The sequence below is a fragment of the Mesorhizobium sp. CNPSo 4670 genome, assembly GCF_057784235.1.
Map to the genome: position 1 here is coordinate 1 of NZ_JBWJFQ010000034.1, position 57,671 is coordinate 57,671.

Sequence of the window (57,671 nt, forward strand, 5' to 3'; positions counted from 1 at the left end):
CGAGACTTCGGCGCAGGCGCCTGCGGTATCGCCAGACAGCATTTGCACCGACACCCCGACATCGTTCAAACGCTCGACTGCCGCCCTGGCGTCGGCACGCAGCGCATCCTCGAAATCGAAGGTGGCGACGATGATGCCGTCTTTCGTCAGGACCGTTCCGCCATAGCCATGCTTTCCTTCGCCGCCGGTCCGGGCCTTCCATCCGGCCCATCCGCGTCGGCCCAGCCGCCAGATAGCTCCCGCGTCGGCAGCTTCGATCCCAAACCCGGGATGCTCGGTGACGGCATCGAATTTTTGTTGCCTGCCAGGAGAGGCAAATCCGGCGATGGCCTTCGAAAACGGATGACGCGAATGCACGGCCATGTCTCCGGCGATTGCCAGCATGGCCGGGTCGATCGACGACGCATTGACGAGTCGGGGCTGTCCAAGCGTGAGCGTTCCGGTCTTGTCGAACACCGCTGTATCGATCGTCGCCAGGCGCTCCATGGCCGAACCGTCCTTGACCATGATGCCGTTCTCGAACAGGCGCCGCGCGGCGACCACCTGAACGATCGGCACGGCAAGGCCGAGCGCGCACGGGCATGTGATGATGAGAACAGCAATGGCGATGGTGATCGCCCTATGCCAGTCACCGGTTGCCGCCATCCAGCCAAGGAACGTCACGAAGGCGGTCAGGTGAACCACAGGGGCATAGAGCGCCGAAACGCGGTCGGCGATCCGGCGATAATGCGCCCGACCGCCCTCGGCGGCCTCCATCAGGCGAACCATTTCCGCCAGGAATGAATCCTTCGCGGCGGCTGTCGCCTCGATCGTCAGCGAGCCGGTGAGATTGAGCGTACCGGCCTGAACCCGTTCCCCCGACGCCACGGTTTTCGGCGTGCTCTCGCCGGAAACCAGCGAGCAGTCAAGATCCGACGCCCCCTGAACGATCTTGCCGTCGACGGGTATCCTTTCGCCGGCTGCGATCAGCAGCAGCATGCCTGGTTCGATCTCGCCAACCGGCAGGTAATCGCGTGCACCATCGCTGCGCAGGACCATGGCGCCACGCGCCGCCAGCTGCGACAGGCCTTTCACGGCGGTCCGGGCACGTTCCCGCATGACATGATCCAGCGTGCGGCCGATCAACAGGAAGAACAGCAGCGACACCGCCGCATCGAAATAGGCGTGATCGCCATGGTTGATCGTCTCATAGAGGCTCATGGCGTAGGCCAGCGACACCCCGACCGCGATAGGCACGTCCATGTTCATGCGGCCGTGGCGCAACGCATTCCAGGCCGAGCGGAAGAAGATGCCGCCGGCGAAGGCGAGGGCAGGGATGGCGATAAGCGCCGAGACCCAGTGGAACAGGTCGCGGGTCGCGCCTTCAGCACCTGACCAGACAGAGACCGAAAGCAGCATGATGTTGCCCGCCGCGAACCCGGCAACCGCGACGGCGCGGATCAACTCCGAAAGCGTCCTGTCCTTGGCGTCGGCCTCGGGAGCGAAGAGATGCGCCTGGTAGCCGAGCCGTCCAATCGCGGCGACGAACGGTGGAACCTCGTCCCCACGCCACCGGACCGAGACCCGTTTCGTCGACAGGTTGACACGAGCGCCCTCGACGCGCTCGAGTTTTCCCAACGCCGTCTCGATCATCTGGATGCAGGCTGCGCAATGAACCGTCGGCACGGAAAGATCGGTCTGGCGAAGGTCATCGCCAAGCGATCGGCTCGCCAGCCGGATCTCCTCGCTAGATGGTAGAACCGATGTGGTGCTCGAGACATCCAGCGCCATTTCAGCGCCCGGCGCACAACAGCTCATTGCAGCGCTCCATGGGAAATCATGATCCTGCGGACGTCGCGATAGGGTTTCGCCAGACCGGCATCGGCGTCGATCTCGACGATCCAGACGCCGTCCTTCGGCATGTGCTGCGCGGCAAACTCCTGGCCGGAGGCGAGCGCGAGCGTGACGGCCTTGTCCTCTTTTTCGTAGGCGGGATGGCGAAACAGCACCTTGACGCCACGCAAGGGAACAGGCTTGCCGGCGGAGTCGGTGAGCCCGTAGCGAACTTCGCCCCATGCGATGGTCAGCTTGCCGGTCCAGCCGAGCGCTGCCTGCGCGCGACCCTCCTCGGCCTGCTTGTTGAATTGCTGGCTCGCCACATAGGTGTTTTCGACGACAAGGCCGGTCCAGCTCGTGTTGGCGAGCGTCGCCATGGTCAGATTGACCGCGATCACCACCCCGAAAAAGGCAAGGATGATGGCCAACATGTGCCTGCCGGTGAATTCGCGGGATTTCTGCGTATTCGCGCTCATCTGGCGGTCTCCGGCGCGTTGAATGTGGCGGTGTATTCGTCCGCCTCGAAACTCGCCTTGTCCTCGACACGGAACTTGAAGGTCTGCGCTATGCCGCGGATCTGATCGACCGGCTGGCGCACGAAGACCTTCAGCATCTTCAGGCGGTCGGGTTCGACCGGAATGGCGAAGGAACGGCCTGCCGGGATGTCGTCGCCGACCACGCTCATTTCAGCCCCTTGCAAGCCTTGCATGGTGACGACGATCGTCCGTGGCTCGGGGATCATGTTGAGCAGCTTGACCGTGTAGCCGTTGCGGATCGAACCGTCGGACAGCGTGACGAATTGCGGATTGCGGTCATGCAGCACGTTGACTTCGAGCCTGTCGCGCGTCAGCAGCGAATAGAGCAGGCCCAGGCCGATCAGCGACCACAAACCCATGTAGACATACGTGCGTGGGCGAAAGATCTTGCGAATATGGAAATGGGCCACCTTTTCGGAGAACAGGCCATCAGCGGTCCTGACCAGCGACGGATTAACTGAACCGGAGCCGCCCGCGGTCGCCAGCATCATGTTGGCGTTGTAGTCGGAGAGCGTTGCGTATGAGATCAGCCCCCGCTCCTTGCCGAGCTTGTCCATGACGCCGTCGCAGGCGTCGATGCAAAGCGCGCAGGTGATGCATTCGAGCTGCTGGCCGTCGCGAATGTCGATCCCCATCGGGCAGACCGCGACGCACGCATTGCAGTCGACGCAGTCGCCAACGGGCTGCCCTGCTGCTTGCACCTTCTTGGCGTGACGCGAGCGCGGTTCGCCGCGCCAGTCATTGTAGGTGACGGTGAGCGAACTTTCGTCCAGCATGGCTGCCTGGATGCGCGGCCATGGGCACATATAGGTGCAGACCTGCTCGCGCATCAGCCCGCCGAACGTATAGGTCGTCGCCGTCAGCACGGCGACGGTGATGTAGGCGACGGGTGCCGCAGTGCCGGTGAAAAGCTCGCCGACCAGCGTCGGCGCATCGGCGAAATAGAAGATCCAGGCGCCGCCGGTCGCCGCACCGATGACCAGCCAGATGGCGTGCTTCGATACCCGCAGCACGAGCTTGCGGGCAGTCCACGGTCCGGCATCGAGCTTCATGCGCGCGTTGCGGTCGCCCTCGATGGCCCGCTCGACGACCAGAAACAGATCGACCCATACGGTCTGCGGGCATGTATATCCGCACCAGGCACGGCCAACCGTGGATGTAACCAGGAAAAGACCGACGCCGGCCATGACCAGCAGGCCGGCCACATAGTAGAATTCCTGCGGCCAGATCTCGATGAAGAAGAGGTAGAAGCGGCGGTTGGCGAGATCGAGCAGCACGGCCTGGTCCGGAGCAAACGGACCACGATCCCATCGCAACCACGGTGTCAAATAGTAGATGCCGAGCGTGATCGCCATCACCAGCCATTTGAACTGGCGAAAGCTGCCCGAGGCCCGCTTGGGGAAGATCTTCTTGCGCGCGGCATACATCGGCTGGCGCACTTTGGCGGAGTTGACCGCCTCGGCTTCGAGCCGTTCTACCTGCGTATTGTCCAGCACCGGTATCTCCAGTCGCGCGGGCGGCAATCTGCCCATGCCTGGGCCGCCTGCGTAGGGAAGTCTTGCCGCAGGGCAGCGCCACGCGCGTTGATGCAAGTCAAACCGGGTTGCCGAAACAAACCGAGGCCCGGACATGCCGGGCCTCGTCGCTCGGGCGGTGAAGGGATGAGAATAGGCCCCCGCTTCCTATTCTCCGCCGCCAAGCGAGTGAACGTAGACCGCCAGTTCCTTGACCTTGGTTTCGCCCAGGCGTGCGCCCCAGGCTGGCATTACCCCCTGCTTTGGCGCGCGAACCTGAGCGGCGATGGCTGTTTCGCCGGAGCCATAGAGCCATATTGCGTCGGTCAGATCTGGAGCCCCGAGTTCCTTATTGCCTTTTGCGTTGTCGCCGTGACAGGACACGCAATTTTCGGCAAAGACCTTGGCGCCGGGCGCGATCAGGCTTGCATCCTGGACCTTGCCGGAAAGGCTGGCCACGTAGGCGCTCACCTGAGCGATCTGGTCGGGCGTGACGATGTCGCCAAAGGCAGGCATTTCCGACAGGCGCGTGTCCGGATCGGACGCGAAGCGGATGCCGCGCGTGATCGTCTGCTGGATCTGCTCGGCCTTGCCGCCCCAGAGCCAATCGTCGTCGTTGAGATTGGGAAAGCCTCTGGAGCCCTGGGCGCCGGAGCCATGACACTGCACGCAATTGACCTTGAACGCGGCGCCACCGGCAGCAACCGCGAACTCGCGCAAGGTGTCGTCCGCGGCAATCTCAGAAACGCTCTTGGACTCCACCGCCGCAACATACTTGCCCTTGGCGGCTTCAGCAGCGGTCAGTTCGTTCTTGACCTCGTTGCGGCTGGAATAGCCAAGCACGCCCTTGGTTGCCGAGTGCAGCAGAGGCCATGCCGGATAGGCGATGGTGTAGCCGATCGCCCAGACGATGGTGACGTAAAACGTGACGACCCACCAGCGCGGAAGCGGGTTGTTCAGCTCCCGGATGCCATCCCATTCGTGGCCGGTGGTCGAGACGCCAGAGATTTCGTCGATGTGCTCGTCGCTCATGATCACTCGTCCTCAAGGGGAATCCGGGCGGCTTCGTCGGCCAGCTTGCGGCTGCCGGGGCGGAGCGCGAAGGCGATTGCGCCGACAAAGAACAGCGCCATGGCGACCAGACCCCAGCTGTCGGCAAACTCTCGCATCAAATTGTAATCCATGGATAAGACTCCTCAGCGGTAGCCGGCGGCTTCGTCGTAGTTCTTGAAATCGACCAGCGTGCCGAGCATCTGCAGATAGGCAACGAGAGCATCCATTTCGGTCACCTGTTGCGGGTTGCCGTCGAAGTCGCCGATCTTGGCTTTGGGATAGCGGGCTTCGAGTCCGGATGTGTCGGCGTTGGGATCGGCCTGCGCCATCAGATCGGCATTGGCGTGAGCGATCATGTCATCGCTGTAGGGGACGCCGACCCGCCTGTTGGCGACCAGATGCGTCGAGAAGTCCTTCACGTCGATCGGCGCGTCTTTGAGGAACGCGTAGCTCGGCATGATCGATTCCGGGACGACCGAACGTGGATCGGCAAGGTGCTCGACGTGCCATAAATTCGAGTAACGGTCGCCAACCCGGGCGAGGTCCGGTCCGGTGCGCTTCGATCCCCATTGGAAAGGATGATCGTACATCGACTCTGCCGCCAGGCTGTAGTGGCCGTAGCGCTCGACCTCGTCACGGAAAGGTCTGATCATCTGGCTATGGCAGAGGTAGCAGCCCTCGCGCACATAGATGTTGCGTCCCGCAAGTTCGAGCGGCGAGTAAGGCCTCATGCCCTCCACCTTCTCGATCGTGTTGTCGAGATAGAAGAGCGGCGCGATCTCGACGATGCCGCCTACGGTCACCACAAGAAGGGAGCCAACGAGAAGAAGCGTGGCGTTCTTCTCGATGAGTGCATGTCTGTCCATCAGGCTCATTCTCTGGCTTCCTTATTCGGCAGGCTGCAGGGAGGGTGCGGAGCCCGGCATCGGCTCTTCCGCGCGCCGGTATCCGAGGATGGTCATGGTGATGTTCCAGGCCATGATCAGGGCACCGGAGAGGTACATGGCCCCGCCGATGGCGCGCATGACATAATAGGGGTGCATGGCGGCGACGGTTTCGGCGAAGGAGTAGACCAGGAAGCCTTGCTCGTCGTATTCGCGCCACATCAGGCCCTGCATGATGCCGGACACCCACATCACCGCCGCGTAGACGACGATGCCGAGCGTCGCCAGCCAGAAGTGCCAGGTGACCAGCCGCAGCGAATAGAGGCGTTCACGGTTCCAGAGCTTCGGCACCATGTAGTAGATCGCGCCGAACGAGATCATGCCGACCCAGCCGAGCGCACCGGAATGGACGTGGCCGATGGTCCAGTCGGTATAGTGCGACAGCGAGTTGACCGTCTTGATCGACATCATCGGCCCCTCGAAGGTCGACATGCCGTAGAAGGCGATGGCCATCACCATCATGCGGATGATCGGATCGGTGCGGAGCTTGTCCCAGGCGCCCGACAGCGTCATCAGCCCGTTGATCATGCCGCCCCATGACGGCATCCACAGCATGATCGAGAACACCATGCCGAGCGTCTGCGCCCAGTCGGGCAGGGCGGTATAGTGCAGATGATGCGGACCGGCCCAGATGTAGAGGAAGATGATCGCCCAGAAATGGATGATCGACAGCCGGTAGGAGTAGACCGGCCGGTTCGCCTGCTTGGGCACGAAGTAATACATCATGCCGAGAAACCCGGCGGTGAGGAAGAAGCCAACGGCGTTGTGGCCGTACCACCACTGCGTCAGCGCGTCCTGCACCCCGGAAAAGGCGGAATAGCTCTTGGAGCCCAGGAAGGAGGCCGGCATCGACAGGTTGTTGACCACATGCAGCATCGCGATGGTCACGATGAAGGACAGGTAAAACCAGTTGGCGACGTAGATATGCGGTTCCTTGCGCTTTAGGATCGTGCCGAGGAACAGGACGAGATAGGCGACCCAGACGATGGTCAGCCAGATGTCCACATACCATTCGGGTTCGGCGTATTCGCGGCTCTCGGTGATGCCGAGCAGATAGCCGGTCGCCGCCATGACGATGAAGAGCTGGTAGCCCCAGAACACGAACCAGGCGAGATCGCCGCCGAACAGCCGCGCGCGACAGGTGCGCTGCACGACATACAGAGACGTGCAAAGCAGCGCGTTGCCGCCAAAAGCAAAGACCACGCCCGACGTATGCAGCGGCCGCAAACGGCCGAAATTGAACCAGGGCTGGATGTTGAGATCGGGGTAGGCGAGCTGCAGCGCGATGACCACGCCGACCAGCATGCCGACGACGCCCCAGAACATGGTGGCGATGGCGCCGTAACGGACTGGCCCATCCATGTAAGCGGATGCGTCGATGGGAGCGGCAGCTACAAAGCTCGTGTTGCGGATAAGGACGGCGACAAAACCGAGCAGCACAAAAAACAGCACCCACATGTGCTGCCGGAAGGGCTCGTCCACACCGAAGCCAGCGGCCACCAGAGCCGCAAATGTAAAAAGGGCCAAAGCGAAGATTTGTGTGCCGAATTTCATGACATGTCCCCGACCTCGGATTCCGATGCGCGGACGCCAATCCGCCTGGACACCAATTCCTCAGCCGCGTTGTCACCGCCTTGATCCATGTCAAAGCTCAGCGCTTTCGGATTGGGCAGCGTGGTCTTGCAAACCAACCGGGGGCCGCCGTTGAGCCAGACGATAGGACCGGGAACGTCGCTGTTCGGAGCAGGCGATGAAAATCCCGCACCAGCCGATCGATCCTGCAGAGAAGCGGTCCCGGCCGCGGTGATGAAGCGCGCGCACAGGGAAAAGCTGCAGCTCTGCGATGCCCTGGAGAGAATTGCAGACGCCTTGCCCAGCGTCGATCGTCTGAAATGTCTCGGCACGGCCAACGCGATCGTTCCGTTGCTGCGCAACATTCATCGATACGAAGAGACGGTCATCTTTCCCGCCTACGATGCCGCTTTGACCGGCAGCGGTGCGAACCTTGCCTCAACCCGGCGATTGCGGGCCGAACATGTGGAAGACGAATGCTTTGCCAGTGAGGTGACCGAAATATTATTGGCCATCGGTCATGGTGAGACAGTCGAGAATCCCGAAACCATCGGCTTCATGTTGCGCGGCCTGTTCGAGAACTTGCGCCGGCACATCGCGTTTGAACGTGAGCACGTCCTGCCGATGATCGGGATCGTCGACCGGGACTAGAGCGTGATGCCGAAAAGTGTGAGGCGGTTTTCGGTCGAAACCATGCTCTATCGCTTTGATTTAGGGGCGGATTCAGATTTCAGGTCGATTCGACCTGAAATCATCCGGCTCTAGGCGCCAGAGCGGCTCGCCAACCGGGTGAGGCTGTCCACCGTCACATGCCGGTTGTTGTCGATCCGGATCACGCCGTCTGTCCGCAGCCGGGTCAATTGGCGGCTCACCGTTTCGATCGTCAGGCCGAGGAAGTCGGCGATGTCGGCGCGCGTGAGCGGCAGGTCGAAGCTCGTCGCGTTGGTGGCTGTATCGAGCGTGGGATCGATGTTTCTGGCAATCATCAGCAGAAAGCTCGCCACTTTTTCCGCAGCGGTCTTGCGTCCTAGCGTCACCATCCAGTCGCGCGCCTCGTCGAGTTCGTTCAGCGTTTGCTTGAGCAGGCGATGCTCGAGCTCCGGCGATTGCTTCATCATCCGTTCGATCGCCGTCTTCGGAAACGAGCAAAGGGAGACAGCGGTCGCCGCTTCCGCGTTGATCTCGCTTTCCACCTTGAAAGGTCGTCCCAGAAAGTCCGGCGCGAACTGGAGGCCGACGATCTGCTGGCGTCCGTCAGAAAGGCTCTTCGTCAGCTTCACCACCCCGGAAAGCACGTTCGAATAGCTGTCGACGGTTTCGGCGTCGCCGATCAGTTCGCTGCCCGGCTCGACACTGTGCCTTGACGAGGTCTTGGCGAGCCCAACCAATTGGTCGGGGTCGAGGGCACCGCAAACGCCGCGATGCCTTGCCTCGCATGATTGGCAAAGCACAGGAATGCCGGCGCTATGAATATCCTCACGCACTGTCATCACGATCGTCCGAGGATCCAGAGTATCGGCAAAATAGCATCGGCCCATTGAAAAGGCCTTGTGGCAGTTTGTCCGGTGCAAGGGCTTTGACCGAAATCAAGGCATTGGCGGCCCGTCGCGGCCATTTTCCTGGCCATGCAAACACAAGGGATGGCGACATGCGACCGGAACTAGCTGCCAGGCTTGGCGAGAACGTGCCGCGCTACACGAGCTATCCGACCGCGCCGCATTTCCATCCGGGGGTCGATGCCACTGTCTGTCGAGGCTGGCTGGAGGCGCTCGGGAATGGCGATGAGATTTCGCTCTATCTGCATATTCCCTACTGCGACAGGCTCTGCTGGTTCTGCGCCTGCCACACCAAGCAGACACGTCACTATGACCCCGTAGCGGCCTATCTCCGCTCTTTGCATGCCGAGATCGCCACTATCGCCCTCATTGTCGGTGGCAAGGCCGGCGTGCGCGCCGTCCACTTCGGTGGCGGCTCTCCGACGATGCTGAAGCCCGAGGACATGGTGGATCTGGGGAAAGCATTGCGGTCCGGCTTCGATTTTCTTCCGGACGCCAAGATCAGCGTCGAAATCGATCCCAATGATATGGATGACGCCCGCCTCGATGCGCTTGCCGAGATCGGCATGACTCGGGCGAGCCTCGGCGTCCAGGATTTTGACCCGAAGGTGCAAAAGGCAATTAACCGCGAGCAGAGCTTTTTGCAGACCAAAGCGGTCGTCGACGGCGTTCGCACACGCGGTGTCGAATCGGTCAATCTGGACCTGCTCTACGGCCTGCCGCACCAGACCAGTGAGAGCGTGTCCTCCACCGTCGCGCAGGCGTTGACCCTGGAACCGGACCGGATGGCATTGTTTGGCTACGCGCATGTGCCCTGGTTCAAGAAGCATCAGACGATGATCGACGAGGCATGGTTGCCGGGTCCGGCGGAGCGGTTTGCTCAATCACAACTGGCCGCTTGTCTTATGCTGAACGCGGGATATGAAGCCGTCGGCTTCGACCATTTCGCCAAGCCCAACGATGCGTTGGCCGTAGCGGCCCGAACCGGCTGCTTGCGCCGCAATTTCCAAGGCTACACGGAAGATCGCTGCGAAACACTGATCGGCCTCGGCCCATCATCCATCAGTCAATTTCGCCAAGGCTATGCGCAGAACATGCCGTCGACCGCCGAGTATGGGCGCTTGGTTTCAGACGGTGGGCTGGCGGCTGTCCGCGGTATCGCACTTTCCGACGACGACCGCGTTCGCGGCTGGATCATCGAGAGGCTGATGTGCGACTTCGCCTTCTCGGCGATCGAACTGGTGGAGCGCTTTGGCGATGCTGGCCAAAGGCTTCTGCTCAAGGCAAGTTCCACTGCTCTTGATGGTCCTGCGCGGTTGCTTGAACTCGATGGCGACAGCTTCGTCGTACCGGCGGAAAGTCGCCCCTTTGTGAGAAGCATTGCGGCGAAGTTCGACAAATATCTTGAAGCCGGCAAGGCCAGGCATTCGGTAGCGGTCTGAGCGTCCACCCGGTCAAAAGTGCTCGCCAGCCCTGAACGGGCCGATGCGCGTTCCGGCCGCGATCAGGTAGGCGGTCGACCAGCCGAGCAGAAGAAAGCCGTTCACGCCTTCCAGCGCCGCTAGCACGCGCCAGTCATGGGCCGGCACCACGTCGCCATAGCCGACGGTCGAAAAGGTGATGGTTGAAAAGTACAGCGCGGTCTCGAAGTCGGGCAGGACGCCGAGCAGGCGGTACACTCCTGCCCACAACCAGACCTCGGCTGTCATGACGGCAAAAAGGCCCATCACCACGCTGATCATTGCAACGACCCGGCTTCGTCGACCATGCATGCGAAATCGCGCCACCAGATGTCCCATCGCACGGGTGACGGCAATGAGGCCGAAGGTGTGAATGGCGACCGTCAGGCTTATGACGATCGTGCCGACGAAGAGGTTGAGAGCCATTCGAGGAAACTAGAAGCCGCGAGGGACGCTTTCCTTGCGTAAAATCAAACCTGGCGCTGGCCTTTCGAGCCTTGAAGCAATCGGTCGGGTTTCGCCAAGTTCGCCTATTGGCCTGCGCCTGGCGCGACGCGACCAAGGCGAAAGAACATCGCCAGTTTCAGGCTTGCCGCGATCCGCTCGGCTCTGTCGACAAACACTGCCGCCGTTTCCGGGTCGAAGAGTTCGGCCGCCGTCTGGCCGAAGAGGGCCTGCCAGATATCGAAATCGGCCTCGGTGACATCCTTAAGTTTGAGGTGCGCCGGCACCGGGCGTCCGTGATAGTCGCCGCTCTTGAGGATGACAGAACACCAGAAGTCCGTCATTTTCTCGAGATGGGGCTCCCAATCCCCGGTGATTTCGCGCGCGAAAATCGGGCCGAGACGCTCGTCCTGTCTGACCTTTGCATAGAATTCGCGGACCAGTTTCCCGATCGAAGTTCGATCAACGCCGCTATGGTTCAGAGCCTGTTCCGCGACAGGACGTGCCCGGTCAACCGGAGCGGATTTTGAAGTCATTCGTGCTCTCTTGTTTCTGCTGCAGTCAGGTCAATCCCAAGCTGCGAATGGTGGTTTGAAAGAAACCTGTCCGGTCGCGCACAAGCCGGAAACCCAGATTGTCGGGCGGCGTTCCTACGGCGCAGCCGCCGCTCTTACCGTCCCGAATGAAGTTCGACATATAGGTGCGGTGGAAGCCCTCCACAGCGTGCACTCCACAATTGTCGATCGAACTCGCAGTGCGCTTTCCGTCGCTGCCTATCGTGGCGTGCGAATAACATGTCGCGGTCCATTCCCAGACGTTGCCTGCAAGGTCTGACAATCCCTTTGAATTGGTGCCGAAGGCCCCTTGAACCCTCGGTTCGGGATCAGGTTTGCGTCCGAGCGCAACCTCCTGGCGATACTGTGTCAGCCACCGTCGCGCCGGGTTGTTCGGGTCGCTTTCGCCACCCTCGATGTCACCTTTGAATCGCTCGCCGGCGGCGTAAGCCCACTCCACATCCGTGGGCAGCCGCCATGCCTCACCTGTGCGGGCTGACAGCCAGGTCGCATAGGCTTCAGCATCGATGTAGCTGACGCCGGTGACCGGCACGTTGCCGATCTTGCGCGAGTCGGCGGGCTTGCAGGCACCGTCCGCCACGCAAAGTCTATAGTCCGACACGCTTACCTGGTATTTCATGATTTCCAGCGGCGCATCGATGGTTTCCTGCACTACAGGCGCTGCGACGGGATGGTTCTGCTTGAGGAATTCCCCGGGCTGTGGGTGATCGAACGAGCCGGGTCCCAGGACCGCAAGTTCGCTCACGGCGACCGGTGTCGGCAGATCCAAAGGAGCCCTGTCGAGCACATGGGTTATGCCCAAGCCGATCAGGGCGGCAGCCGCAGTTGTTCCGAATGCGAAGAGAGGATCGAAGGGCATGGCACCAAGTCCGGCCGCACGTGCAACCTTTTGGCTCAGCCGCAAGGTTGCACTGAAGATCGGATCTCCCGTTTACGAGGCGATCGGCTTGGGTGCTTCGACCTGCATCATCAGATCGTCGTCCCAGGTTCCGTCGACGACAAAGTGCGCGGTTGCACCAAGTTCCACGGCCTCGATCAAATTGTGGTTCACATACGCGTAGATGCCTGGCTGCCGGAACGTGTAGAGCGCCGACCCAGCCGACCCGCCGCGGATGAACCAGGTCTCCAGGTCCTTGGCCGGAGGGTTGGCGAACTTGCCCTGTTCCCAGACAAAGTCGCCATGGCCGCCGATCAGGTGCGGGCGTGTGTCACGATTGGCCTGCGAGTGAACGATCAATATCGTTTCGCCGACCTTCGCCTTCATCGCGTTGTCGCCAGTCAGCGATCCCGCCTTGCCGTTGAACACGACATGGGTGGGGATCAACCCGCGCATGACCTTGACCGTATCATCGTAATTGTCGCCGGCGGTTTCGTATTTCTTGAATTTCCCCTGCTCGTCGCGGGGGACGTAGAAATCGTTCTCGCCGATGTAGAAAATGCGGTCATAGCGAACGGGCTTGCCCTTGTCGTCCTTGAGGCCGTCGCGCGGCAGTATCATCACTGCTCCGCTCATCCCCGACACGACATGCCACGGGATCATCGCGCCGCCAGGCGCACAGTGGTAGACGAAGGTCCCCGTGCGCGTGGCCTTGAAGCGCAGCGTGACCTGCTCGCCGGGATTGACCAGGGTCAGGCCGCCGCCGCCAAGCGCGCCGGTGGCGGCGTGGAAATCGATATTATGGGCAAGCGTATTGGTCTCGGGATTGATCAGCGTCAGTTCGATATAGTCGTCTTGATGCACGACCATCAGAGGGCCCGGAATCGAGCCGTTGTAGGTCATTGCATTGAGCTGCGTGCCGTCGGCATCGATGATCATCGGCTTCTCCTCGATCGTCATGGTGAATTCGACGACCTTTGGACCGCCCTTGGCCACTTGGTCATGGGCGTGGACGAACGGCGGCGCGACGAGGGTGATCTTTTCGCGCGGTAAACTTGCAACTTCCGTTGCACTTGCCACAGCCGGCATTGCAACAACGGCCGCGGCTGCGGCCGCGGTAAGGACAGAACCTAACAAAGCTTCTCGTCTCGTAAGCATTTCCATCTCCTTTGTTCACCGATCTGATGCGCTAAGAATAGTCTGCTCGCGGGCCACGTCTTTGCGCTGGCGCAAATCCGATTTCATTTGTTGCGTTGCTCGATTGACCGGGCGAGTAGCCGAGCCCGGCCGGCCGAGGTTCACTGACTGCCAGCTCCAGATCAGCAACCTTGGATAAGGCAAGCGCCGGGGATGAGAAAGATCGTGTCGCGGACTGCCAATCGAGACCCATACGAAATAGGCCGGACCAGACCGCTCCCCTCGGTCTGTCCGGCCTCTGCCTCCGGAAGATCGCCAACCGGAGGGCATCCTGGAAAAGGCTCAGTTGGAAGCAGTTTTGGTCGCTTCGGCAAACAGTTCGGCAAACACGGTTTTGGCTTTGCCGACCTGCTTGACGGCCTGGGCCGCTTCCAGGTTGGCGGGCTTGCCGACGACGATCAGCGCAACCATGCCCATGCCGTAATGTGGAGCGCACTTGACGCCATAGACGCCCTCCTTGGTGAGGGTCACGATTACTTCTTCGCTGGGCTTCCCTTTGAAAGCTTCAGCACCGTCCGGGATCATTCCTTTGATGCTCTCAGCATTGTGGGATTTGTCGGTCGGCACAAATTTGATCGTGTCTCCGGGCACTGCCCGAACAAAGGCGGGCTGGAAGACCATCGAACCTTTCTCGCCCTTGTTCAGCATCTGCACGACGTGGTCTTCGGCATTCGCGGCACCGGCGACGGAGAGCAGGGCGATGGCCGCGGCGATCAGTGGCAGTTTCATTTGGAAATCCTTTTCTTGAGTTCGTCACGGCTTCAACCGTCGCCTTCTTCTAGGCCGCCAAGCGGCTTGGCGATTTGCGCTGGCGCAAACTCGTGAGCAAAAACATCCTTGGAGCTTCTCGTTTGGCGTGACGCGCGGACGAGAGCCAAAGCATGCGCCCCTTGCCCCGCATCAGTCGCCGTGAGAACACTCTTCGGCAGACCGGCTTGGATGCATTGGCCGCGGTCAAATTCGGGAGGGGACAGAGTTGGTTAGCCTCGATCGCTCGCTGATTGCAGGGCTTTCTGTCTTTGAGGGCGTCGCCGCCACGGATCTCGACCGCATCGTCGGCCAGGCCAGGTCGCTCCGGATAGCCAAGGACCAGCCGGTGTTCGAGCAGGAGCAGGAAGCACATTCCTTTTTCCTGCTGCTCGACGGACACGTGCGCGTCGTGAAATCAACCCCGGACGGTCACGAGGTGACTGTGCGGTACATAAGTCCAGGCGAGTTGATGGGCATCGCCCACGCGCTTGGCCGCACCACCTATCCGGCAAATGCCATCGCTGCCGTCGATTGCGTGGTTCTTGCCTGGGCAAGCCATCTATGGCCGACCTTCGCAGCAAATTTCCCGAGCTTCAGTGCCAACACCTACAAGGCCGTGGGCACCAGGCTGCAGGACGCTCATACGCGCGTCATCGAGATGGCCACAGAACAGGTGGAACAGCGCGTCGCCCATGCGATGCTCAAGCTGGTCAAGCAGGCTGGCAGGAAGACAGAGGAAGGAATCCTGATCGACTTCCCGATCTCTCGTCAGGACATTGCCGAGATGACGGGAACAACGCTCCATACGGTGAGCCGGTTGCTCTCGGCCTGGGAAGACCAGGGATTGGTCAAAAGTGGACGCCAGAGGGTGACCGTCGTCGAACCTCACCGGCTCCTTCTGATCGCGGAAGGCCGCGCCGAGAAAAGTTAGTCAGGGTTGGTGCTTTCGATCGCGGCCCGCAAATCGGAGCCGAGTTGTTCCTCGTTCAGATCGTGCTCGCGTGCCGCGTCGGAAACGGTATGGAACGAAGCAATCGGGCAGCCGACACAAAGCATGCCGTGCTGGAGCACCACCCGGATGGCCGCCGGCGACCGGTGCATGATTTCGTCCATCGTCGCATCGTCGCTGAATTTGAGTTTCATGCCGCTTGCCCACGCTTGGAAGCGGACATGCTGCATCTGATTTCCGGGATGCTCGTTGCGCTGGGACAAAGAGGAACCAGCCGATTGCACCCTCATCACCTATGAACGGCGCAGATCGTCGACCGCGTCAGGAACCGCTTCTCCCGTCCGTTGTCCAGCGAGAACATGCCGCCGCGACCAGGCACTACGTCGATAATGAGATCGGTATGCTTCCACGCCTCGAATTGCGAAGCCCCGATGTAGAAGGGCGCGTCTTCGATGTGGCCGAGCAGCACATCATGGTCGCCGACGATGAAACCGGCACGCGGATAACACATAGGCGAAGAACCGTCGCAGCAGCCGCCGGATTGGTGGAACAGCACCGGTCCATGCTCGGCAACGATCTCCGCGATCAGTTCAAGGGCTGCCGGCGTCGCCGTGACCTTCGCATGCATGGTCTTTTTCCGGATTCAGAATGGGGGCGCGGCCCCTCGCGGAGCCGCGCTGTGAGCCAAACAGAGGATCAGAAGAAGCCGAGCTTCTTTGGGCTATAGCTGACCAGCATGTTCTTGGTCTGCTGGTAGTGGTCGAGCATCATCTTATGGGTCTCGCGGCCGATGCCGGACTGCTTGTAGCCGCCGAAGGCGGCATGCGCGGGATAGGCGTGGTAACAGTTGGTCCAGACGCGGCCGGCCTGGATCGCACGGCCGAAGCGATAGGCGCGGTTGCCGTCACGCGTCCAGACGCCGGCGCCGAGGCCATAGAGCGTATCGTTGGCTATCGCCAGCGCTTCATCGTCGTCCTTGAAGGTCGTGACCGAAACCACCGGTCCGAAAATCTCCTCCTGGAAAATGCGCATCTTGTTATGGCCCTTGAACACCGTCGGTTTGACGTAATAGCCACCCGCCAGATCGCCGGGCAGGACGTTACGCGACCCGCCGGTCAGCACGTCGGCGCCTTCCTGGCGGCCTATGTCGATATAGGACAGGATTTTTTCCAGCTGCTCGGACGAGGCTTGGGCACCGATCATCGTCGCCGGATCAAGTGGATCGCCCTGCACGATCGCCTCGACGCGCTTGAGGGCGCGTTCCATGAAGGTGTCGTAGATCGATTCATGGATGAGTGCACGGCTTGGGCAGGTGCAGACCTCGCCCTGGTTCAGCGCGAACATGACGAAGCCTTCGATCGCCTTGTCGAAGAAGTCATCGTCCTCGGCGACAACATCCTTGAAGAAGATGTTGGGCGACTTGCCGCCCAGTTCCAGCGTGACGGGGATCAGGTTCTGGCTGGCATATTGCATGATCAGCCGGCCCGTCGTGGTCTCGCCGGTAAAGGCTATCTTGGCAATGCGCGGCGAGGATGCGAGCGGCTTGCCGGCCTCGAGGCCGAAACCGTTGACGATGTTGAGCACGCCTGGCGGCAGCAGATCGCCGACAAGATCGGCCCAGAGCAGGATGGCAGCCGGTGTCTGCTCGGCAGGCTTCAGCACGACGCAGTTTCCAGCTGCAAGCGCGGGAGCAAGTTTCCAGCACGCCATCAGCAGCGGGAAGTTCCACGGGATGATCTGGCCGACCACGCCGAGCGGCTCGTGGAAATGATAGGCGACGGTATCGTCGTCGATCTGGGAAAGGCTGCCTTCCTGGCCGCGCACGGCGCCCGCGAAATAGCGGAAATGGTCGATGGCGAGCGGCAGGTCGGCGGCGGTCGTTTCACGGATCGGCTTGCCGTTGTCCCAGGTTTCGGCGCATGCGAGGAGATCGAGGTTTTCCTCCATGCGATCAGCGATGCGGTTGAGGATAAGCGAGCGCTCGGCGACGCTGGTGCGCCCCCAGGCGTCCTTGGCGGCGTGCGCGGCGTCCAGCGCGGCCTCGATGTCCTGCGCATCCGAGCGCGCCACCTCGCACAGCAGCTGGCCGTTCACCGGCGAGTGGTTTTCGAAGTAGCGGCCGGAGCGCGGCTCGGCCCATTTGCCGCCGATGAAATTGCCGTAACGCTTGTCGAAGGGCGCCTTGACCGAGCGTGAGAATTCTACCTTGTTCATGTGTCTTCCTCCCAGAGCTGACGCCGCGGAATGCGACGCTTGGGAAGGGAGACTTGCGATTTCCGCCGCTATTGTCACCGTGCCGAGGACAGCGGGCGGGCGGCATGTGTCGCAGAATTGCGACAGTCATTTGAGGATTCGGAAGGTCAGTGAGGCCTGTGGACATCCAGGCGGTTGAGCTTGCGGTGCAGCGTCGCCCGGCTGATGCCCAGCGCCTGGGCCGCAGCCGTGATATTTCCGTCTGCTCGCGCCAGCGCCCGCTGCAGGACGCCGCGCTCAGCCTCGGCGAGGACTTCGGGCCCGCTCTCGCCCCAACCAAGCAGATCTGCGGCGGGCATCGGCCTGTCGAGACACTGTTGCGTAATTCCAAGCGCCAGGCGAGCCGAACGGGTCGCGCCGACCACAAGGTCGTCCGCATCAACCGCGATCAGCGCGCCCGAACCTCTGTCGGTCACCGGCGCCAGCAGAATTCGGGCCTTTGGGAATGCCATTCTGAAGTTCTCCGCCTCGATCCGACGCACCGCGTCGACCACGGCCACCGAGATAAGGTTGGCGAAGGCTTCGGTCAGATCGGCCCGGCAGGAAGACACGTCGAGCGCAGCCACAAGATCCCCCTGGTGATCGTAGATGGGAGCGGTGGTACAACTGAGCCCCGTGTTGCGCGTATGAAAATGCTGGTCGCGATGGATTGTCAGTGCGCGCTGTTCGACCAGGCAGGTGCCGATCCCATTGGTGCCCTGGCACTGTTCGTTCCAGACGGAGCCAGTCCACAAGCCCCAGGAATGAAACGTGTCGTCATCCACTGGGGCGCCGCGCCGTTCGACCGGCACGCCGTCGCGGTCGGCGAGAAGGACGCAACACCCGACGCCACCCACGGCAAGATAGAGCCGGTCCAGACTCGATTGGGCAGCACGGACAAGCGGCTCGCTGCGTTGCCGGGCCTCTTCGAATTCCGCCTCTGTAAGATAGCGTGGGGGACTGCAATCGGTCGGATCGAGCCGATGCAAATTGGAGGACCGTCGCCAGGAGGCAACCAGAGCGGACCTCGCTGCGGCGTCCGAAGCGATCGCGGCCTGAATGCGGTCGGCATGATGACTGGATAGATCCTCGCCCATGCTTATCCTCCCAAACCTCAACTCTCCCTTTCAGGCCCTGGATCAGGTCAACTGCAAGACAGGGTTAAGCTGTCATTGCGCCCGCTTTTCCGCTTTCAATCGTCACACTGTCAATTCGTCGGAAGAACTAGAAGGGCAAACCACTCCCCACTTCGCTTGGCCGAACCGATGGTCATTCTCGCCCCGAACGTTCGAACATTCTTGTCGAAGCGAACCGTTCAATTGACGTCCTGACAGCATAACCAAACCAGATTGGGCATTCATTGATCGAGAGCAAAGTCTCACACGGCACGCCGCCTGGCGACATCGGATGGATTTTCTCGATGCTCCGGATCACAAGCCGGACTTGCGAAGATTGGGACGTGGAATCGCGTGGAGGAGAAACGCCCTTCAGAAGGGCGTCAGAGCAGAAGCCCTGACGCAAGAAGGCCAAGGTGCCGTATCAGGAGCGATATGGGGTCGGCTCAACGCCGTTGAAGAAGGTCCAGAAACTCTCATAGACCAGATCAGGCCGGTGCTCGGCTGGATAGTGACCTGTCGGAATGGCCCAGCCCCTGAGGTCTGGCGCCCAGGGCGTCCAAGCTTCAATAGGCGTCAGGTGACGGCCAACATGGCTGTTGCTGCCCCAGATCACCATGACCGGGCACTGGATCGTCTTCTTGCCGAAATCGGCTGTGTCCATGGCAAGGTCGAGCGTCACGGTCGCGCGGTAGTCCTCGCACACGGCGTGGATCTGCTCAGGCGTGGTGCAGCGGGCATACTCCCTGAAGGCTTCCGGCGTGAATATCTCCAGGCCCACGCCTTTCTTGTTGAGCTTGTAGTTGATGTAGTAGTCGAGGTCGGCACAGATCAGCTTCTCGGGAAAGGGCGCCTTCTGCGCCATGAAGAACCAATGATAGCTCTCCAGCCCCCATCCAAGGGTGACGTTGGTCAGGAGATGGTAGGTCGGGATGATATCCAGCGCGCAGAAACGGGTGATCCTGGCGGGCTGATCAAGCACCATCCGAAACCCGACGCGGGCACCGCGGTCATGGCCAGCAAGCGCGAACTTTTCAAAGCCAAGCGCGCTCATCACATCAAAGGCGTCTTCGCCCATGGCGCGGAAGCTGTAGGCGGCATGGTCCGCACCGCCGTCGGGTTTCGAGCTGTCGCCATAGCCGCGCAGGTCGATGGCGACCACCGTGAAGGATTTTGCCAGGGAAGGTGCGATGCGATGCCAGCTGACATGCGTCAACGGGTTGCCGTGAACAAGCAGCAATGGTGGGCCTGATCCCGCGACGGCGACATTGATCTCGGCGCCCCTGGTCTTGATCCTCCTGTAGGAGAACCCCTCCATCAAGCTTCCATGCTTGCTTTCCAAGGGCGGCATAGAGGATGCGGCGGCGGCTTCCGAGGCGTGTTGGCTGTCCATGGTGCTCTCCAGATAAGGTCATCCTTAGCCTCGCCCTCAAATTGAATACTGTCAACAATTTTCAGTTGACTTTTCTTGGATGCGGCGCAACATGGCTTGAAAGCGGTCACGAAGCCAGCCTTGCGCGGCCGATATCGGGTGGCCTCACCACCGTCGAGCCGAAGGGGGCATGTCCATGGAAAATCCAGATAAATCCTCGCGCAAGACCGCTTCACCCCTGCCTCGCCTGGCCTTGCTGCTTGGCGATATGACGGGTATCGGCCCTGAGCTCGTTGCTCGCGTGCTGTCGGACGGCAGGCTCTCCGACGTGGCGCGCATTGTCGTTCTTGGCGACCGGCGTGTCCTGGAGATGGGCGCCCGCGACGCCGGCGTAGCGCTTTCGCTCAAGACCGTCCCGGATGTTGCATCCATCGACTGGAATGCAGCCGAAATACCTCTTATCGACCTCGGCAACATCGACCCCGCGGCCTTGCCGCGCGGCGTGGTCTCCCCGGAGTCGGGCAAGCTGACGGGGGACACCTTGGCCGAGGCGGTCCGGCTGGCGATGAAAGGCGATGTCGATGGCATCACCTTCGCGCCGCTGAACAAGGCAGCGCTCCATGCCGGCGGATGGAAATTTCCCGACGAGCACAAGATGTTTGCTCATCTGTTGGGACACAAAGGCTATTTCTCCGAGATGAACGTGCTCGACGGCCAATGGATGTCGCGCGTCACCTCGCATGTGTCGCTTCGCACGGCTCTCGATCAGATCACCCATGACAGCATCATCGAGGCTATCGAACTGGTTAACCGCACCATGCAGCGCGCCGGTATGGACAAACCGCGCATCGCCGTTGCGGCCCTTAACCCTCATGCCGGCGAAAACGGGCTGTTTGGCCGTGAGGAAATCGACCTGATCGGACCGGCGGTCAAGGCCGCGGCGGCAACCGGCATCGACTGCAAGGGGCCTTTCCCCGCCGACACCATATACATCAAGGCCTTCGCGGGCGAGTATGACAGCGTCGTCGCCATGTACCACGACCAGGGGCAGATCGCGACCAAGCTGCGCGGGTTCAACCGCGGCGTGACCGTCACGGCCGGGCTGGAGACCGTGTTCACCACGCCGGCGCACGGAACCGCCTTCGACATCGTTGGCAAGGGAAGTGCATCGACAGGTGCACTGGAAAACGCAGTCCGCCTCGCGGCTCAGCTTGCGCGCCGCAAGGACGCGCAGCGCGAAGAGGCCGCGGCCTGAGCAATTCCCGTCGATCAGCTGGAAAGCAAAATGATACAATCCAACAGTTTTCGCATCGCGGTCATCCCAGGCGACGGGATCGGCAAGGAGGTCGTACCCGAAGGCGTGCGCGTTCTGGAAAAGGTCGCGTCGCGCTTCGGCATCGGGCTGTCGTTCGACTGGTTCGATTTCGCCTCTTACGACTACTATGCCCGTCACGGCCGGATGCTGCCGGAAGACTGGAAGGACAAGATCGGATCGCATGACGCGATCTTCTTTGGCGCCGTCGGTTGGCCGGCCGGCGTGCCCGATCACGTGTCGCTGTGGGGGTCGCTTCTCCAGTTCAGGCGCGAGTTCGATCAGTACGTCAATCTGCGGCCGGTGCGCCTGATGCCCGGAGTGCCGAGCCCGCTCGTTGGCCGTGGTCCCGGCGATATCGATTTCTGGGTCGTGCGCGAGAATACCGAAGGCGAGTATTCATCGATCGGCGGCCGCATCTTCCCGGGCACCGAGCGCGAACTGGTTGTGCAGGAAACGGTCATGACGCGCATCGGCGTCGATCGCGTGCTGAAATTCGCATTCGAGCTTGCCGCCAAGGGCAAGCGCAAACACCTGACCTCGGCGACCAAGTCGAACGGCATCTCGATCAGCATGCCCTATTGGGACGAGCGCGTTGAGGAAATGGCGAAAGCCTTCCCCGACGTACGCTGGGACAAGTATCACATCGACATCCTGACGGCTCAGTTCGTGCTTCACCCCGATTGGTTCGATGTGGTCGTCGCATCGAACCTTTTCGGCGACATTCTTTCCGATCTCGGTCCGGCCTGCACGGGAACGATCGGCATCGCGCCGAGCGCCAACATCAATCCGGATCGCAATTTTCCATCTCTGTTCGAACCGGTCCATGGCTCGGCACCGGATATTGCCGGGCAGGGGGTCGCAAATCCGGTCGGGCAGATCTGGTCGGCGGCGATGATGCTTGACCACCTCGGACATGCTGAAGCAGCTGCCGGGATTGTATCGGCCATCGAGACCGTTTTGGCCGAGCCCTCGCTGCGCACGCGCGATCTTGGCGGCGCGGCCAATACCGTCGAATGCGGCAAGGCGATCGCCGCAGCGCTCTGACTTTCAAATCAATTTTCTCAAGGCCGAGGACGACAGGTCGCCTGCATTGGCTGGGCTGGCCGCTGAGTCCGCGAAACCCACCTGTTAGATAGCCGGGGTTGCGGCCTGCGCGATCGCCGCGGTGTCTTCGAGGCTCTCGATATCCCAGCACAGGTCGCGCAGACGCGTTGTTGCCTTTGCACCCAGAACCGGTTCGGCCAGTCCGCCGAACTTTGCGTTGAGGTCGTCGTCGGTCATCGGCCGCGCCAGGCTGCCGATCGCATGCTCGACATGCCTCTTGAGCACGCGACCGTCCTTGAGCTTGATCGTGACGTGACATTCGTCTTCAGCGACGCTTTGCGACGCCACTGCGCTGACGCGATCGCGCAGCGCAATGACCTGCTTATCGCGCACCTTTGCATCGCTATATTCTGCCTCGCCGGCGCGGCCTTCGATAATGGCGACCGCTGCCGAATGGTAGACACTGAATTTGCCTTCGAGGCCGACCTGCGGGGTCTTCTTGCCGGTCAATTCCAACACCAACGGGTCGACTTCCAGCGCAATGCTTTCGATCTCATCGGCCTTCAGGCCGAATTCATTGCGCAATTGCACGCAGCCGTCGATGATCGGATGGATGACGATGCCGCAAGCGAACGGCTTGTAGGTGTTGAGCGCGATCTCGAAACTCTCTCCCAGGCCTTTGGTGATCTCGTCGAAATTCCGTTCGGTGGACATAACGTGGGCGAAACCGCGCGGCGCCTCGAGCACGCGGTTTGACGAGGTGAAGTCGCGTTGCGCCAGCACGGCAGAGAGCAGTCCGTTTTGCGCGGCGCGGCCGGGATGGAAGCTTTTGCACATGGTTCCGAACATCTCACGAAAACCCGAAGACTGTGTGCCGGCGATGCCGAGCGCCCAGATCATCTGCTGTTCGCTGAGGCCGAGCAGGCGGCCTGCCGCGGCGGCGGCTCCGAAAACGCCGGCGGTTCCGGTGATGTGCCAGCCAATGTCGTAGTGCGCGGGATAGACGGCGTTGCCGATGCGGCATTCGACCTCGACGCCGAGGATGAAGGCATGCAGGAGATCGCGGCCGCTCACCGTCTGCATCTGAGCCAGGCTGAGGATCGCGGAGGCGACCGGCCCGGCCGGATGGATGATGGTCCTCAGATGTGTGTCGTCGAAATCGAAGACGTGGCTGGCGATGCCGTTGATGAGCGCGGCGTTCAGGGCGTCCAGCCGTTCGCTACGGCCGAGGATCGCAGCCTGATCCTTGCCGGCGAACGGTGACACCGCAGACAAGGCAATGTCGACGCTCGGATGTTGCGAGCCGCCTACCGCGCAGCCGGTCCAGTTGAGGAAGGAGCGCACCGCTTCGCGCCGGACGTTTGCCGGTACGCTGTCCGCGGATGCCGACACGACATAGCGCGCCAGAATGGCTGTAACGTCCATCATTTGATCTCCCTGGATCGCCGTCGGGCACCGCCCGGTGCATCGGCGTGCTTGCTGATTGGCGTGCATCACGCCATGAAGGCACCGCCATTGACGTGGACGGTCTGGCCGGTGATGTAGCGAGCCGCCGGTCCGCAGAGATAGCGCACGAGCAGTGCAACCTCCTCGGGTGTTCCACGCCGCCCGACAGGCGGCAGTTTCCCGGCATGATGAGAAGGCTCTTCGCCGGCACGCTGAGTGTCGATCATGCCAGGCGAAACGCAATTGACCGTGATGCCTTCACCGGCAAGGTCATGGGCGAGCGCCCGGGTGAATCCGGCTAGGCCCGCCTTGGCCGCGACGACATGCGCGCGACCGCTGGCGCCGGTATGAGCCGACAGACCCCCAATGTTGATCACCACGCCTTGTCCTGATTTCTTGAGATGCGGGAGCGCCGCATGGGCGGTGAGGAATGCACCATCGAGGATGATCGAAAGCACTTCGCGCCATTCGGTGAAACTCAGATCCGCGAACGCGGTTTCGCGTCGCACGGCGGCGCTGTTGACGAGAATGTCTATGCCGCCGAACAGCCGGACAGCCGCGCCGACCAGCGCGTCGACGGCATTCGGATCGACGACGTCTGCCAGGACGGCCGAAGCCCTGCCGCCGGCAGCCATGATCTCGTTGACGACAGCTTCGGCTTCGGCGCGAGATGTGCGTGCGTTCACGACCACCGCGGCCCCGGCTCGAGCCAGTTCCAGCGCCATCACGCGCCCGATGTTGCGTCCTGCACCGGTCACGATGGCGACGCGCCCCTCAAGTTCCCGCGCGCCGTTCATGCGATGTCCGTGGTTTTTGCGGCACCGCCGGTCGAATGTTCCGTGTCGGTTGCCGCTGGCAGGGTCATGCGGCTCTTGCCGCTGAGCACATGCGCAAACGCTGCATCCATGGCTGCCGTGGCGTCGCCCGCTCCCAGCGCTGCCACGATGCGGCGATGCTCGATATTGGATACGGTCAGGCCGCCGCCTTGCAGCAGCGCCCGCTCCCGAAACAGGTGCAGTTCCTTGACGAGCTCGGAATAGGCTTTGTGCAGCCGGCTGTTTCCGGCAAAGCGCAGGATGGAATCGTGGAATTCCAGATTGAGCGGATAGTAACTGTCGAGCGAATTCGCGAGAACCGCTTCTTCCATGCGATCGAGTAAACTCTGGAGTTCTGAAATCTGCTCCGGCGTCACCTTGGTCGCCAGCAGCCGCGCCGCCGATGCAAACAGGCCTGCTCGCACGTCGTAGAGTTCGGCCGCCTGTTCCTCGCCAATCCTGCGCATGAACACGCCTCGATTGGGCACGAGCTCGAGCAAGCCTTTTTCGGCGAGCGCGCGGCAGACTTCGCGGATCGGGCCGCGGCTCACCGAGAAGCGGATTGCCAGCGTATTCTCGTTCAATCGCTCACCAGGGGCAAATTCTCCCGACAGGATGAGGGTTTCCAACTCACGTCGAAGGACGCTCGTCAGGGAGTGGTTCTGGAGAAATTCAAGCTCGGCCCTCATGGGGTAGTGATCGACTATTTACTGCAAACTGTCAACAGAATACAGTGCCGCCGACGCAGCGATCGAGCACATCCCTGGTTTGAAAGCAGGAAAAATCGGAGGTTTCATGGATCAAATGGATGTCCCGCTGGCGCCCTACACGTCGCCCCCACCAAGCCTCCTTGAGCTCTTCCTGGCGTTCACCAAGCTCGGCATCACCAGCATTGGCGGTGGTGTGAACGGCATGATGCACACGGAATTCGTGGTGAATCGGCGCTGGTTCAGCGACAAACAGTTTCTGTCAGGGCTGGCGCTCAGCCAGTCCCTTCCTGGTGTCAATGTTGCAAACCTGGCGCTCTGGCTCGGGTTTCAATGTCGCGGTGTCGTCGGAGCCGTGGTGGCGCTGGCGGCGGTGGTGCTGCCCCCCGCGGTCGCAATAGTCCTGATAGGAAATATCGTGCTGAGGCTGAGCGCCGATCCCGCGATCGGCGCTATGCTCGTGGGTCTGGCGGTTGCGGCCGCCGGCTTGTCACTGTCAGTCGGCTACCTTGCCATGCGCTATGCGTGTGTCGACGCGGTTTCAATTGCCCTCTTCACGTGCACGCTGATCGGCGCGACGGTCTTTCATTTCTCGGCTCTCGTCGTTGTGGCGGTGCTTGCACCCATCGGCATCGGCGTCGGCTTTGTAAGAAGCCGCCATGAAAGACGATAATCTGCTTGTCAGCCTGTTTCTGGTGTTCGCGCCTCTGTCCTTGATGGCCATCGGCGGGGGAGCCTCCATTCTGGGCGAACTGCAGCACAGCGTTGTCGACAACCAGCATTGGTTGACCAACAAGACCTTCCTCGACATGTTTGCCATCTCACGCGTTGCGCCCGGACCGGGAACCCTGATTGTCACGCTGATGGGTTGGCATCTTGCCGGATGGGCGGGCGCGATCGTTGCGACGATTGCGATTTTTGCGCCGTCGTCGCTGCTGGTGATCGTGATCGCGCATTTCTGGCACAGCCGCCCCAATGCGGCATGGCAAGGGGCTTTGGTTTATGGCCTGGCTCCGCTCGCCGCAGGGCTGGTGCTGTCAAGCGTGTTCACTCTCTTGAGCAACGCGAAAGGCGGATGGATTGCCTGGTGCGTGGCAATCGTGGTCGCCGTTGCCGCGCGGACAATTCGTTTGGGTCCACTGACGCTGATGGCCGCTGGATCGTTGGTCTTTTGCGGGCTGTTGTGGGCCGCCGGATAGCGCGCCGCAAAGCCATTTCGATTCAACGCAGATGGCAGCGCTTTGCAATTCGCGCAGATAGTCGTCAGTTAATTGTTGACAATTGACAAAATTAGACCGACCTTTAGTAGGAGGCACAGGCGCATCGCGTTTGTGAGGAAATGTTTCGGGAGGACCGATGGCCTTTGTGGAACTCGATAAGCTGACCAAGCGCTACGGCAAGTTGACGGTGGTCAACGCGGTCGATCTCGCTATCGAGAAGGGAAAGCTGGTGTGCCTGCTCGGACCTTCGGGCTGCGGCAAGACCACGACCCTGCGCCTGGTTGCCGGCTTCGTTCAACCGTCGGACGGTCAGATCCGCGTCGGCGGTCGTGTTGTGTCGTCGCCCCACGCCAGCGAACCGCCGGAAGCGCGCAACATGTCGATGATCTTCCAGAGCTATGCGCTCTGGCCGCATATGACGGTGTTCGAGAACATCGCCTACGGCTTGCGGCTTCGTCGCATGGGCAAGGCCGATATTCAGACAAAGACAGGCCGCATCCTCCAGGCGACCAAGCTCGAAAATCTGGCCGAGCGCTATCCGGGCGAGTTGTCGGGCGGTCAGCAGCAGCGTGTTTCCCTGGCGAGGGCCCTTGTCATCGAGCCGGAGACGCTGCTGCTCGACGAGCCGCTTTCCAACCTCGACGCCAATCTTCGCGAGGAGATGCGGTTTGAAATCCGCCGCCTTCACGACGAGTTCCGGTACACGACCGTTTACGTCACGCACGATCAGACGGAGGCCATGACCGCTGCCGATGTCATCGTGGTGATGAACCAGGGCAATGTCGAGCAGGCCGGTTCTCCCGAAGACATTTACGAGCGTCCGCGTTCGGAGTTCGTTGCACAGTTCATCGGCGGCACCAACATCTTCAAGGGCAAGCGGGTCGGAACGGACACCGTCGATTGCGGCAACGGTCTGCTGCTGCGCTGTGGCAGCGGCGACTATGCCGCCAACGGCCAGACCGCCGTATCCGTACGGCATCACGATCTGCATCTCACCAACGAGAAACCGAAGGGCGATCCGAGCAACTGGGCCACCGGAAAGGTCGTGCGCCAAGTCTATCTCGGGTCGCATCGCGATTATCTTGTCAATCTATCAGGTGGCGAAACCGTGCGGGCGATCGCGCCTGTCGATGTCGCGGTCCCGGAAAACCAACAAATTTGGCTTCATTGCCCACCTGATCGTTGCCGGGCGCTCGCACACTAGGGAGAGAGAGAATGTCCAATAAGAAAGTCGCAGCAGGCGCGCTTTTTGCAGCCTTGGCATGGGGTCAATTGGCCTGGGCGGGTCCGCCCGAACCCTACAAGGTTACGGACGACTTGGTTGCCGCGGCAACCAAGGAAGCGTCGGTCGTCTACTACACCTCCACCGATGTCCAGGTCGCCGAGAAACTGGGCGCTGCATTCGAGGCGCACTATCCAGGCATCAAGGTCCAGGTGGAAAGGGCCGGCTCCGAGCGCGTCTTTCAGCGCATAGGTCAGGAATATTCGAGCGGCATTCACAACGCCGACATCATCGAAACCTCCGACGCATCCCATTTCCTGACGTTCAAGGAGCAGAACTGGCTGACGCCGGCCGTTCCGGAGGATGTCGCCAAGATGTGGCCGGAAAAGGATCGTGATCCCGATGGCTTTTATGCGGCGTTCCGCGCCACGCTGACGGTAATTGCCTACAGGACAGATCTGGTCAAGGAAGGAGACGCCCCGAAGACCTGGACCGATCTGCTCGATCCCAAATACAAAGGCAAGCTGGTGAAGTCGCACCCCGGCTACAGCGGCAACGTGATGACCGCCACCTACGCACTCAGCCAGCTTCTCGGATGGGACTATTTCGAGAAATTGGGCAAGCAGGGTGTGATGCAGGTTCAGTCCTCGACGGAGCCGCCGAAGGTCCTCGCCCAGGGCGAACGCCCGATCCAGGCGGACGGCAACGAATACAACGTCTTCATCCTCCAGGACAAAGGCGTGCCGATCAAGGCGGTCTATCCGGCGGAGGGAACCTCGATCGCTTACGGCAACGCCGCGATCCTGGCTTATGCTCCTCATCCGAACGCGGCCAAGCTGTTCTATTCCTTCATGTTCTCGCAGGAAGCGCAGCAGTTGAACGACGATTTCGGCGGTTTGCGTTCGGTTCGCCCGGACGTGAAGGAGAAATCCAACCGCACGCCGCTCTCCCAGATCAAACTTCTCGACTCCGATCCGTCGAACGTTCGGGATGCCGTCGAAGAGATCAAGCAGAAGTACGAAGAGTATTTCGGCACGTAAGCAAAGGCTCGGCACCGGCCACGGATCGGTGCCAGAATGAGGATCTTGCGATGTCGTCACCGGCGACATCGCCACATCCCTGGGCAGATCGGCGGTCGATCCGCCGACGTCGGATCAAACTCAGAGGTGACCAGGTGACCATCGCTGCATTGTCTCCCGATACCGCCAACAGGCGACACCTCGGCAGGTTCGATTTGTCGACGCCGCTCTTCGTGCTGCTTGCAGTGGTTCTGTGTGTGCTGGTCCTGCTGCCTTTGTTCTGGCTGGGATACTACGCCCTCACCAACAAGGCTGGTTCACCGACCCTGGCGAACCTGGCCCGTCTCTTTACCGATGCCACAATTCGCCGAGCTTTCCTTATTTCGCTGGGCATGGCTGGTTGCGTCGGCGTGTTCTCGTGCCTGGTCGCCACACCGCTCGCCTGGCTCGTCGCGCGCACCGACATGCCGGGGCAGCGCCTGGTCCGCAGCCTGGTGACGGCATCCTTCGTGACGCCGCCATTCCTGGGTGCCATTGCCTGGGCGATGCTGGCCGCGCCCAACAGCGGCATCCTCAACAACATCTACCGCTGGGCATTTGGCCTCGATCAATCGCAGGCGCTGTTCAACATCTACACTTTCACCGGACTGGTGTTCGCGGTCACCTGCTACTCTTTCCCCTTCGTCTTCACGCTCGTCGCCAACGCCTTCGACAAGGTGCCGTCCGATCTTGAGGAAGCGTCGGCGATCCTCGGCGGCAAGCCAGGCACCACGTTGCGGCGGGTGACGCTGCCGATGGTGCTGCCGGCGATGCTCGCCGGGTCTCTGGTCGCCATCGTCCAGGCCTTCACCATGTTCGGTTCGCCGGCGATCTTGGCGCTGCCGGCCGGGTTCCACGTTCTCACCACCAAGATCTGGAGCTTCTTCCAGTTTCCTCCACGGCTTGACCTTGCGGCAGCGAGCGCCGTGCCTTTGCTTGTGGTCACAATGCTCTTGCTGTGGGGGCAGAGATGGCTGCTTGGGCGCCGTGGCTATACCGTGCTCGGCGGCAAGAGCGGCACCCCGCGGCGTGTAAAGCTGGGCAACTGGAAATGGCTGGCTGGCGCATACGTCCTGTTCATCCTGTGCGTGACGATCCTGTTCCCCTACCTGGCCTTGCTCAAGGTGGCGCTGACCCACAACATTTCCGAACCGCTCAGCTGGAGTTCCTTGACGCTCCATAACTTCAATTTCGTGCTTTTCGAATTCTCCAGCACGCGGCTCGCCATCTGGAACACCCTGATCCTCGGCCTCGCGACGGCAACGATCGCGACCGGCATAGCTCTTGTCGTGTCCTATCTGGTTGCGCGCCGCGCGGTGCCGGGCGCCTCGCTGCTCGGCATGCTGGCGACCGCGCCAATTGCGATTCCAGGCATTGTGCTGGGCGTCGGCCTTTTCCTGGCCTATGCCAATCCGACTTTCGGTCTCTACGGCACGCTGTGGATCCTGCTGATCGCGTTCCTGACGATTGAGCTTCCGGCCGGTTACCAGCAACTGTCATCGGCCTTCCATGGCGTCCATCCGGAACTGGAGGAAGCCAGCCGGATACTGGGCGCCACGCGCCTGAAGACCCTTTGGCAGATCACCGCGCCATTGTTGCGCACCAGCCTGATCGCGGCCTGGTGTTTCGTCTTCATCGGCACCATCCGGGAACTGTCGGCGACGGTCCTGCTGACGACGGCGCAGACCAAGCTGGTCTCGGTCATCATCTACGACCTCAACGAAAGCGGCGACTACGGCGCGATTTCGGTGCTTGGTATTCTGCTGCTGGTGGTTTCGTTCACTGTCGTCTTCATAGCCAACAAGGTTCCGGTTCTCGGCGGCGCGGCTCCGAGGAGCGGCAGTTGATAGGTTACAGCTTGGTTCCACAGCAATTATCGGCGTTTCGCTTGACAAGAGGAAGTATCGTCTCAGTCATGGGCTCGATTGGACGCGTCGGCATCAATTCGATGAGGGAGACCAAACCATGGATGATGCGCAGGCAACGCGTTGGCGCCCATCAGGGCCGGACCAGGCAAGCGGCATATCCCGTGACGCATTGAATGGAATTCAGGCCCATGGCTAACGAAACCGAGAACATGCAGGGATTTTCGCCCATCGACTTCTTGCGCACGCGCTCGCTTGCCAATGTCGTGCAGCACGAAATAGAGCGAATGATTGTCGAGGGGGAATTCACACCCAACGAGAGGATCAACGAAAACGCCCTGGCCCAGCAACTCAAGGTCAGCCGCGGACCGATCCGCGAAGCGTGCAGCGCGCTCGCCGCTCTTGGGCTGATCCAGGTGATTCCCAATCGCGGGTTCTTCGTGCGCGAACTCAGCGAAGACGAAGCCCGTGATGTCTCGGAGGCCCGTGCCTACATCTTCGCCTGCATGACCATGAGTGTTGCCGAGAGGATCACCGACCCCGAGGTCGCCAGGCTGCGCGCGCTCGTCGACCGCATGGACGCGCTGGCCAAGACCGGTGAGGTGAGCCAGTACTACCCGGTCAATCTGGAGTTCCATTCCGAACTGGCCAGGATGTGTGGCAACGCACGTCTGGCGCAGATCTATCTTGGCCTCGCTCGCGAGCTTCATATCCAGCGCTATCGAGCATTGGCCAGTGGCGACGTGCTCGACATATCCAACCGCGAGCACAGGGCAATAGTTGAGGCTGTTGCCGCCCGCGACTCGCAACGGGCTTTCACGGCCGGGCGGGAGCATATCGTCAATGGCACCTCGCGAACGCGCAGGGCCAGCGTCGCTTTGCGCCACGGCTCCGACTGACCCCCACAGGGGCGACTCTCCACCCCATACCTGTAGTCGAGGTCGAGGACAGATACCGCGACAGCATTTTGTATGCCGGCGGCGGCGACTGTCCGACGAACTGAAAACTTGGTTGCCCTGTCGACAAAAAATTGTTGACAGTTTACCAAAACTGCCTTCCTACTCGTCTGCATCAGGCGGCCATGACATGGAGTCGAGCTTGAACTCGATGCCTGGCTGGGCCGCTACACGTTCGATGGAGAGGACTATCAATGCACGACACCGCACCTGCAGGTCTCACGAATTATGTGGCGGAATTCGTCGCGTCGGCCACTCCAGAAGATCTGCCGGACGACGTCGTGGCCCTTGGCAAGAAGTCGATACTGGACGGCATCGGGCTGGCTCTTTCAGGCTCGGTCGCGCAAAGCGGCGACCTCGTCCGCCGCCATCTCGATGAGCTTGGACTGATGCCGGGCGCCGCGACCGTAATCGGGGCGGGCCGCAAGGTTGCACCGCGCTTTGCGGCATTCGCGAATGGTGTCGGCATCCATGCCGATGATTATGACGACACCCAGCTGGCCGTCGCCACGGATCGCGTCTACGGCTTGCTGACTCATCCTACGGCGCCGGCATTGCCCGCCGCTCTGGCCATTGGCGAACAGGTCGGCGCCTCGGGCAAGCAGGTCATGCTGGCTTACCATCTCGGCGTCGAGGTCGAGTGCAAGATCGCCGAGGCCATCGCGCCCCGCCACTATCAGACGGGATTTCACGCGACGGCCACTTGCGGAACGTTTGCCGCGGCCGCGGCTGCTGCGTGGCTACTGCGTTTCGACGCGAAAACCACGGCTCGCGCGCTTTCGATCGCAGGCAGCCAGTCGGCTGGCTTGCGAGAGAATTTCGGCACGATGACCAAGCCGTTCCATGCCGGGCGCGCATCGGAAAGCGGTGTCGCCGCCGCACAGTTCGCCGCCCATGGATGGACTGCTACCGACAAGATATTGGAGGCCCCGCGCGGGTTCTTCCAGGCGGCCGGCGGCGGTTATGACGAGAACGCCATCCGCGGACGCCTCGGCGCTCCCTGGACGTTCGCCAACCCGGGCATCTCGATCAAGCCGCATCCCTCGGGTTCGTTGACCCATCCCGGCATGACTGAGATGGCGCGCCTCATCCGCGAGAATGGCATCAAGGCCGGGGATGTGAAGCACGTACGCATCGGCACGAATTCCAACATGCCGAACGCCCTGATCCATCACCAACCGCATGATGAGTTGCAGGCCAAGTTCTCCATGGAATTCTGCATGGCAATCCTGCTGCTCGACGGCAAGGCCGGGCTTGGCGAGTTTACGGATGCGGCAACGCAACGCGACGACGTCAAGGCCATGATCGACAAGGTGGATTTCGTCATCGACGAAAAGGCCGAGAAAGCAGGCTATCACAAGATGACGACGATCATCGACGTCACGCTCAATGATGGCCGCGTCATCCATGGCGAAGCCGATTTCGGCAAAGGCAGCCCCGCCAATCCGATGAGCTACGAAGAGGTTGCCGACAAGTTCCGGGACAACGCGGCTCATGCCCGCCTTGCCCGTTCGGCGGCTGACGAGGTCGTCGCGCTGGTGCGCGACCTCGAAGAACAGCCCTCGCTCGAGCGGTTGATGGCCCTGGTCGCCAAGGCCGGCTGACGGTCTTCGTGGCGCTGCGCCGCAGCCGGCATTCAGAAAGGTTGGTTCGATGGCCCATCTCACGATCGGCATCCTCAACGGCGATGATATCGGACACGAAATCGTGCCCGCTGCCGTGCGCATCGCCCAGGCCGCCGCGGCGCGAACGGGTCTCGACATCGACTGGCGGCCGATGCCGATTGGCCGCTCGGCACTCGACACACACGGCTCGACGATGCCCGAAGGCACGCTCGAGACGCTTTCGACACTCGATGGCTTCATACTCGGTCCGATCGGACATCGCGCCTATCCAAAGGTGATTGGCGCGATCAACCCGCATCCGATCTTGCGCAAGCACTTCGGCCTTTTCGCCAACGTCCGTCCGACCCGTTCCTTCCCCGGTCTCGGCGCACTGTTCGACGATGTCGATCTCGTCATCGTGCGGGAAAACAATGAGGGCTTCCAGCCGGATCGCAACGTGGTTGCCGGTTCGGGAGAATTTCGTCCAACGCACGATACGACCATTTCGGTCCGCGTTATCACCCGTGCCGGCAGCTATCGCGTAGCCAAGGCCGCACTCGAACTTGCCAGAACGAGGCGCAAGAAACTGACGATCGTTCACAAGGACACCGTGTTCAAGCTCGGCTGTGGCATGTTCGTGGAGGAGTGCTACCGGGCCGCCGAGCAGTTCCCTGACGTTGCTGTCGACGAGGTCATCGTCGACACCTTCGCCATGCGGTTGCTTCGCGATCCCCAGACATTCGATGTCGTCGTCACCACCAACATGTTCGGCGACATCCTGAGCGACGAGGCAGCAGGCCTCGTCGGCGGGCTCGGCATGGCGCCCGGCCTGTGTATCGGTGAAGGCAACATAGCCATGGCACAGGCGGCGCACGGGTCTGCTCCCGATATTGCCGGAAAGGGCATCGTCAATCCCTATGCGATGGTCGAATCCACCCGCATGCTGCTGGAGTGGCTCGGCCACAACCGCGGCATTGCAGAGGCGCTCGCCGCGGCGTCCATCATGGCGCAAGCCACCATCGCCGCGCTCTCGCGGCCAGAAACGCGCACGGGCGACATACGTGGGATCACCAACACCGAAGGAATGACCAGCGCCATCGTCGCTGCCATCGAGAAGGAATCTGAAAATGTCCTTGCATAAGATCGCTGTCATCGGCGGCGATGGTATCGGCCCGGAGGTGGTCGAGGCCGGCGTCAAGGTGCTGGAAACGCTGGCAGACGTCGAGCCAGGCCTTGCCTTCGATTTCAAGCGCTTTGACTGGGGCTCGGACTATTATCGCCGCAACGGCCGCATGATGCCGCAAGATGGTCTGGCTCAGATCGAGGGCTTCGATGCCATCTATTTCGGTTCGGTCGGTGATCCGAACCTTCCCGACGATATCACGCTCTGGGGTCTGCGTCTGGCCATCTGCCAGGGGTTCGACCAATACGCCAATGTGCGGCCGACGCGTCTGCTGCCCGGACTGACCGGTCCGCTGCGCCCCGAACTCGGCAAGCAGATCGACTGGGTTATCGTCCGCGAAAACAGCGAGGGCGAATATGCCGGCGTCGGCGGTCGCGCCCATCGCGGGCTGCCGATCGAGGTCGGCATGGATGTCGCCGTCTTTACCCGCACCGGCATTGAACGGATCGCCCGCTTTGCCTGCGATCTTGCCATGTCGCGCCCCCGCAAGCTGCTGACCGTGGTGACAAAGTCGAATGCACAGCGCCATGGCATGGTGCTCTGGGACGAAGTCGTGCGCGAAGTGGTGCGCGACCACCCTGGTCTGACTGTCGACTGGATGCTGGTCGACGCGATGACCCAGCGCATGGTCAACAAGCCTGGCAGCATCGACACGGTTCTGGCGACCAACCTCCACGCGGACATCCTTTCCGACCTGGCTGCAGCACTTGGCGGGTCGCTCGGCATCGGCTCGACATCGAACATCGATCCGTCGCGCAATCGTCCGTCGATGTTCGAACCCATCCATGGTTCGGCCTTCGACATTACCGGCAAGGGCGTCGCCAATCCGCTTGGATCGTTCTGGACGGCGAGCTTGATGCTGGACCATCTGGGTGAGCAGGCTGCATCGCGACGTCTCATGGTTGCGATCGAAACCGTCACCGGTCGAGGAGAATATCTTAGCCCGGATCTTGGTGGCGCAGCCAACACCGCCGAAGTAACGGCCGCTGTGATTGCTGCGCTTGCAGGCGTGAACAGTCCAGGATCCTGAGGCTTACCCGGACAGCGCGGGGACTGTCCTGTCAACCACCGAGGCCGTCGCGGATCGCGCTGAAATAGCCGTCGACTCCGACCTGTTCGCTCTTCAGCGCAACCACCAGTCCGTCGATCGCCGCAATGCGCGAATAGGCGGCGCATAGCGGGGACCCTGGCGAGGCAGGCAGCGGCATCCGCACAGTCAGGGCGTCGTGCTCTTCACTTGGCCCATTGCGGAACGTGCAGCAGCTGACGCAGGCGGATTGGCAATCCGGGCGAAGCGCGCAATTCGGCACAGCTGGCCTCCCATCGCCCGAGGTATTCGGCGATCGGTAGACCGGTGCGGCCGGGCCAGCGGTTGAGTGCACCCAGTGCCTCGACGCAGTCCGGCGCGCGGTCGTATTCGGCGAGGATGGTCACGGACATCGCCTGGGCGAATGGATTGAGGCCGGGTATTTCGATCTCGCTGCGATGGTCGCCGAACCACGCCGCGGCGTCGCTGGTGAGCCCCTGGCTGTCGGCAAGGGCGGTATAGCTTCGGATGATGTTTTCGCGATACTTGGCAATGGCATCGCCGAAGGCGTTGTCGCCGGCGAAGGGCGGGGCCTCCTTCCAGCTTTTCGCCAGACGCCCGAGCCCGCGCAGCGAGTGGGCCTCCACCATTGCTTCCTCGAGCCACTGGCAGGGCGCCGCCGGCTTGGCGTCCGCCTGCCAGCTGTTGCAGAGTACATGGCCGAGCTCGTGGCCGAACTGGTAGGCGAGCTTCGACCAGTCACGCTCGCCGATATCGACGATGATCCAGGCCATGCTGCTGCCGTCCGGATGCAGCCAGATCGCCGGCGTGCCGGAAGTGTGCTCGTCGACACGCAGCCGCGTCGGCTGGCGGTCGGAGAGCAGCCGGACGCCGTCAAGGCATGCATGCCGCATGCGCTCGACGACCTGATCTGCCGCGCCCTCCAGCATGCGGCCCCAGTCGCCGGCAAGCTCGATGGGTGCGGTGAGGAGGGTGGAGGGAGCGGCCATTGCAGGAGTAACGCCCCAGCAGGTCAACTTGGGCTGAGCAAATAGCATTGGTGCGCTTCCTGCGCCAAGGATGAAATCACGCCGTTTCATATTCGCTCTGCCCTCCAAGCCCTTCTGATACCGCCTTTCAGCATGACGCTCGTCTTTGGCAAAATTCAGAAAGTCGCTTACCTTGCGATGGAACCAAGAGAGGCTATCGTCATGAATGCGGATCCTGATCGTATCGGCTCAGCCAGCCGCCTTTTCACCTCACATGGTACGACGTTGTTCGTCGATCCGAGCTCAAACGAACTCCGACATGGACCTTTTGAGGCCACTCCTTTCAATACTGTATTGATGCCAGAGGGCGGAGAATCAGACCCCAAACTCTCCGACGCATACTTAAATCAAGATATAGTTAGACTTTCTTCATACTCAAATGGGTTTTCCTTCAAAAAGAATGATGGAAGTAACTATGACGATAGTATCAACTCATTTGCCCTCGTAAATTTTAACAAGAAGGAATTCGGGCTGAAGAAAAGCGGATTGTTCCTCAGCGCGGAACCGGATGGCCGCGTTTCGCTATCGAGAACAGAGTGCAAAAGCTGGGAGCTGTTCCATTTTCGGCATGATGCTTCCGAGGTAAGCGGATCGATAGTTAGGCATCGGATTGACGGTCAGATAGTGAATTTCTTTATATCGAACCGAGCCGATTACATTCAATCGTTGCTGCTACGTGGAGATTTTTATGACCGCGAGGCGCTCAATCTCATCAGGCGTCAATGTCTACCGGAAAAAACATTCGTCGACATAGGTGCCAATATCGGCAATCACTGCATTTTCCTCTCAAAATTTTGTAATCCATCCGAGGTGATCGCGTTCGAGCCCAATCCAGCTGCGATAGCCATACTTAGGATAAACATGTCACTCAACGGATGTTCGAAAGTCAATTTGGACCATCTTGGTTTGGCGCTGTCGTCAAAATCTGGGACAATGCGCGTACATTATCCATCAATCGGAAATATTGGTGGCGCTCAAATGTTGCCGGACGACCTTGGGGACGTGAAATGCATTCCCGGCGACGATCTTCTGTATCAGAAGCCGATTGGATTCATTAAAATTGACGTCGAAGGTGCTGAATTTGAAGTCCTCAAGGGATTGAAGAATACAATCGAGCTCCGGCGGCCAAATCTGCTGGTCGAGGTTTGGCCTCAGGCTCGCAAGGAGCTCGAGGCCTGGTGCAGCGCTTTTCACTATATGATCCAGGAATCCCTACCTATGGATGACAACTACTTCTTGGTGCCCAAGGAAAGGACTTGACCGCGGGAGTCGCATGGCAACGACCGCCGCCCAAATTGCATTTTTGTTCCACTTCCGCATGCGCCCGACGACTGATCTGCCGGGCACGGAACCCGCGTATCATTCACCTGTCCCGTGGATTGTACGCTGTTGGAGACCGTAAATCTCCACCTCGGAAAGATGGAGATACTCTTTGCGTGGGATCGAAATCCGAACGTAGCGTGCTTCCACAGGTAAGTCAGAGGACCACACCAGTGGCATTCCAGCGCTATATCCGCCGAAGATTTGACCGGGCTCAGTGCTGAATATCAGCTTCCAGTCCACGCCATCAATCGAGCCTTCGACTACAATGGGCGACGTTCGGCGCTGCATCCATTCCGGAATACGGTCTCGGTTGAATATCCGAATGGCGAACACTTGAGAGGGTTCTTCAAGGTCTACCATCCACCACGGGGTTTCGATATTCTCAGTATGAAATCCAAGCGCTTTTGCTGGATTTCCATTTACTGCATTCCCGGCGTCTTCCTCCAAGGTCGATCCAACGGACCACTGGCTCAACGAACTTTGTGTCGCTCGCTTCTTGAGCGCGAGGTTGGGCATCGAAAGATCTATGGGAGGATGTCCATCGAATTGGCGAACCGGCTGATAGCCCCGCAGCCTACCAACTTCGAGATAGTGGTGCAGTGGATCCTCGAACCACCCTTCGCTTATCTCCATTGCAGCGTCGATGTATCGATGTGCGTACCAGATGGAATCGAAGGTGATGGCAGACCCCTGCGCGGTTCTCGACGGCAAGCCGCTGTCGTAATTTTCTCTCGGCACTCGCAGGAATGGAGCGGAAGTCTTCAGCAGCGCAACCTGATTGCGCGATATCTCTTTCCATCTACCCGATATCCGGTGATGGTATTCCAGGCTCTGTTCCTCCGGAATTCCATAGTTCAACGGAAATAGAAAGTATCTATAACGAGGATCATCAATCGGCAGCAGATCGACCTCGCGATGATGCGCCGGGTTGTAGAAACCACTGAGCGGAAGGAAGATCGTCTGCGCTTGGGAAAGCCATGCTGCTAACCAGGAGAACGTGCTGACCGCAACGACAATGTTCTTTGCTGAACGTATCAAATCAAAGTCGGCCCTGGCCCCTTGGCTGTCGTAGAAGACAGCTTTTGGGAAGCGAGATCTAAGTTGTCGCACATACTCTGAATCGCCGAGCTGTCCGACAAACACCGGATTTAGTCCCGTCGAAGCGACCACATCCTCATAGAAATCTATCGGAAGAAGCGGATAATGAGCTATGCCTTGTAGGATTTCGGCAGTTCGAATATTGATTAGTAGATCACCATCGCCAATTTTCCGTTCCGGAGAACTGTATGGAAAAAGTGAGTGATAAGCTTGAGGTGGGTCAAGAAATTCCATCCTCTGCAGATGGTCAGCCATCATTATTCGCACCGACTCGCTTCTGTTCGCAAGACGGCAAATCTCACCAACGTGAGGCCGAAAGGCATCCCAAGTCCACAAATCTATGTTATCAAGAAAAATCTGACTTTGCGTATCGTCTGAAATTTCAATGCCCCATTCCGGGATAGAAACGCCAACAACGCTGCATTGTTCAATGCGCTTAGACATTGCCAAAGCGCCCATATACTGAATCATCTTATTCGCTACATTACCTCGATGCCTTAAGGCGATGACACGCCTACGCGCGAAGTAATTTTCTAGCGGCACCTGACTCATTTTGCTACACTTTCTGCGAGACTAGTAGTTTCTCTTCTCCACTTCAGTAAAAAAAATTGGGAAAATTTCGCATAGATTATCTTGAATGATCAACAGATCCGGCACCAAGCAGATAATAATTGACCAAATTGTCGATCTGAAGCGCGCGGTGCCGCGTCATATGCCTTGCTTTAACAAGGCGCATTCCGGCGGATCTGATCTCGTCCACAGCGGGCCGGTTGCGGTCGTCCAGAATCCAATCCACCTTTTCCAGAAAATCCTCTCTCGCAGCAAAAATGCATGTTTCGTGATCTACGAAACCGAGTTCGTTCATTTCCTTTTCGATCAAGCGATCGGTCAAAAGCAATGAACCTGCCGATGCGATTTCAAAATTCTTGAGATGAATGTAGCGATAAGAATGGCCATCGCAAAAGCAGCAAAGGTATTTTGAGAGTTCCTCGTAGTATCGTACTCTAACAATGGCGGGGCTGTCGTCGTTGTATTTCCCCGCATAGCCAGGATGATCCAATACGGCCACCTTGCTGGAGTCGAGACCGGCCGCATATTTCCTCAGAGGTCGATCCGCCGCGATGCTCCCCGACACGAGCACCTTGGAAATCGGGGTTTCATTGAACACGATACGCTCAAAGCCTTTGCAACCTTCCATCGCCGACGAATATGGAACCCAATTCACTGCACGATGGGTGAAGTGGTTCTGAAACTCGTACGCATATGGGCTTATTACGACATCGGATGAAGCGACAAGGGAGCGCAGCAAAGTATCATAACTCGGATTGTAACTTACAAGGTCGTCTATTTTCAAAAGCTTAAGTGCTGAAAGGGCATCGAGAGATATGGATATGTCACCATGGTAGGCTATCAAGAGAGCCGAATATGAGTTCAGGCGCTCTATTGTGCTTTCGGCGGCAAAGTTCGTTGATCTGCAGTCTATGATGTCGAAATCATAGTCTTCATTCAACAACCGAACCAAATAGAAGTGCTCGTCTGCCAGATAGGACGATAGCCAGCCGATGTCGCAGATGACGGCCTTACGGGGAGCGCGGGACAGCGTGTCTGCGGCAGCTCGAATGGTGGGATGGACGATGTGGCTTTGAATCCGGCTCTTGTCGAAATCGGCGTGGTCGGTTCGCCATTGGATAGTCTCCCTGCTGCTTTCCGTGCACCAGTTTTCCGAAGCGATGAACAATTCCCAAGTGCTGCAAACAGGAGCCCTGAGTTCCACATGGCCATTAGGTATGGCCGACAGAAACAGGCCACCCGATCTCAGTGCCAGCAAGCCACGTTCGAGAGGGATCAATTCGAGCGCGTCCGCATCTGCTGGCCGATTCTGCCGTTTCGCCTGTGAGGCGGTCAAACAGGCGTCATGAAAGCAAAGGACCGGTTCGGGCAAACCGATGCCGGCATTGAGCAACCGACCCTGCCGGTATCCGCCTGCCAAACTCATCTCCGGTTCAAAGAAAACGTTTGCCGGGACGCTTTCGACGGGGCCGTGTCGCAGCTCGCCTGTAAGTTGGTCGACATACAGCACAGTGCCGAACGCTGTGAACAACCGCGCGGGTTTGAAACACGGACCGCTCGTGTGGCTGCGTGCAAGCCGCAGTCGGTGTTTGATAAAAAAATCAACATTGTTCTTGAGCCGCTGATTGCCGGCATCCAGTTCGAACGCCTTTTGCCCCCATTCCACAGCTTGATCCATCGAATTGAGTTTCCATGCTGCCGTGGCGCCAAGCTCGTACAGCCGAGCCCCCCAGCAACGCGCGTCGTCCAGATAACTGCCGGTGCGGCGCGTCTTCTCGATCCCATTGCTGCAGGCCCAGAGCAGGTTCAGCCAGTCGGCCTTGCCATGGAACTCTTCGGCCATGTCCAGCCAGATTTCGCGCCGATGGGGGGCCTCCATCCGTGCTTTGTCCAGCCAGGACAATTTCTGCTCCGGTTGCATGCGCGCGATGTAGCGCATTGCCTCGGAGCGTTCTTCGCCCCATGTGCTTGTCGGCAATGCAAGGTAGTGCTCGAGCAGTTGGACGGCCCGCTCTGGCTGGTTGGCCCACATCAAGTCCCGTCCGAGCCAGAAGCATATTTGACCGTCGCCGGGGTCCTCCTTATGTGCCACTTCCATCAGCGGCAGGTAGCTGCTCCTTGTTGGCTTGGCGAGGTCCTGCACCTCGAACATGACAATGTCACTGCTGTTCGTGGTGACTTCCCTGTCTCCGGTGAAGACCAGAGCCTCGTGGACAGGCCGCTTGAAGCGATATCCCCAGCGATGGTGAAAGTTCTTCGCCGGCCAGCTTCGAAGCGGTGTCGGATCCTCGACACTCGATCTGTAGATCGTCTGGCAGTAAAGGGCTGTCGTCTCGGGGGTCCAGGCAGCCTCAAGTTTCGCCCGCCAGCCAGGCGCAAGAAACCGGTCCATGTCCATCGTACAGCATACATCAACGTCAGGCGGGATCAGGGCCATGGCGGCGTTGCGGGCGTCGTCGAAGCGCCACGGGCGGACTGCTATCCTGTATACTGTCACCCCCGCCTCGGTTAGTCGCTCCACTGTGCCGTCCGTGCTGCCGGTGTCGACCACAATGCGATAGTCGGCGTCGACGGCCGAATTGGCCCAGCGCTCCGCGTTTGCGGCTTCGTTCAAGGCGATGGTGTAGACCGCAACTTTCAAATCAAGCCCCTTCACTCAACGTGCTATGATACACCTCGCCTGGTGGACATGGCCGACGCGCCCTTGCGGATAGCCACCAGGCCACCGAGCAGCCTTGCCCGATTCAGCTCGTAGTGACTGTCGAAGAACAGGATCTCGGCGAACTGATCGGCAAGCGCGCTCACACCCAGCGGATCGACCGAGCGCGCGCTGCCATGCTGCTGGATCTCCCGCAGCAGGTTCTTGGTAAGCGTGATCTTGCCGGCGTCCTCGCCCGGCGGCTGCCAATCGAGGTCCTCGATGAAGTACCAGCCACCCTTGGCGAGCAGCGGGAAGAACTCGCGGAGCGTCAACTGCTCGTCGAACGAGGCGTGGCTGCCATCGTCGATGATCACGTCGAGCGATCCCGGTTCGAGCTTCGCAGCGACGCCGCGCAGATCGTCCAGCTTGGACTGGTTGCAGACGAATGATTTGAATCTTTCGTCGTTGAGCTGCGAAAAATCCGTCAGGTCGACACCGATCACCTGACAGAACGGAAAATAGCTCTGCCACAGGCTGACTGAAGGCATCTCGGTCTGGTTGCCTTCCCTGAAAACATTGTATAGGCCGATTTCCATCAGCCGCCGCATGGACAGCCGTCGGGCCGACAGCAGGCGATCGTAGATCCTTGCGTAGCAATGGCGGTTGCCCGTGTGCCGGTTCTTGTCGGTGTTGAAGCGGTCGGCGAGACTTGTGAACGTGGGGAAACTGTCGAGCGGGCTGATCAGCTGAGAGATCAGCGGCGCCCCTTCGCCGCCCGGTTGAGCGTCGTTTCGCGCCGTCCAGAGATGGAGGCCGACTACGCGATCATCGTTCAGATAGTCAGCCAGTTCCGCTATCGGCCTCTCGAACCGGTCGATCTCAGTCCAATCGATCGTGTTGAAGAACATCGGGCTGAACACCCATTTTTGCAGTTCGGATCCCCTATCGGAGGCAATATAGTCAGACAGCAGCTTGGGGCCGATATCTCCAAACTCCTTGCCGTCGGCATGATGGAAACGTTCGATCGAAATCTCGTAGAGCGCCCTCAGGTGGCGGCTGTAGGGCTGGGCATACATGACGTTGCCGCAGATGAAGTGGCCCTTGTGCGCTCCCCGCCATTGCAGATTGAAGAAATGATCGCCGCGGAAGGGGAAGGGCCGCAGCATGACGACATCACAATCCATCCATAGCCCGCCATGCTCGTACAGCACGGCGTAGCGGAAGACGTCGCTGAAATACCTGATCTCGGAGCCGGCGACGATCCGCTCGAACATGGCGCGCGGCATGACGTCGTCGGCATTGCGGATTTCGATCCCATGCGGGATGAGGAATTCGAGCTTCTCCGGTGCATAGCTCCACACCCGCACCGGATGACCCGCCGCTCGCATCGACGCTGTGGCGGCAATCAGGGTACGATGCTCTGCCTTGTCGGACATCACCTGATAGAAGCAGTTGATCTGGGGAAGTGCGGTGTCGTCGTTGCCAAGGAAGGGATTGATCCGCGCGTCGAACTGGCGCGATCGTTCCCGCCGCTCCCGCGGAGAATCGACGTCGCGCAGAAACGGCGCAAGCTCATAGAAGAACTCCTCCGTTGACTTCACGCGTCCGGAGGCGATGGCTTCGACCAGCACTCCGCTTCTGTCCCCCGCCGCGCCATCACGGTCAGGCTCCATCCGCGTTTCCGTTGGAGGAGCGGTATGCGCTGAATAATCTGGCTGGAGCCGCGAGGCCGGCGACGACAGCGTCAGCCTGGACGCTGTGTCAGCCACACTCGATGGCAGGCTATCCACATCCTCCAGCAAGGCCTGGACCTCATCCATATCGACGGTCGCGATCCAGGACTCGCTGTCGGCCACACCGTAAGAAATCAGCAAACGCGCGTCATCCGGATGCCAGGCTAGACCCGCGGCGAATTCAGGGCCCTTTTTGTTGAAGAAGAACGGACGGCTCACTTTTCGCAGAACGCTTGTTTCGTCGAACCAGACGAACCGATGCATGCACCAATGGAGCTTCTCCGCAAACCTCCATTGCACTTCCTGAATCAATGTCAGCCAACCGCCGGCGAAAGCGATCAGTTGGGTTCCTCCCCCGAACTTATGGGTCGCGATCGCGGGAGACGTCTCAAGGACGGTCGCAGCATGCTCGTCCACTATCCTGACGGAGTCACCGAAACAGATGAATTGCAGCTTCTCGCTGCCTGCCTCCGCCGTGGCAGGCTTGACTTGCGGCATCCAGTTCTTCTCGTGCACCCGCGGTCCTGCCGGATGGAGCACGCGCCAGTCGGTCAGCCGGCTGCCGCCACCCTCGTCGATGCGCGCGATGACATGTTCGCACTGACCCTCCGGTTTCAGTTCGCGCACGCACGAGACGCCCCACAGCGCATCGCGCCAGCCGAACAGGCGCATATCCTCAAGAACCCGGTCGCGCGCGAGTTCCGGCATGTCGGCCGGCGGCAAAATCTCGTTTGCGGACTGGATGGCGAGTTCATCGCTCAATCGGAGCAGGAAATTGCGCGTGTGAACCGGCACTCCGCCCGGCGTGTCGTATCGAAGGTTGTCTTCGGTCCGGCTGAAATTCACCGTCCGCTGCAACAGCACGATCTGGCCGCCCCACAGGGTCACCGACGGGTTCGACGGCCGATAGCCGTCGGGCGCCGTGAAACCGACCGGACGCGCGCTGAAGGACGGCATCACCGTCTTGGCGGGCTGCACATAGAAGAACAGGTTCGACCACGCCAGTTCCCTGGGGCCATCGGCGATGGTCCGGTTCAGCGCCAGCCAGTTGCACGCCGCGAAGCCGCGGTCCTTTCGCATGGGATCGCGCGCGTAGTTTGCCGCGATCGCGTACTCCTCCAGCAGACCTGTCGTGTAGGCGTAGTCCTCAATAAACAGGATGTCCTGGTCGGGTCGCTTGATCGCCAGCCCGGCTTCCGAAAACAGCACGCTGGCGTCGTTCATCCCCTTCTCGCGGTAGAACCGCGCCAGGTCATAGAGCGGCTCGGCACGTTGCGGCCGCTGATTGAAGGCGGCAAGCGCCTGGCCAATGAAGCCAGCCTCGTCGCCGAGCGTGCGCAGACAGCGCGCCTCTTGCAGCCGGGCGTTCCACGCCTCCTCGTCCCAGCCGCCCATCGCGGCGCGCTTGGCGTAAGCCACCGCGGCCTCCGCCGTCCGCCCGGCGTCGCGGTAGGATTGCGCCAGGTAGAACCAGTAGCGCTGATTATCCGGATCCTTTTCAAGCGCCTCCAGCAAAAGTCTGGCGTCGCGCTCGAATTTGTCCACCCGGTTCGAGCCGCTGGCGTGGTCCTTGTACCAGGCGCTGCGTAGTTCTTGCACGCCGCCGGGCACGTCGAGATATTCGTGGGTTACACCACGGTAGCGTGCGCCAGCATCGCGCCTGACAAGGCGCGTGTTCCAATAAGCGAGGCCGGAATCCGAGCGTTGCAGCAGCCGGTAGCCTGGACCGTCGAGCCCCTCGCGGAAGCCCGTATCTTCGACCATCAGTTCCATGTCGGCGTCGTCGAACAGCAGATAGTCATAAGCGAGCGGCGAGGCATAGGCGTGATCGAGCGCGGCGTTGCGCGCCTGCTCGAAATTGTGGAATGGAAATTCATGCAGCTCGCCTGGCAGGTTGCGGGCGGCGAAGAACGATTTGACGAAATCCTGTGTCCCGTCGGTCGAGCCGGTATCGCCGATGACCCAGCAGTCGATGTGGCTGGCAACTGCGCCGAGACAGCGCTCGAGATTTGCCATCTCGTTCTTGACGATCATGTTGAGACAGAGGCGCTTGCCGCTTGTCATATGCTGACTGTCTGCTCCCCGGATAACTGCGGGCCGAGGCGGTCACTTTTATGCCATCGTGCCGTATGGGGCAGCGATCCGCTCCGATGCGGATTTGTCCGACCTTCATGCCCCATGTGCAATACCCCCCTGCCTCGGCCATTCGCATGACCCGTGTGCAAAGGATCGCTCGTCCCTTCCTTTGCAAACGCGACCCCCGCGCTATCCATTGTTAGCTAGCGCTGTCCGCCGCCGCAAGGGTCTCGCCGTCCCGCTGAACCAGCCTTCGGCGAACCACCGCTCCCTTCGGCTCGATTGCTCGCGCGCCAACCCCACCGTGATATCGAGGGCACGACCCGAACCAGGGGGCACCACCCTTAAGCCTCGGATTTTTCGACGCGTTTGGCCCGTGCGCGCCATCTCGACGTCGACCGAAAAGTAGTTACTTGTGATCAACAATTAACAAATTGTTATCGGGGTTATTTACAACTTGCTAATTTTAGATTTTACTAATGTCTTGTGCATGGGAGGGTAGCCGTGGACCGGGCAGGAGGCCTGTCGGTCTGCGCAGTCTGTCAGCCTGGAGAGTGTCTGGAGCAAGTCACTTCGTGTGTGAGGGCGCACAGAGTGTGCGGTGGCGTGCAAGTGAAAACGTCGTGACGCCTTGAACTCAAGGCCAGCGTTTTCCCAACCTGATGTTCCCTCGCTAGCAGTCGGTTCCCTCGCAAGTCGTCGTCGAGAAATCGAGACACGCGTAACGGGAGTTGGCTGTGGTAGGTGTGATACCGCGTATGAAACGATGCGGCCGCGACGTGGGCGCCCGCTTCGATCACCCCCTCAATCATCCGCAGCTGGCCGCCGGCAGGGAACGCCCAGGTGCCTGCGGGCCTCTCAACCACCTCAGCGAAGACAAGTGGCGCGCCGTTCGATCGAGCGTGACGAAGAGGCAGTCAAGCCTTGCCCGCCCGCCTCGTAGACCTGCCCGTCATACGCGGATGCGCACGGGGCCGATAGCAGCCGCGAACGGCATCGGCGAGCGCGTGCGCTCGGAGGCATTTGAAACCAGCGATCGAACCTAAGGGTACGAACAAGAGAAGCAGGTGGCCCAGCCGCCGCCGACCGAGGAGAACGATGATGAGCTACATAGCAGGGTTTGCGGTCATGGAAGTCGCCATTAGAGGTGTCTTGCCTATCGGCGACGCGACCGAAAATGTGCCTTATTTTATTCTGGACACGGCCAAGAACGCCATCGTCGGTCAGGTCGTTCTTCCCAAAGCCGTCAAGCGAAGCCTCGCAGTCGCTCTCACTGTCAAGGTTCCGGCGGCAGCCGGCTCATTTGCGATTGGCACGTTTGAAGATGGCGGGAACTTCCAGGCCTGCAGCTTCCTCCGCGTAGAGAGCCCCGCTGTCAAACATCCCGACGGCGCCGTCGGCCCGTCCGGAAGATGACCGCGCCCAAGCTCCTTCCCCTTACGACCGCTCGCCGGCCAAGCCGGTGGGCGGTTTCCCCTTGAATCGAATTCGAAGCCAACAGGAGCCAGTCATGGCCCGTGCCTCTGAAATTCTCTTTCTGGATCCTTCAATCTCCGACCTCGAGACGGTTCTCGGCAACGTGCGACCGCAAGTCCAGGCTGTCGTGCTCGATGGCCGCCGGCCGGCCGCGCAGCAGATCGCTGCCGCGCTCGCAGGGCACGAAAGCCTCGATGCGATCCACATCATGGCACATGGCGCGCCTGGCCGGCTTGGCTTCACTTCAGGAGAGTGGTCGACAGGCACGTTGAACGAAGCGGCTGACGATTTTGCAGCGATCGGCAGGGCGCTTGCCGCGGACGGCGAACTGCGGCTGTGGAGCTGCGAGACGGCGTCGGGGGATGCGGGCGAGACCTTCGTGGCGGCACTGGAAGAGGCCACAGGCGCGGACGTCTGCGCATCGAGATCGTTGGTTGGCGCAGCCGCCCTGGGCGGCTCCTGGGAACTGTCGGCACGCGCGAGCTCGCCCACGTCACCCCTGCCGCCGCTGACTCCAGATGGGGCGGCTAGTTACGCCGGCGTGCTTTCGGTTGATCTGACACTCACTGGCAACTTGACCACTCAGAATGGCAGCGCCAGTATAAATACATATTACATAGTAGATACAACAGCAAATCCTGATTTGTTGGTTGGTAGCTTTCCGCTTCCACAATCGGGTAACGGAGTGGTCAGTGAATTTGCAGTAACAATAACAATCCCAGATCCTACCCATACTTATGTGATTTACGACAGCGGCTTCAATTTATATGGCACACTTACTCCAGGCGCCGGTAATACTTACAATTTCACGGCGGGTCCCGCCAATGGGGGCGGCGGAAATCTATTTGATGTTGGGAGCTTCAGCACCAGTACAGTTGGCGCGACGGGCCCGGCGGGCCCGACCGGCGCTACGGGAGCGACCGGCGCGGGTGCGACCGGCGCCACAGGTGCAACCGGAGCGACGGGCGCGACAGGCGCCACGGGTGCTACCGGCACGGGTGTGACCGGAGCCACGGGCGCGACAGGAGCCACAGGTGCGACGGGTGCAACCGGAGCTACAGGTGATACCGGCGCCACGGGTGCGACCGGCACGGGCGCGACAGGAGCCACAGGTGCGACGGGTGCAACCGGAGCTACAGGTGATACCGGCGCCACGGGTGCGACCGGCACGGGCGCGACAGGAGCCACAGGTGCGACGGGTGCAACCGGAGCTACAGGTGATACCGGCGCCACGGGTGCGACCGGCACGGGTGCGACCGGAGCCACAGGTGCGACGGGTGCAACCGGAGCTACGGGTGATACCGGCGCCTCGGGTTCGACCGGCGCCACCGGTGATACGGGAGCCGCAGGCTCTACTGGCGCAACCGGAGCCACAGGTGCGACTGGCGCAACCGGAGCAACAGGTGATACCGGCGCCGCGGGTTCAACTGGCGCCACGGGCTCTACAGGCGCGACGGGCGACACCGGAGCGTCGGGTTCGACCGGCGCCACCGGTTCGACAGGTGCGACCGGCTCGACTGGCGCCACCGGTGATACGGGAGCCGCGGGCTCGACTGGCGCAACCGGAGCCACAGGTGCGACCGGCGCCACGGGTGATACCGGAGCGACTGGCTCGACCGGCGCCTCCGGTTCGACAGGTGCGACTGGCGGCACTGGTGCAACTGGAACCACGGGTGCTACGGGCTCTACCGGAGCGACTGGCTCAACTGGTGCCACCGGTGATACCGGAGCCGCGGGCTCCACCGGCGCAACCGGAGCCACAGGTGCGACCGGCGCCACGGGTGATACCGGAGCGACTGGCTCGACCGGCGCCTCCGGTTCGACTGGTGCGACTGGCGGCACTGGTGCAACTGGAACCACGGGTGCAACGGGCTCTACCGGAGCGACCGGCTCAACTGGTGCCTCCGGTTCGACCGGAGCAACTGGTTCGACAGGTGCCACTGGCGACACTGGTGCAACAGGAACCACGGGTGCAACGGGCTCTACCGGAGCGACTGGCTCAACTGGTGCCACGGGTGATACTGGAGCGACTGGCTCGACCGGCGCCTCCGGTTCGACCGGAGCAACTGGTTCGACAGGTGCGACTGGCGACACTGGTGCTACAGGAACCACGGGTGCAACGGGCTCTACCGGAGCGACTGGCTCGACCGGAGCAACTGGCTCGACAGGTGCAACGGGTGATACCGGCTCGACCGGAGCGACGGGCTCGACGGGTGCGACTGGCTCGACTGGTTCGACCGGCGCAACTGGCTCGACGGGTGCGACTGGCGACACTGGTGCAACGGGTTCGACTGGCTCGACTGGAGCCACCGGCTCGACTGGTGCAACGGGTTCGACTGGCTCGACTGGCGACACCGGTTCGACCGGAGCGACAGGCTCAACCGGCTCGACCGGAGCGACAGGCTCGACGGGTGCGACCGGCTCGACAGGTGCAACTGGTGATACCGGCTCGACCGGCGCAACTGGCTCGACCGGTGCGACTGGTCATACCGGAGCAACCGGCTCGACCGGAGCAACGGGTTCGACGGGCGCGACCGGCCATACCGGCTCGACAGGCTCTACCGGTGCGACTGGCTCTACCGGAGCAACCGGTCATACTGGTTCCACTGGCGCCACTGGTTCGACGGGTGCGACTGGTCATACCGGAGCAACGGGTTCGACCGGTGCGACTGGTCATACCGGCTCGACCGGAGCAACGGGTTCGACGGGTGCGACCGGCCATACCGGCTCGACAGGCTCTACCGGTGCGACTGGCTCTACCGGGGCAACCGGAGCAACGGGTCATACTGGTTCGACCGGCGCCACTGGTTCGACGGGTGCGACTGGTCATACCGGAGCAACGGGTTCGACCGGTGCGACTGGTCATACCGGCTCTACCGGAGCAACCGGCTCGACCGGCGCCACTGGTTCGACGGGTGCGACCGGCCATACCGGCTCTACCGGTGCGACCGGCGCGACTGGAGCAACAGGTTCGACGGGTTCGACTGGTCATACCGGCTCTACAGGAGCAACCGGCTCGACCGGAGCCACCGGCTCGACTGGTGCGACTGGCTCGACTGGTTCGACCGGCGCAACCGGCTCGACGGGTGCCACTGGCGACACTGGTGCAACGGGTTCGACCGGCTCGACTGGAGCCACCGGCTCGACTGGTGCAACGGGTTCGACTGGCTCGACTGGCGACACCGGTTCGACCGGAGCGACAGGCTCAACCGGCTCGACTGGAGCGACAGGCTCGACGGGTGCCACTGGTTCGACCGGCGCAACTGGCTCGACAGGTGCCACTGGTGATACCGGCTCGACCGGGGCCACCGGCTCGACTGGTGCGACGGGCTCGACCGGCTCGACTGGAGCAACCGGCTCGACCGGGGCCACCGGCTCGACTGGTGCGACGGGTTCGACGGGTGCAACTGGCGATACCGGCTCGACGGGTGCCACTGGCTCGACGGGTGCGACTGGCTCGACGGGTGCAACTGGCGATACCGGCTCGACGGGTGCCACTGGCTCGACGGGTGCGACTGGGTCGACAGGTGCAACTGGTGATACCGGCTCGACCGGAGCCACCGGCTCGACCGGAGCCACCGGCTCGACCGGAGCCACCGGCTCGACCGGAGCCACCGGCTCGACAGGTGCGACTGGCTCGACTGGTTCGACCGGCGCAACTGGCTCGACCGGAGCGACGGGCTCGACGGGAGCGACTGGCTCGACAGGTGCAACTGGTGATACCGGCTCAACCGGAGCCACCGGCTCGACGGGTGCGACGGGTTCGACTGGTTCGACCGGCGCAACTGGCTCGACGGGTGCGACTGGCGACACTGGTGCAACGGGTTCGACCGGCTCGACTGGCGACACCGGTTCGACCGGAGCGACAGGCTCAACCGGCTCGACTGGAGCAACCGGCTCGACCGGAGCCACCGGCTCGACTGGTGCGACGGGCGATACTGGAGCGACTGGAGCGACCGGAGCGACTGGCGACACTGGAGCAACAGGTGCAACGGGCTCGACTGGAGCAACCGGCTCGACTGGTGCGACGGGCGATACTGGAGCGACTGGAGCGACCGGAGCGACTGGCGACACTGGAGCAACAGGTGCAACGGGCTCGACCGGTGCAACCGGCGCCACGGGTGATACCGGAGCGACTGGAGCAACTGGAGCCACAGGTGCGACCGGCGATACTGGTGCGACTGGCTCGACTGGCGCCACGGGTGATACTGGAGCCACGGGTGCGACCGGCGATACCGGAGCCACGGGTGCGACCGGCGATACCGGAGCGACGGGCTCGACTGGCGCCACCGGTGATACCGGAGCGACTGGAGCAACCGGAGCCACGGGTGCGACCGGCGATACCGGAGCGACGGGTTCGACCGGCGCCACGGGTGATACCGGAGCAACTGGAGCCACGGGTGCGACCGGCGATACCGGAGCGACCGGTTCGACCGGCGCGACTGGCGACACTGGTGCAACGGGCTCTACCGGAGCCACCGGCTCGACAGGTGCGACTGGCTCGACCGGTGCGACTGGTACGGCTGGTGCGACAGGTGCGACCGGAGCCACGGGCTCGGGCGGCGGTGACACAGGTGACCACGACCATGGCAATAACGGCTTTGGCAATGGAGATCAGGATGCACCTGGTGGTTCCGGGAACCACAACAATGCCGAAAACGGCCCTGGTCACAAAGCCAACGTCACCTCCACCTCGCTCGGCCTCAAGGACACTGCAAAATTCCTGCAGTCGGGCTCGACACATGGCAACAGTGATCACGACAGCCATGCGTCGTTCCGCAACCTGATCGGCCTGGCTTCTACATCGGTGTCGACAGATCTGCTCAATGTCCTCAAGACGATGAGCGGATTTGGCCAGAACCAGAACAAGCCGTCGGGGGCGAGCACGGATCTCAGCTCGGACCAGACAAAGCATGGCGCCGGCTACGCCAGCGACGATCACTCCATCAAGACGACCCTGAAGGATCTCTTGAAGCCGCATGAGTGAGGAATGTTAATGGACCACGTCCGGAGACTGGTCCAGGTTTGAAAAAGGGGCGCGCGGACTTCGCTGGAAGTTCGCGCGTTTCCATTTCTTGTCGGATCGCGCGGCATCGTCTTGCGCAAAAAACCGCGCTTGACTTGTCCTCCGCCGGCCATCTTTGGCTTCCAGGGAGGGCAGCAGTTGGCTGGGGGATGCGATTATTTTAGTAAGTCGGCGCAAACGGAAATGAAGCCGCCAAGGCTGCGATTTTCAAAAAGAATCTGTGCGGCTTCGGCTCTTCGATACTGGCCAAGTTCGGCCATCTTGTTCCTGGCCATTCACCAAATCTCCACTTTATAGTTTACAAATCCCTAATTTTCGATTTTACTAATGTGTGACACGGGGTGTGTCCGCAGGTCGTACGGTTGGGTTGCCGAAGTCCTGCGAAGTTTTGGGGAAGGATCTGGGGGTCGTTAAGCCACATCGCGTGCGATGATGAAGGCGCGTTCTTTGAGCGCGCCTTGAAAGCCGCGTCAACGTTGCCCGTCCGCAGAGGCGGACAGGTTTCCCGTTCCAGAGTTCCCTCGCGTTTGGACGCCGATCCGTCGGCGTGACCAGTGGCGGGAGTGTGTCGTGGGTGGGGTGAGATTGCGTGCGAGTTGGGCCCGGCGCGGAGCGATTTCCGGCGTCGATAGGTCCGCAATCCGACAGCGGCGACGGACCGCCGCAGCCGGCGGCTGGCAGCCAGGCCGCCGCTGTTCCGCCCTCCACGAAGATCTCAGCACAGCGCGGCCTGCTCGCGCGCCCGACCCCGCCGCGCCGGGCGTCGCCGGCGGATGCTCTCAGCTTGAACCCAGTTGGAACCAGCGGGATCTCGCCATGGCCAGCGCCACCGAACTCGTTTTCGTCGATCCCTCGGTATCCGATCTAGGCACCATCCTCGGCAATTTGAGGCCAAGGGTCGAGGCGATCGTGCTTGATGCCAAATCCCCGGCCGCGCACCAGATGGCACGGGCGCTCGAAGCTCGTGACCGCCTCGACGCCGTGCACGTGATCGCGCACGGCGCGCCCGGGCGGGTGTGCTTTGCGGCCGGCGATTGGTCGGCGCGCACGCTGCAGCACGATGAGGCCGATCTCGCCGCGATCGGCCAGGCATTGGGTGGCTGCGGCGAGCTGCTTCTGTGGAGCTGTGACGCGGGCGCCGGCACCGCCGGAACCGATTTTGTCGATGCGCTGTCGCGCGCTGCGGGGGCGCCGGTTGCGGCCGCCACCGACCTGGTTGGGTCGCCGACGCTCGGCGGACGATGGAAACTGACAAGGAACACCGCGGCGCGGCCGCCGCTGACGGAGGAGGGTATCATGGGCTATGCAGCAGTGCTTGCCGCGATCGAGATCACGGTCTCCGGCTTGATCCCAACCGGCATGACCGGCGGCTCGACGACCTACTTCGTGGTCGACAGGGACCACGGCACGATTGTTGGCAACCTCAATCTGCCGAACATGGCCAACAACGCCTTCAGGATCGCCGTCAGGGTGCCGGGCGGAGCGACGAGCCTCGACGTCGGCGTCTTCGACGAAAGCGGCAAGTTCACTTCCGCCGGCTTCACCGTGGATGTGCCCGCGCCTCCATCCGGCGCCGTCGGGCCGAAGGGGTGAGCCATGTTTAAGGACTTCACCTCGGATCCCTTCCATAGCCCCGCCACGCGGGGCCTTTACGCATCAACGCAGCAGGTTTCGCCCGCATACCCTCAGAGCGGGCGAGCCATGACGTTCGAGCCCGAAGTCCTGTTCATCGATCCTGCCGTCACCGACATACCCGCCATCCTTGCCGGGCTGCGGGCCGGCGTCCAGCCGGTGCTCCTCGACGCGGCGCGGCCGGCGGCCGCACAGATGGCGGCGGCACTGGCCGGCCGCCAAGGCCTTGCGGCAGTGCACATCATCGCCCACGGCGCGCCTGGGCGCGTCGCCTTCGCGGCCGGCGAATGGTCGCGCGAAACGCTGGCGCGCGATGCCGGCGACCTTGCCGCGATCGGCCGGGCCCTGGCAAGCGACGGCGACCTGCGGCTGTGGAGCTGCGAGACCGGTCGCGGCGTGGCAGGGCAGGCGTTTGTCGATGCTGTCGAGAGAGCTACGGGGGTGTATGTCGGCGCGGCCAGCGCTTTGGTCGGCGCGGCCGCCCTGGGTGGACAATGGGAGCTGGCCGACGGGCAAGCGGCGCCGCTGACGGCGACGGGCATGGCTAGCTATTCGGGCATCTTGAGCGTGGAAGTTACCCTTAATGGGACGCTTGATACATCAGCGAACGTTGGAAAAATGTTTGCTGTTGAATACTATGTCACCACTTCTACTGGTGTTATCGTTGCCAGCTTCTCCCTTCCGTCTGAGGCCCTTTCACCCTTCACGTCAGTTGCGATTATATTAAACGTTCCCACGACTGGAGTGGCGTCAACATATACAATTACTGCGCTCGTTCCACAGTCGGGTAACAACTCCAATCAAGATTTTACCCAAGTTGCGGCGGGTACCTTTACTGTTCCTGCTTCTGGCACTGGCACGGTTACGGTTGCTGGTGCGGACGGCACTAACAACAACGGTGTCTTTGCGGTAACCCCTTCATCTGCTGGAACAAACGTTGGCCCGACCGGCGCCACAGGTGCGACAGGTGCGGGCGCGACGGGTGCGACCGGCGCCACGGGTTCGACCGGCGCCACGGGTTCGACAGGTGCGGGCGCGACCGGCGCCACAGGTTCGACCGGTGCCACAGGTTCGACAGGTTCGGGCGCGACGGGTGCGACCGGCGCTACGGGATCGACTGGCGCTACAGGTGCGACCGGCGCCACAGGGTCGACCGGTGCCACAGGTTCGACCGGCGCAACAGGCGCCACAGGTTCGACTGGAGCCACAGGTGCGACCGGCGATACGGGCGCCACGGGTTCGACAGGCGCCACTGGCTCGACAGGCGCCACGGGTTCAACGGGCGCAACTGGTGATACTGGAGCCACAGGTTCGACCGGCGCCACTGGCGATACGGGCGCCACGGGTGCGACTGGTGATACAGGCGCAACAGGGTCGACTGGCGCAACCGGCGATACTGGAGCTACTGGCTCGACCGGTGCAACCGGCTCAACCGGTGCTACGGGTTCCACTGGTGCGACCGGAGATACCGGCGCCACAGGTTCGACCGGCGCAACAGGTGCGACCGGTGCCACAGGATCGACTGGTGATACAGGCGCCACGGGTTCGAGTGGCGCAACCGGGGCCACAGGCGCGACTGGCGATACCGGCTCAACCGGTGCAACCGGAGCCACAGGTGCGACTGGTGATACGGGCGCTACGGGTTCGACCGGTGCGACTGGCGATACCGGAGCTACTGGCTCGACCGGAGCAACCGGAGCCACAGGTGCGACTGGTGATACGGGCGCGACGGGTTCGACCGGCGCCACTGGCGATACGGGAGCCACAGGTTCAACTGGAGCAACCGGAGCCACAGGCGCGACCGGTGATACGGGCGCCACGGGTCCGACAGGCGCGACCGGCGATACTGGAGCCACGGGTCCCACTGGCGCGACCGGCGACACGGGAGCCACAGGTGCGACCGGCGATACCGGCGCCACGGGTTCGACCGGCGCCACTGGCGATACGGGAGCCACAGGTTCGACTGGAGCAACCGGAGCCACAGGTGCGACCGGCGATACCGGTGCCACGGGTTCGACAGGCGCGACCGGCGATACCGGAGCGACGGGCTCAACAGGTTCGACCGGCGCGACCGGCGATACCGGCGCAACAGGTTCGACTGGAGCAACCGGCGATACGGGCGCCACGGGTTCCACCGGCGCGACCGGCGATACGGGCGCCACCGGCTCGACCGGTTCAACCGGAGCCACAGGTGCGACCGGCGATACGGGCGCCACGGGTTCGACAGGCGCCACTGGCGATACGGGAGCGACTGGCTCGACCGGTTCAACCGGAGCCACCGGCTCGACCGGGGCAACCGGAGCCACAGGTGCGACCGGCGATACGGGCGCCACGGGTTCGACAGGCGCCACTGGCGATACGGGAGCGACTGGCTCGACCGGTTCAACCGGAGCCACAGGCGCGACCGGCGATACCGGCGCTACGGGCTCTACCGGTGCCACCGGCTCGACTGGGGCAACTGGCGATACGGGAGCCACAGGTTCGACTGGAGCAACCGGAGCCACAGGTGCGACCGGCGATACCGGCGCGACGGGTTCGACAGGCGCCACTGGCGATACGGGAGCCACAGGTTCGACTGGAGCAACCGGAGCCACAGGCGCGACCGGCGATACCGGCGCTACGGGTTCGACTGGCGCGACCGGTGATACCGGCGCGACCGGCGATACCGGAGCTACCGGATCGACGGGTGCAACAGGTGCCACGGGTTCGACCGGCGCCACTGGCGATACGGGCGCCACAGGTTCGACTGGAGCAACCGGAGCCACAGGTGCGACCGGCGACACGGGCGCCACGGGTTCAACCGGAGTCACCGGCGACACGGGAGCCACAGGTTCGACCGGCGCTACAGGCGATACCGGCGCCACGGGTTCCACCGGCGCCACAGGCGATACCGGCGCAACTGGCTCGACCGGTGCAACCGGCGACACGGGAGCCACAGGTTCGACCGGAGCCACAGGTGCGACCGGCGATACCGGAGCGACGGGCTCAACGGGTTCGACCGGCGCGACCGGCGATACCGGCGCAACTGGCTCGACTGGTGCAACCGGCGATACGGGCGCCACGGGTTCCACCGGCGCGACTGGTGATACCGGCGCAACAGGTTCGACTGGCGCAACCGGCGATACCGGAGCCACGGGCTCTACCGGTGCCACAGGTTCGACTGGGGCAACTGGAGCCACAGGCGCGACCGGTGATACGGGCGCCACGGGTTCGACCGGCGCCACTGGCGATACGGGAGCGACTGGCTCGACCGGTGCCACGGGTTCAACCGGAGCAACTGGCGATACCGGAGCAACGGGCGCCACAGGTGCGACCGGCGACACGGGAGCCACAGGTTCGACCGGAGCCACAGGTGCGACCGGCGATACCGGCGCCACAGGTTCGACAGGCGCCACTGGCGATACGGGAGCTACTGGCTCGACCGGAGCAACCGGAGCCACAGGTGCGACCGGCGATACCGGTGCCACGGGTTCCACCGGCGACACGGGCGCCACAGGTTCGACTGGAGCAACCGGAGCCACAGGTGCGACCGGCGATACCGGCGCGACGGGTTCGACCGGCGCCACTGGCGATACGGGAGCCACAGGTTCAACTGGAGCAACCGGAGCCACAGGCGCGACCGGC

Annotated in this window: 44 protein-coding genes and 1 pseudogene (1 of these 45 running past the window's edge); 20 read left to right on the plus strand and 25 right to left on the minus strand. The window is 61.6% G+C overall.

What is annotated here, in order from left to right; translation table 11 throughout:
* The 7 genes from AC0ZT5_RS33520 to ccoN all read right to left on the minus strand — a co-directional run.
* The coding region (locus AC0ZT5_RS33520) for a heavy metal translocating P-type ATPase (RefSeq protein WP_488499936.1) at nucleotides 1–1,797 on the minus strand (1,797 nt) is incomplete at its 3' end.
* Nucleotides 1,794–2,291, minus strand: coding sequence for a FixH family protein (locus tag AC0ZT5_RS33525; protein ID WP_488499937.1), 498 nt, complete (start codon nucleotides 2,289–2,291; stop codon nucleotides 1,794–1,796). The genes AC0ZT5_RS33525 and AC0ZT5_RS33520, both read right to left, overlap by 4 nt.
* Complete coding sequence (gene ccoG / locus AC0ZT5_RS33530; RefSeq protein WP_488499938.1) at nucleotides 2,288–3,883, minus strand: cytochrome c oxidase accessory protein CcoG; 1,596 nt, start codon at nucleotides 3,881–3,883, stop codon at nucleotides 2,288–2,290. Before ccoG ends, AC0ZT5_RS33525 begins: the two co-directional genes overlap by 4 nt.
* Nucleotides 3,884–4,033: 150 nt before the next feature.
* Nucleotides 4,034–4,897, minus strand: a complete 864-nt coding sequence (gene ccoP / locus AC0ZT5_RS33535) for a cytochrome-c oxidase, cbb3-type subunit III (RefSeq protein WP_488499939.1) — start codon at nucleotides 4,895–4,897, stop codon at nucleotides 4,034–4,036.
* Nucleotides 4,898–4,899: 2 nt separating this feature from the next.
* Complete coding sequence (locus AC0ZT5_RS33540) at nucleotides 4,900–5,049, minus strand: CcoQ/FixQ family Cbb3-type cytochrome c oxidase assembly chaperone (RefSeq protein WP_023759205.1); 150 nt, start codon at nucleotides 5,047–5,049, stop codon at nucleotides 4,900–4,902.
* Between the two features lie 12 nt (nucleotides 5,050–5,061).
* Nucleotides 5,062–5,793: a cytochrome-c oxidase, cbb3-type subunit II gene (gene ccoO / locus AC0ZT5_RS33545; RefSeq protein ID WP_095080473.1), complete on the minus strand. Its 732-nt coding sequence runs from the start codon at nucleotides 5,791–5,793 to the stop codon at nucleotides 5,062–5,064.
* A 12-nt stretch (nucleotides 5,794–5,805) separates the two neighbouring features.
* Nucleotides 5,806–7,416 (minus strand): cytochrome-c oxidase, cbb3-type subunit I, encoded by a 1,611-nt coding sequence (gene ccoN, locus AC0ZT5_RS33550; RefSeq protein ID WP_488499940.1) that lies wholly within the window; start codon nucleotides 7,414–7,416, stop codon nucleotides 5,806–5,808.
* Nucleotides 7,417–7,503: 87 nt separating this feature from the next.
* On the opposite strand from ccoN, the gene AC0ZT5_RS33555 reads away from it, so the two are divergent.
* Nucleotides 7,504–8,085 (plus strand): hemerythrin domain-containing protein, encoded by a 582-nt coding sequence (locus AC0ZT5_RS33555; RefSeq protein WP_488499941.1) that lies wholly within the window; start codon nucleotides 7,504–7,506, stop codon nucleotides 8,083–8,085.
* A gap of 110 nt (nucleotides 8,086–8,195) precedes the next feature.
* Here the strand turns inward: AC0ZT5_RS33555 and AC0ZT5_RS33560 are convergent, their stop codons facing one another.
* A complete protein-coding gene (locus AC0ZT5_RS33560; RefSeq protein ID WP_488499942.1) occupies nucleotides 8,196–8,924 on the minus strand; it encodes a Crp/Fnr family transcriptional regulator in 729 nt (242 codons plus the stop codon).
* Between the two features lie 158 nt (nucleotides 8,925–9,082).
* On the opposite strand from AC0ZT5_RS33560, the gene hemN reads away from it, so the two are divergent.
* Nucleotides 9,083–10,432 carry an oxygen-independent coproporphyrinogen III oxidase gene (hemN, locus tag AC0ZT5_RS33565; RefSeq protein WP_488499943.1) on the plus strand — a complete coding sequence of 450 codons (1,350 nt, stop codon included), beginning with the start codon at nucleotides 9,083–9,085 and terminating at the stop codon, nucleotides 10,430–10,432.
* A 12-nt stretch (nucleotides 10,433–10,444) separates the two neighbouring features.
* On the opposite strand, the gene AC0ZT5_RS33570 is transcribed toward hemN, so the two are convergent.
* Nucleotides 10,445–10,876: a potassium channel family protein gene (locus AC0ZT5_RS33570; protein WP_488499944.1), complete on the minus strand. Its 432-nt coding sequence runs from the start codon at nucleotides 10,874–10,876 to the stop codon at nucleotides 10,445–10,447.
* A gap of 71 nt (nucleotides 10,877–10,947) precedes the next feature.
* Between AC0ZT5_RS33570 and AC0ZT5_RS33575 the strand changes: the two genes are divergently transcribed.
* Nucleotides 10,948–11,424 (plus strand): hypothetical protein, encoded by a 477-nt coding sequence (locus AC0ZT5_RS33575; RefSeq protein WP_488499945.1) that lies wholly within the window; start codon nucleotides 10,948–10,950, stop codon nucleotides 11,422–11,424.
* A 31-nt stretch (nucleotides 11,425–11,455) separates the two neighbouring features.
* On the opposite strand, the gene AC0ZT5_RS33580 is transcribed toward AC0ZT5_RS33575, so the two are convergent.
* From AC0ZT5_RS33580 to AC0ZT5_RS33590, 3 genes are all read right to left on the minus strand, one after another.
* A complete protein-coding gene (locus AC0ZT5_RS33580) occupies nucleotides 11,456–12,328 on the minus strand; it encodes a formylglycine-generating enzyme family protein (protein WP_488499946.1) in 873 nt (290 codons plus the stop codon).
* A gap of 72 nt (nucleotides 12,329–12,400) precedes the next feature.
* Nucleotides 12,401–13,504: a copper-containing nitrite reductase gene (gene nirK / locus AC0ZT5_RS33585; protein ID WP_488499947.1), complete on the minus strand. Its 1,104-nt coding sequence runs from the start codon at nucleotides 13,502–13,504 to the stop codon at nucleotides 12,401–12,403.
* A 321-nt stretch (nucleotides 13,505–13,825) separates the two neighbouring features.
* Complete coding sequence (locus AC0ZT5_RS33590) at nucleotides 13,826–14,272, minus strand: pseudoazurin (protein WP_488499948.1); 447 nt, start codon at nucleotides 14,270–14,272, stop codon at nucleotides 13,826–13,828.
* A gap of 247 nt (nucleotides 14,273–14,519) precedes the next feature.
* Between AC0ZT5_RS33590 and AC0ZT5_RS33595 the strand changes: the two genes are divergently transcribed.
* A complete protein-coding gene (locus tag AC0ZT5_RS33595) occupies nucleotides 14,520–15,224 on the plus strand; it encodes a Crp/Fnr family transcriptional regulator (RefSeq protein ID WP_488499949.1) in 705 nt (234 codons plus the stop codon).
* Here the strand turns inward: AC0ZT5_RS33595 and AC0ZT5_RS33600 are convergent.
* The 5 genes from AC0ZT5_RS33600 to AC0ZT5_RS33620 all read right to left on the minus strand — a co-directional run bounded on the left by AC0ZT5_RS33600 (nucleotide 15,221) and on the right by AC0ZT5_RS33620 (nucleotide 19,982).
* On the minus strand, nucleotides 15,221–15,472 hold the full coding sequence (locus AC0ZT5_RS33600; protein WP_488499950.1) for a DUF1858 domain-containing protein: 252 nt from the start codon (nucleotides 15,470–15,472) through the stop codon (nucleotides 15,221–15,223). The two genes, AC0ZT5_RS33595 and AC0ZT5_RS33600, sit on opposite strands and share 4 nt — an antisense overlap.
* Before the next feature lie 59 nt (nucleotides 15,473–15,531).
* Entirely contained in the window at nucleotides 15,532–15,870 is a 339-nt protein-coding gene (locus AC0ZT5_RS33605) for a DUF779 domain-containing protein (protein WP_477394459.1), read from the minus strand.
* 68 nt (nucleotides 15,871–15,938) lie between these two features.
* A complete protein-coding gene (adh, locus tag AC0ZT5_RS33610) occupies nucleotides 15,939–17,456 on the minus strand; it encodes an aldehyde dehydrogenase (protein ID WP_488499951.1) in 1,518 nt (505 codons plus the stop codon).
* A gap of 146 nt (nucleotides 17,457–17,602) precedes the next feature.
* A complete protein-coding gene (locus tag AC0ZT5_RS33615; protein ID WP_488499952.1) occupies nucleotides 17,603–18,571 on the minus strand; it encodes a helix-turn-helix domain-containing protein in 969 nt (322 codons plus the stop codon).
* A 442-nt stretch (nucleotides 18,572–19,013) separates the two neighbouring features.
* Nucleotides 19,014–19,982: an alpha/beta fold hydrolase gene (locus tag AC0ZT5_RS33620; RefSeq protein ID WP_488499953.1), complete on the minus strand. Its 969-nt coding sequence runs from the start codon at nucleotides 19,980–19,982 to the stop codon at nucleotides 19,014–19,016.
* Between the two features lie 175 nt (nucleotides 19,983–20,157).
* On the opposite strand from AC0ZT5_RS33620, the gene AC0ZT5_RS33625 reads away from it, so the two are divergent.
* Both AC0ZT5_RS33625 and AC0ZT5_RS33630 read left to right on the plus strand, forming a co-directional pair.
* Nucleotides 20,158–21,216, plus strand: a complete 1,059-nt coding sequence (locus AC0ZT5_RS33625) for a PdxA family dehydrogenase (RefSeq protein ID WP_488499954.1) — start codon at nucleotides 20,158–20,160, stop codon at nucleotides 21,214–21,216.
* Nucleotides 21,217–21,246: 30 nt separating this feature from the next.
* Nucleotides 21,247–22,320: a tartrate dehydrogenase gene (locus tag AC0ZT5_RS33630; protein ID WP_488499955.1), complete on the plus strand. Its 1,074-nt coding sequence runs from the start codon at nucleotides 21,247–21,249 to the stop codon at nucleotides 22,318–22,320.
* An 84-nt stretch (nucleotides 22,321–22,404) separates the two neighbouring features.
* On the opposite strand, the gene AC0ZT5_RS33635 is transcribed toward AC0ZT5_RS33630, so the two are convergent.
* The 3 genes from AC0ZT5_RS33635 to AC0ZT5_RS33645 form a co-directional block, all read right to left on the minus strand.
* Nucleotides 22,405–23,748 carry an MmgE/PrpD family protein gene (locus AC0ZT5_RS33635; RefSeq protein WP_488499956.1) on the minus strand — a complete coding sequence of 448 codons (1,344 nt, stop codon included), beginning with the start codon at nucleotides 23,746–23,748 and terminating at the stop codon, nucleotides 22,405–22,407.
* Between the two features lie 65 nt (nucleotides 23,749–23,813).
* Nucleotides 23,814–24,563: an SDR family NAD(P)-dependent oxidoreductase gene (locus tag AC0ZT5_RS33640; RefSeq protein WP_488499957.1), complete on the minus strand. Its 750-nt coding sequence runs from the start codon at nucleotides 24,561–24,563 to the stop codon at nucleotides 23,814–23,816.
* The gene (locus AC0ZT5_RS33645) at nucleotides 24,560–25,270 is read right to left on the minus strand and encodes an FCD domain-containing protein (RefSeq protein WP_488499958.1); all 711 of its coding nucleotides are present in this window, start codon (nucleotides 25,268–25,270) and stop codon (nucleotides 24,560–24,562) included. Before AC0ZT5_RS33645 ends, AC0ZT5_RS33640 begins: the two co-directional genes overlap by 4 nt.
* A gap of 106 nt (nucleotides 25,271–25,376) precedes the next feature.
* On the opposite strand from AC0ZT5_RS33645, the gene AC0ZT5_RS33650 reads away from it, so the two are divergent.
* The 9 genes from AC0ZT5_RS33650 (at nucleotide 25,377) to AC0ZT5_RS33690 (ending at nucleotide 35,426) form a co-directional block, all read left to right on the plus strand.
* Nucleotides 25,377–25,961 carry a chromate transporter gene (locus AC0ZT5_RS33650; protein ID WP_488499959.1) on the plus strand — a complete coding sequence of 195 codons (585 nt, stop codon included), beginning with the start codon at nucleotides 25,377–25,379 and terminating at the stop codon, nucleotides 25,959–25,961.
* Nucleotides 25,948–26,487: a chromate transporter gene (locus AC0ZT5_RS33655; RefSeq protein ID WP_477225723.1), complete on the plus strand. Its 540-nt coding sequence runs from the start codon at nucleotides 25,948–25,950 to the stop codon at nucleotides 26,485–26,487. Before AC0ZT5_RS33650 ends, AC0ZT5_RS33655 begins: the two co-directional genes overlap by 14 nt.
* A gap of 157 nt (nucleotides 26,488–26,644) precedes the next feature.
* A complete protein-coding gene (locus tag AC0ZT5_RS33660; protein WP_488499960.1) occupies nucleotides 26,645–27,712 on the plus strand; it encodes an ABC transporter ATP-binding protein in 1,068 nt (355 codons plus the stop codon).
* Nucleotides 27,713–27,723: 11 nt separating this feature from the next.
* Nucleotides 27,724–28,770 (plus strand): ABC transporter substrate-binding protein, encoded by a 1,047-nt coding sequence (locus AC0ZT5_RS33665; protein ID WP_488499961.1) that lies wholly within the window; start codon nucleotides 27,724–27,726, stop codon nucleotides 28,768–28,770.
* A 134-nt stretch (nucleotides 28,771–28,904) separates the two neighbouring features.
* Entirely contained in the window at nucleotides 28,905–30,635 is a 1,731-nt protein-coding gene (locus AC0ZT5_RS33670; protein WP_245330953.1) for an ABC transporter permease, read from the plus strand.
* A gap of 209 nt (nucleotides 30,636–30,844) precedes the next feature.
* Complete coding sequence (locus tag AC0ZT5_RS33675) at nucleotides 30,845–31,552, plus strand: FCD domain-containing protein (RefSeq protein WP_477424361.1); 708 nt, start codon at nucleotides 30,845–30,847, stop codon at nucleotides 31,550–31,552.
* A 251-nt stretch (nucleotides 31,553–31,803) separates the two neighbouring features.
* Nucleotides 31,804–33,213 (plus strand): MmgE/PrpD family protein, encoded by a 1,410-nt coding sequence (locus tag AC0ZT5_RS33680; RefSeq protein ID WP_488499962.1) that lies wholly within the window; start codon nucleotides 31,804–31,806, stop codon nucleotides 33,211–33,213.
* A gap of 49 nt (nucleotides 33,214–33,262) precedes the next feature.
* A complete protein-coding gene (locus tag AC0ZT5_RS33685; RefSeq protein WP_488499963.1) occupies nucleotides 33,263–34,354 on the plus strand; it encodes an isocitrate/isopropylmalate dehydrogenase family protein in 1,092 nt (363 codons plus the stop codon).
* Nucleotides 34,341–35,426, plus strand: a complete 1,086-nt coding sequence (locus AC0ZT5_RS33690) for a tartrate dehydrogenase (protein ID WP_488499964.1) — start codon at nucleotides 34,341–34,343, stop codon at nucleotides 35,424–35,426. The genes AC0ZT5_RS33685 and AC0ZT5_RS33690 overlap by 14 nt, the downstream gene beginning before the upstream one ends.
* Before the next feature lie 31 nt (nucleotides 35,427–35,457).
* Here the strand turns inward: AC0ZT5_RS33690 and AC0ZT5_RS33695 are convergent.
* Both AC0ZT5_RS33695 and AC0ZT5_RS33700 read right to left on the minus strand, forming a co-directional pair.
* Nucleotides 35,458–35,622, minus strand: a pseudogene (locus AC0ZT5_RS33695) (four-carbon acid sugar kinase family protein); the annotation flags it as partial.
* Nucleotides 35,623–35,629: 7 nt separating this feature from the next.
* A complete protein-coding gene (locus tag AC0ZT5_RS33700; RefSeq protein ID WP_488499965.1) occupies nucleotides 35,630–36,481 on the minus strand; it encodes a hypothetical protein in 852 nt (283 codons plus the stop codon).
* Nucleotides 36,482–36,565: 84 nt separating this feature from the next.
* Between AC0ZT5_RS33700 and AC0ZT5_RS33705 the strand changes: the two genes are divergently transcribed.
* The gene (locus AC0ZT5_RS33705; RefSeq protein WP_488499966.1) at nucleotides 36,566–37,732 is read left to right on the plus strand and encodes an FkbM family methyltransferase; all 1,167 of its coding nucleotides are present in this window, start codon (nucleotides 36,566–36,568) and stop codon (nucleotides 37,730–37,732) included.
* 99 nt (nucleotides 37,733–37,831) lie between these two features.
* On the opposite strand, the gene AC0ZT5_RS33710 is transcribed toward AC0ZT5_RS33705, so the two are convergent.
* From AC0ZT5_RS33710 to AC0ZT5_RS33720, 3 genes are all read right to left on the minus strand, one after another.
* The gene (locus AC0ZT5_RS33710) at nucleotides 37,832–39,445 is read right to left on the minus strand and encodes a discoidin domain-containing protein (protein ID WP_488499967.1); all 1,614 of its coding nucleotides are present in this window, start codon (nucleotides 39,443–39,445) and stop codon (nucleotides 37,832–37,834) included.
* A gap of 76 nt (nucleotides 39,446–39,521) precedes the next feature.
* A complete protein-coding gene (locus AC0ZT5_RS33715) occupies nucleotides 39,522–42,119 on the minus strand; it encodes a tetratricopeptide repeat-containing glycosyltransferase (RefSeq protein ID WP_488499968.1) in 2,598 nt (865 codons plus the stop codon).
* Between the two features lie 8 nt (nucleotides 42,120–42,127).
* Nucleotides 42,128–45,901, minus strand: coding sequence for a glycosyltransferase (locus AC0ZT5_RS33720; RefSeq protein ID WP_488499969.1), 3,774 nt, complete (start codon nucleotides 45,899–45,901; stop codon nucleotides 42,128–42,130).
* Nucleotides 45,902–47,014: 1,113 nt separating this feature from the next.
* Between AC0ZT5_RS33720 and AC0ZT5_RS33725 the strand changes: the two genes are divergently transcribed.
* The 4 genes from AC0ZT5_RS33725 to AC0ZT5_RS33740 all read left to right on the plus strand — a co-directional run.
* The gene (locus tag AC0ZT5_RS33725; protein ID WP_488499970.1) at nucleotides 47,015–47,329 is read left to right on the plus strand and encodes a hypothetical protein; all 315 of its coding nucleotides are present in this window, start codon (nucleotides 47,015–47,017) and stop codon (nucleotides 47,327–47,329) included.
* 94 nt (nucleotides 47,330–47,423) lie between these two features.
* The gene (locus tag AC0ZT5_RS33730) at nucleotides 47,424–52,376 is read left to right on the plus strand and encodes a DUF4347 domain-containing protein (protein ID WP_488499971.1); all 4,953 of its coding nucleotides are present in this window, start codon (nucleotides 47,424–47,426) and stop codon (nucleotides 52,374–52,376) included.
* A gap of 855 nt (nucleotides 52,377–53,231) precedes the next feature.
* Nucleotides 53,232–54,008 (plus strand): DUF4347 domain-containing protein, encoded by a 777-nt coding sequence (locus AC0ZT5_RS33735; protein WP_488499972.1) that lies wholly within the window; start codon nucleotides 53,232–53,234, stop codon nucleotides 54,006–54,008.
* A 108-nt stretch (nucleotides 54,009–54,116) separates the two neighbouring features.
* Nucleotides 54,117–57,671, plus strand: part of the annotated coding region (locus tag AC0ZT5_RS33740) for a DUF4347 domain-containing protein (RefSeq protein WP_488499973.1) (this coding region is incomplete at its 3' end). 362 nt of the annotated region lie beyond the right edge of the window; 3,555 of its 3,917 annotated nt are in view.

Bases quoted from the DNA above. Each gene is read 5' to 3' on its own strand.
- AC0ZT5_RS33700 (WP_488499965.1), bottom strand. From the start codon at position 36,481: ATGCTATTTGCTCAGCCCAAGTTGACCTGCTGGGGCGTTACTCCTGCA.
- AC0ZT5_RS33660 (WP_488499960.1), top strand. From the start codon at position 26,645: ATGGCCTTTGTGGAACTCGATAAGCTGACCAAGCGCTACGGCAAGTTG.
- adh (WP_488499951.1), bottom strand. From the start codon at position 17,456: ATGAACAAGGTAGAATTCTCACGCTCGGTCAAGGCGCCCTTCGACAAG.
- AC0ZT5_RS33600 (WP_488499950.1), bottom strand. From the start codon at position 15,472: ATGCAGCATGTCCGCTTCCAAGCGTGGGCAAGCGGCATGAAACTCAAA.
- AC0ZT5_RS33615 (WP_488499952.1), bottom strand. From the start codon at position 18,571: ATGGGCGAGGATCTATCCAGTCATCATGCCGACCGCATTCAGGCCGCG.
- AC0ZT5_RS33560 (WP_488499942.1), bottom strand. From the start codon at position 8,924: ATGACAGTGCGTGAGGATATTCATAGCGCCGGCATTCCTGTGCTTTGC.
- hemN (WP_488499943.1), top strand. From the start codon at position 9,083: ATGCGACCGGAACTAGCTGCCAGGCTTGGCGAGAACGTGCCGCGCTAC.
- AC0ZT5_RS33605 (WP_477394459.1), bottom strand. From the start codon at position 15,870: ATGCATGCGAAGGTCACGGCGACGCCGGCAGCCCTTGAACTGATCGCG.
- AC0ZT5_RS33680 (WP_488499962.1), top strand. From the start codon at position 31,804: ATGCACGACACCGCACCTGCAGGTCTCACGAATTATGTGGCGGAATTC.
- AC0ZT5_RS33590 (WP_488499948.1), bottom strand. From the start codon at position 14,272: ATGAAACTGCCACTGATCGCCGCGGCCATCGCCCTGCTCTCCGTCGCC.
- AC0ZT5_RS33665 (WP_488499961.1), top strand. From the start codon at position 27,724: ATGTCCAATAAGAAAGTCGCAGCAGGCGCGCTTTTTGCAGCCTTGGCA.
- AC0ZT5_RS33645 (WP_488499958.1), bottom strand. From the start codon at position 25,270: ATGAGGGCCGAGCTTGAATTTCTCCAGAACCACTCCCTGACGAGCGTC.
- AC0ZT5_RS33685 (WP_488499963.1), top strand. From the start codon at position 33,263: ATGGCCCATCTCACGATCGGCATCCTCAACGGCGATGATATCGGACAC.
- AC0ZT5_RS33690 (WP_488499964.1), top strand. From the start codon at position 34,341: ATGTCCTTGCATAAGATCGCTGTCATCGGCGGCGATGGTATCGGCCCG.
- ccoP (WP_488499939.1), bottom strand. From the start codon at position 4,897: ATGAGCGACGAGCACATCGACGAAATCTCTGGCGTCTCGACCACCGGC.
- AC0ZT5_RS33720 (WP_488499969.1), bottom strand. From the start codon at position 45,901: ATGACAAGCGGCAAGCGCCTCTGTCTCAACATGATCGTCAAGAACGAG.
- AC0ZT5_RS33650 (WP_488499959.1), top strand. From the start codon at position 25,377: ATGGATCAAATGGATGTCCCGCTGGCGCCCTACACGTCGCCCCCACCA.
- AC0ZT5_RS33640 (WP_488499957.1), bottom strand. From the start codon at position 24,563: ATGAACGGCGCGCGGGAACTTGAGGGGCGCGTCGCCATCGTGACCGGT.
- AC0ZT5_RS33655 (WP_477225723.1), top strand. From the start codon at position 25,948: ATGAAAGACGATAATCTGCTTGTCAGCCTGTTTCTGGTGTTCGCGCCT.
- AC0ZT5_RS33570 (WP_488499944.1), bottom strand. From the start codon at position 10,876: ATGGCTCTCAACCTCTTCGTCGGCACGATCGTCATAAGCCTGACGGTC.
- AC0ZT5_RS33555 (WP_488499941.1), top strand. From the start codon at position 7,504: ATGTCAAAGCTCAGCGCTTTCGGATTGGGCAGCGTGGTCTTGCAAACC.
- AC0ZT5_RS33675 (WP_477424361.1), top strand. From the start codon at position 30,845: ATGGCTAACGAAACCGAGAACATGCAGGGATTTTCGCCCATCGACTTC.
- nirK (WP_488499947.1), bottom strand. From the start codon at position 13,504: ATGCTTACGAGACGAGAAGCTTTGTTAGGTTCTGTCCTTACCGCGGCC.
- ccoG (WP_488499938.1), bottom strand. From the start codon at position 3,883: ATGGGCAGATTGCCGCCCGCGCGACTGGAGATACCGGTGCTGGACAAT.
- AC0ZT5_RS33710 (WP_488499967.1), bottom strand. From the start codon at position 39,445: ATGAGTCAGGTGCCGCTAGAAAATTACTTCGCGCGTAGGCGTGTCATC.
- ccoN (WP_488499940.1), bottom strand. From the start codon at position 7,416: ATGAAATTCGGCACACAAATCTTCGCTTTGGCCCTTTTTACATTTGCG.
- AC0ZT5_RS33635 (WP_488499956.1), bottom strand. From the start codon at position 23,748: ATGATGGACGTTACAGCCATTCTGGCGCGCTATGTCGTGTCGGCATCC.
- AC0ZT5_RS33630 (WP_488499955.1), top strand. From the start codon at position 21,247: ATGATACAATCCAACAGTTTTCGCATCGCGGTCATCCCAGGCGACGGG.
- AC0ZT5_RS33725 (WP_488499970.1), top strand. From the start codon at position 47,015: ATGAGCTACATAGCAGGGTTTGCGGTCATGGAAGTCGCCATTAGAGGT.
- AC0ZT5_RS33625 (WP_488499954.1), top strand. From the start codon at position 20,158: ATGGAAAATCCAGATAAATCCTCGCGCAAGACCGCTTCACCCCTGCCT.
- AC0ZT5_RS33620 (WP_488499953.1), bottom strand. From the start codon at position 19,982: ATGGACAGCCAACACGCCTCGGAAGCCGCCGCCGCATCCTCTATGCCG.
- AC0ZT5_RS33705 (WP_488499966.1), top strand. From the start codon at position 36,566: ATGACGCTCGTCTTTGGCAAAATTCAGAAAGTCGCTTACCTTGCGATG.
- AC0ZT5_RS33730 (WP_488499971.1), top strand. From the start codon at position 47,424: ATGGCCCGTGCCTCTGAAATTCTCTTTCTGGATCCTTCAATCTCCGAC.
- AC0ZT5_RS33735 (WP_488499972.1), top strand. From the start codon at position 53,232: ATGGCCAGCGCCACCGAACTCGTTTTCGTCGATCCCTCGGTATCCGAT.
- ccoO (WP_095080473.1), bottom strand. From the start codon at position 5,793: ATGAGCCTGATGGACAGACATGCACTCATCGAGAAGAACGCCACGCTT.
- AC0ZT5_RS33525 (WP_488499937.1), bottom strand. From the start codon at position 2,291: ATGAGCGCGAATACGCAGAAATCCCGCGAATTCACCGGCAGGCACATG.
- AC0ZT5_RS33580 (WP_488499946.1), bottom strand. From the start codon at position 12,328: ATGCCCTTCGATCCTCTCTTCGCATTCGGAACAACTGCGGCTGCCGCC.
- AC0ZT5_RS33540 (WP_023759205.1), bottom strand. From the start codon at position 5,049: ATGGATTACAATTTGATGCGAGAGTTTGCCGACAGCTGGGGTCTGGTC.